The organism is Melissospora conviva (assembly GCF_049523535.1).
Classification (GTDB): Bacteria; Actinomycetota; Actinomycetes; order Mycobacteriales; family Micromonosporaceae; genus Melissospora; species Melissospora conviva.
The window spans coordinates 279,715-337,385 of the sequence record NZ_JBLLDT010000002.1 but is presented as its reverse complement, the minus strand read 5'-3'; the positions used below and the strand labels follow the sequence as shown (position 1 = coordinate 337,385).

Annotated in this window: 45 protein-coding genes (2 of these 45 only partly in view); 27 read left to right on the top strand and 18 right to left on the bottom strand. The window is 70.2% G+C overall.

All coding sequences use genetic code 11. The features are described 5' to 3' along the window. The 7 genes in view from ACK8GG_RS06695 to ACK8GG_RS06665 are tightly spaced (at most 28 nt apart) and all read left to right on the top strand, a layout consistent with a single transcriptional unit that may run on beyond the window. Window positions 1–1,384: the end of an FtsK/SpoIIIE domain-containing protein gene (locus ACK8GG_RS06695; RefSeq protein ID WP_440352917.1), read on the top strand. 2,996 nt of this gene lie to the left of the window's left edge; the window shows 1,384 of its 4,380 coding nt (coding positions 2,997–4,380); its start codon lies off the left edge, out of view; it ends in the stop codon at window positions 1,382–1,384. A 28-nt stretch (window positions 1,385–1,412) separates the two neighbouring features. After that, a complete protein-coding gene (locus tag ACK8GG_RS06690) occupies window positions 1,413–1,694 on the top strand; it encodes a hypothetical protein (RefSeq protein ID WP_440348844.1) in 282 nt (93 codons plus the stop codon). Beyond that, complete coding sequence (locus tag ACK8GG_RS06685; RefSeq protein WP_440352918.1) at window positions 1,691–2,932, top strand: hypothetical protein; 1,242 nt, start codon at window positions 1,691–1,693, stop codon at window positions 2,930–2,932. The genes ACK8GG_RS06690 and ACK8GG_RS06685 overlap by 4 nt, the downstream gene beginning before the upstream one ends. After that, window positions 2,932–3,693: a hypothetical protein gene (locus ACK8GG_RS06680; RefSeq protein ID WP_440355844.1), complete on the top strand. Its 762-nt coding sequence runs from the start codon at window positions 2,932–2,934 to the stop codon at window positions 3,691–3,693. Before ACK8GG_RS06685 ends, ACK8GG_RS06680 begins: the two co-directional genes overlap by 1 nt. After that, entirely contained in the window at window positions 3,690–4,334 is a 645-nt protein-coding gene (locus ACK8GG_RS06675; RefSeq protein WP_440352920.1) for a hypothetical protein, read from the top strand. Before ACK8GG_RS06680 ends, ACK8GG_RS06675 begins: the two co-directional genes overlap by 4 nt. A 28-nt stretch (window positions 4,335–4,362) precedes the next feature. Then, window positions 4,363–5,976, top strand: coding sequence for an RICIN domain-containing protein (locus ACK8GG_RS06670; RefSeq protein ID WP_440355843.1), 1,614 nt, complete (start codon window positions 4,363–4,365; stop codon window positions 5,974–5,976). Next, window positions 5,970–7,430: a S8 family serine peptidase gene (locus ACK8GG_RS06665; RefSeq protein WP_440355842.1), complete on the top strand. Its 1,461-nt coding sequence runs from the start codon at window positions 5,970–5,972 to the stop codon at window positions 7,428–7,430. The genes ACK8GG_RS06670 and ACK8GG_RS06665 overlap by 7 nt, the downstream gene beginning before the upstream one ends. Before the next feature lie 15 nt (window positions 7,431–7,445). Here the strand turns inward: ACK8GG_RS06665 and ACK8GG_RS06660 are convergent, their stop codons facing one another. Then, the gene (locus ACK8GG_RS06660) at window positions 7,446–8,030 is read right to left on the bottom strand and encodes a helix-turn-helix domain-containing protein (protein ID WP_440352923.1); all 585 of its coding nucleotides are present in this window, start codon (window positions 8,028–8,030) and stop codon (window positions 7,446–7,448) included. A 74-nt stretch (window positions 8,031–8,104) separates the two neighbouring features. Here ACK8GG_RS06660 and ACK8GG_RS06655 point away from each other — a divergent pair, with 74 nt between their 5' ends. Continuing rightward, window positions 8,105–9,688, top strand: coding sequence for a methyltransferase domain-containing protein (locus ACK8GG_RS06655; protein WP_440355841.1), 1,584 nt, complete (start codon window positions 8,105–8,107; stop codon window positions 9,686–9,688). A gap of 30 nt (window positions 9,689–9,718) precedes the next feature. Here ACK8GG_RS06655 and ACK8GG_RS06650 read toward each other — a convergent pair whose 3' ends face one another. After that, on the bottom strand, window positions 9,719–10,156 hold the full coding sequence (locus ACK8GG_RS06650; protein ID WP_440348836.1) for a hypothetical protein: 438 nt from the start codon (window positions 10,154–10,156) through the stop codon (window positions 9,719–9,721). A gap of 76 nt (window positions 10,157–10,232) precedes the next feature. Further along, window positions 10,233–11,417, bottom strand: a complete 1,185-nt coding sequence (locus ACK8GG_RS06645; RefSeq protein ID WP_440355840.1) for a hypothetical protein — start codon at window positions 11,415–11,417, stop codon at window positions 10,233–10,235. 302 nt (window positions 11,418–11,719) lie between these two features. Between ACK8GG_RS06645 and ACK8GG_RS06640 the strand changes: the two genes are divergently transcribed. The 4 genes from ACK8GG_RS06640 (at window position 11,720) to ACK8GG_RS06625 (ending at window position 15,583) form a co-directional block, all read left to right on the top strand. Further along, window positions 11,720–14,128, top strand: a complete 2,409-nt coding sequence (locus ACK8GG_RS06640) for a glycoside hydrolase family 3 protein (protein WP_440355839.1) — start codon at window positions 11,720–11,722, stop codon at window positions 14,126–14,128. 68 nt (window positions 14,129–14,196) lie between these two features. Next, window positions 14,197–14,484 (top strand): hypothetical protein, encoded by a 288-nt coding sequence (locus ACK8GG_RS06635; protein WP_440348833.1) that lies wholly within the window; start codon window positions 14,197–14,199, stop codon window positions 14,482–14,484. Window positions 14,485–14,860: 376 nt separating this feature from the next. Next, the gene (locus ACK8GG_RS06630; RefSeq protein ID WP_440348832.1) at window positions 14,861–15,010 is read left to right on the top strand and encodes a hypothetical protein; all 150 of its coding nucleotides are present in this window, start codon (window positions 14,861–14,863) and stop codon (window positions 15,008–15,010) included. Window positions 15,011–15,115: 105 nt separating this feature from the next. Continuing rightward, on the top strand, window positions 15,116–15,583 hold the full coding sequence (locus ACK8GG_RS06625) for a DUF4383 domain-containing protein (protein ID WP_440348831.1): 468 nt from the start codon (window positions 15,116–15,118) through the stop codon (window positions 15,581–15,583). Window positions 15,584–15,727: 144 nt separating this feature from the next. Here the strand turns inward: ACK8GG_RS06625 and ACK8GG_RS06620 are convergent, their stop codons facing one another. Both ACK8GG_RS06620 and ACK8GG_RS06615 read right to left on the bottom strand, forming a co-directional pair. Further along, a complete protein-coding gene (locus ACK8GG_RS06620) occupies window positions 15,728–17,203 on the bottom strand; it encodes a catalase (RefSeq protein ID WP_440348830.1) in 1,476 nt (491 codons plus the stop codon). 11 nt (window positions 17,204–17,214) lie between these two features. Next, the gene (locus ACK8GG_RS06615; RefSeq protein WP_440348829.1) at window positions 17,215–17,643 is read right to left on the bottom strand and encodes a Fur family transcriptional regulator; all 429 of its coding nucleotides are present in this window, start codon (window positions 17,641–17,643) and stop codon (window positions 17,215–17,217) included. A 181-nt stretch (window positions 17,644–17,824) separates the two neighbouring features. Between ACK8GG_RS06615 and ACK8GG_RS06610 the strand changes: the two genes are divergently transcribed. After that, entirely contained in the window at window positions 17,825–18,505 is a 681-nt protein-coding gene (locus ACK8GG_RS06610; protein ID WP_440348828.1) for a GntR family transcriptional regulator, read from the top strand. Window positions 18,506–18,525: 20 nt separating this feature from the next. Here ACK8GG_RS06610 and ACK8GG_RS06605 read toward each other — a convergent pair whose 3' ends face one another. After that, a complete protein-coding gene (locus tag ACK8GG_RS06605) occupies window positions 18,526–20,013 on the bottom strand; it encodes an aldehyde dehydrogenase family protein (protein WP_440348827.1) in 1,488 nt (495 codons plus the stop codon). Window positions 20,014–20,093: 80 nt separating this feature from the next. Here ACK8GG_RS06605 and ACK8GG_RS06600 point away from each other — a divergent pair, with 80 nt between their 5' ends. Continuing rightward, entirely contained in the window at window positions 20,094–21,230 is a 1,137-nt protein-coding gene (locus ACK8GG_RS06600; RefSeq protein WP_440352929.1) for an acyl-CoA dehydrogenase family protein, read from the top strand. Here the strand turns inward: ACK8GG_RS06600 and ACK8GG_RS06595 are convergent. Continuing rightward, window positions 21,225–22,430, bottom strand: a complete 1,206-nt coding sequence (locus ACK8GG_RS06595) for a TetR/AcrR family transcriptional regulator (protein ID WP_440355838.1) — start codon at window positions 22,428–22,430, stop codon at window positions 21,225–21,227. The two genes, ACK8GG_RS06600 and ACK8GG_RS06595, sit on opposite strands and share 6 nt — an antisense overlap. A 93-nt stretch (window positions 22,431–22,523) precedes the next feature. Between ACK8GG_RS06595 and ACK8GG_RS06590 the strand changes: the two genes are divergently transcribed. From ACK8GG_RS06590 to ACK8GG_RS06575, 4 genes are read left to right on the top strand one after another with little or no spacing between them, the layout of a single operon-like run. Next, complete coding sequence (locus tag ACK8GG_RS06590) at window positions 22,524–23,741, top strand: acetyl-CoA C-acetyltransferase (RefSeq protein WP_440355837.1); 1,218 nt, start codon at window positions 22,524–22,526, stop codon at window positions 23,739–23,741. Between the two features lie 10 nt (window positions 23,742–23,751). Then, window positions 23,752–25,908, top strand: coding sequence for a 3-hydroxyacyl-CoA dehydrogenase NAD-binding domain-containing protein (locus ACK8GG_RS06585; RefSeq protein WP_440355836.1), 2,157 nt, complete (start codon window positions 23,752–23,754; stop codon window positions 25,906–25,908). Continuing rightward, the gene (locus ACK8GG_RS06580; protein ID WP_440355835.1) at window positions 25,892–27,058 is read left to right on the top strand and encodes a CaiB/BaiF CoA transferase family protein; all 1,167 of its coding nucleotides are present in this window, start codon (window positions 25,892–25,894) and stop codon (window positions 27,056–27,058) included. Before ACK8GG_RS06585 ends, ACK8GG_RS06580 begins: the two co-directional genes overlap by 17 nt. Continuing rightward, entirely contained in the window at window positions 27,058–28,086 is a 1,029-nt protein-coding gene (locus ACK8GG_RS06575; protein ID WP_440355834.1) for an LLM class F420-dependent oxidoreductase, read from the top strand. The genes ACK8GG_RS06580 and ACK8GG_RS06575 overlap by 1 nt, the downstream gene beginning before the upstream one ends. A 53-nt stretch (window positions 28,087–28,139) precedes the next feature. Here the strand turns inward: ACK8GG_RS06575 and ACK8GG_RS06570 are convergent, their stop codons facing one another. Beyond that, window positions 28,140–28,754 carry a dihydrofolate reductase family protein gene (locus ACK8GG_RS06570; protein ID WP_440348820.1) on the bottom strand — a complete coding sequence of 205 codons (615 nt, stop codon included), beginning with the start codon at window positions 28,752–28,754 and terminating at the stop codon, window positions 28,140–28,142. Window positions 28,755–28,998: 244 nt separating this feature from the next. Between ACK8GG_RS06570 and ACK8GG_RS06565 the strand changes: the two genes are divergently transcribed. Then, entirely contained in the window at window positions 28,999–30,033 is a 1,035-nt protein-coding gene (locus ACK8GG_RS06565; RefSeq protein ID WP_440355833.1) for an LLM class flavin-dependent oxidoreductase, read from the top strand. Window positions 30,034–30,114: 81 nt separating this feature from the next. Here the strand turns inward: ACK8GG_RS06565 and ACK8GG_RS06560 are convergent, their stop codons facing one another. After that, entirely contained in the window at window positions 30,115–31,314 is a 1,200-nt protein-coding gene (locus ACK8GG_RS06560) for an FAD-dependent oxidoreductase (RefSeq protein ID WP_440352935.1), read from the bottom strand. Between the two features lie 370 nt (window positions 31,315–31,684). Between ACK8GG_RS06560 and ACK8GG_RS06555 the strand changes: the two genes are divergently transcribed. Then, a complete protein-coding gene (locus tag ACK8GG_RS06555) occupies window positions 31,685–31,960 on the top strand; it encodes a hypothetical protein (RefSeq protein ID WP_440355832.1) in 276 nt (91 codons plus the stop codon). 142 nt (window positions 31,961–32,102) lie between these two features. Here the strand turns inward: ACK8GG_RS06555 and ACK8GG_RS06550 are convergent, their stop codons facing one another. The 5 genes from ACK8GG_RS06550 to ACK8GG_RS06530 all read right to left on the bottom strand — a co-directional run bounded on the left by ACK8GG_RS06550 (window position 32,103) and on the right by ACK8GG_RS06530 (window position 40,056). Beyond that, window positions 32,103–32,885, bottom strand: coding sequence for a BPL-N domain-containing protein (locus tag ACK8GG_RS06550; RefSeq protein ID WP_440352937.1), 783 nt, complete (start codon window positions 32,883–32,885; stop codon window positions 32,103–32,105). Further along, window positions 32,879–34,381, bottom strand: a complete 1,503-nt coding sequence (locus ACK8GG_RS06545) for a heparan-alpha-glucosaminide N-acetyltransferase domain-containing protein (RefSeq protein ID WP_440355831.1) — start codon at window positions 34,379–34,381, stop codon at window positions 32,879–32,881. The genes ACK8GG_RS06550 and ACK8GG_RS06545 overlap by 7 nt, the downstream gene beginning before the upstream one ends. Then, a complete protein-coding gene (locus ACK8GG_RS06540) occupies window positions 34,378–35,109 on the bottom strand; it encodes a BPL-N domain-containing protein (protein ID WP_440352939.1) in 732 nt (243 codons plus the stop codon). Before ACK8GG_RS06540 ends, ACK8GG_RS06545 begins: the two co-directional genes overlap by 4 nt. After that, a complete protein-coding gene (locus tag ACK8GG_RS06535; protein WP_440355830.1) occupies window positions 35,106–35,918 on the bottom strand; it encodes a dimethylarginine dimethylaminohydrolase family protein in 813 nt (270 codons plus the stop codon). Before ACK8GG_RS06535 ends, ACK8GG_RS06540 begins: the two co-directional genes overlap by 4 nt. 79 nt (window positions 35,919–35,997) lie before the next feature. Beyond that, window positions 35,998–40,056 carry a Pls/PosA family non-ribosomal peptide synthetase gene (locus ACK8GG_RS06530; RefSeq protein WP_440355829.1) on the bottom strand — a complete coding sequence of 1,353 codons (4,059 nt, stop codon included), beginning with the start codon at window positions 40,054–40,056 and terminating at the stop codon, window positions 35,998–36,000. Between the two features lie 433 nt (window positions 40,057–40,489). On the opposite strand from ACK8GG_RS06530, the gene ACK8GG_RS06525 reads away from it, so the two are divergent. Beyond that, the gene (locus ACK8GG_RS06525; RefSeq protein ID WP_440355828.1) at window positions 40,490–43,234 is read left to right on the top strand and encodes a cation-translocating P-type ATPase; all 2,745 of its coding nucleotides are present in this window, start codon (window positions 40,490–40,492) and stop codon (window positions 43,232–43,234) included. Window positions 43,235–43,312: 78 nt separating this feature from the next. Then, window positions 43,313–43,894, top strand: a complete 582-nt coding sequence (locus tag ACK8GG_RS06520) for a PaaI family thioesterase (RefSeq protein ID WP_440355827.1) — start codon at window positions 43,313–43,315, stop codon at window positions 43,892–43,894. 45 nt (window positions 43,895–43,939) lie between these two features. Here the strand turns inward: ACK8GG_RS06520 and ACK8GG_RS06515 are convergent, their stop codons facing one another. Next, window positions 43,940–44,275 (bottom strand): hypothetical protein, encoded by a 336-nt coding sequence (locus ACK8GG_RS06515; protein ID WP_440348811.1) that lies wholly within the window; start codon window positions 44,273–44,275, stop codon window positions 43,940–43,942. Between the two features lie 78 nt (window positions 44,276–44,353). On the opposite strand from ACK8GG_RS06515, the gene ACK8GG_RS06510 reads away from it, so the two are divergent. The 3 genes from ACK8GG_RS06510 to ACK8GG_RS06500 all read left to right on the top strand — a co-directional run bounded on the left by ACK8GG_RS06510 (window position 44,354) and on the right by ACK8GG_RS06500 (window position 52,542). After that, window positions 44,354–44,977 (top strand): TetR/AcrR family transcriptional regulator, encoded by a 624-nt coding sequence (locus ACK8GG_RS06510; protein WP_440348810.1) that lies wholly within the window; start codon window positions 44,354–44,356, stop codon window positions 44,975–44,977. A gap of 362 nt (window positions 44,978–45,339) precedes the next feature. Further along, the gene (locus tag ACK8GG_RS06505) at window positions 45,340–52,143 is read left to right on the top strand and encodes a polymorphic toxin-type HINT domain-containing protein (protein WP_440355826.1); all 6,804 of its coding nucleotides are present in this window, start codon (window positions 45,340–45,342) and stop codon (window positions 52,141–52,143) included. 6 nt (window positions 52,144–52,149) lie between these two features. After that, complete coding sequence (locus ACK8GG_RS06500; RefSeq protein WP_440349221.1) at window positions 52,150–52,542, top strand: DUF5958 family protein; 393 nt, start codon at window positions 52,150–52,152, stop codon at window positions 52,540–52,542. Window positions 52,543–53,753: 1,211 nt separating this feature from the next. Here the strand turns inward: ACK8GG_RS06500 and ACK8GG_RS06495 are convergent. Both ACK8GG_RS06495 and ACK8GG_RS06490 read right to left on the bottom strand, forming a co-directional pair. Further along, the gene (locus tag ACK8GG_RS06495; protein WP_440348808.1) at window positions 53,754–53,924 is read right to left on the bottom strand and encodes a hypothetical protein; all 171 of its coding nucleotides are present in this window, start codon (window positions 53,922–53,924) and stop codon (window positions 53,754–53,756) included. Between the two features lie 128 nt (window positions 53,925–54,052). Then, complete coding sequence (locus ACK8GG_RS06490) at window positions 54,053–54,736, bottom strand: NUDIX hydrolase (protein ID WP_440348807.1); 684 nt, start codon at window positions 54,734–54,736, stop codon at window positions 54,053–54,055. Window positions 54,737–54,802: 66 nt separating this feature from the next. Between ACK8GG_RS06490 and ACK8GG_RS06485 the strand changes: the two genes are divergently transcribed. Together ACK8GG_RS06485 and ACK8GG_RS06480 are read left to right on the top strand one after the other, a co-directional pair. Beyond that, window positions 54,803–55,744 carry an ADP-ribosylglycohydrolase family protein gene (locus ACK8GG_RS06485; RefSeq protein ID WP_440348806.1) on the top strand — a complete coding sequence of 314 codons (942 nt, stop codon included), beginning with the start codon at window positions 54,803–54,805 and terminating at the stop codon, window positions 55,742–55,744. 177 nt (window positions 55,745–55,921) lie between these two features. Then, complete coding sequence (locus ACK8GG_RS06480) at window positions 55,922–56,500, top strand: hotdog domain-containing protein (RefSeq protein WP_440348805.1); 579 nt, start codon at window positions 55,922–55,924, stop codon at window positions 56,498–56,500. 124 nt (window positions 56,501–56,624) lie between these two features. Here the strand turns inward: ACK8GG_RS06480 and ACK8GG_RS06475 are convergent, their stop codons facing one another. After that, a protein-coding gene (locus tag ACK8GG_RS06475) for a PucR family transcriptional regulator (protein ID WP_440355825.1) crosses the window boundary here: on the bottom strand, window positions 56,625–57,671 show its 3' portion. It continues 183 nt past the right edge of the window; the window shows 1,047 of its 1,230 coding nt (coding positions 184–1,230); its start codon lies beyond the right edge, outside the window; its stop codon occupies window positions 56,625–56,627.

The following is a 57,671-nucleotide window of genomic DNA, read 5'->3' as shown; positions in this document are numbered from 1 at the left end:
CGCGGCGGCCTCCGCCGCGAGCGTGGCCGACCTGCACCTCTACGGGCTTGACTGCGGCAACGGGGCGCTGCTGCCGATCACCCGGTTCCCGCACTGCGGCGCGGTCGCGCAGCGCACCGACGTGGAACGCGCCAGCCGGCTGCTGCGTCGTCTGCACGAGGAGGTGATGCGCCGGCAGAAGGTGCTCGGTGAGGGTGGATTCGCCGATCTGACCGAGCAGCGCACGACCAGCCCTGCCGCCGAGCGGTTGCCGCACATTCTGTTGCTGCTGGACCGCTGGGAGGGTTTCATGGGAACCCTCAGTGAGCACGACGGCGGTGCGCTGACCGATCTCGTGCACATCCTGATGCGGGAGGGTGCCAGCGCCGGCGTCCACCTGATCGTGGCGGGCGACCACAGTCTCCTGAGTGGGCGGATCGCCTCGCTCTGTGACGAGAAGCTGGTGCTGCGTCTCTCCGACCGCAGTGACGCCACCATGGCGGGACTCAATCCGCGGAAGATCCCGGAGAGCCTGCCGCCGGGCCGTGGCTACCGGGCGGTCAGCGCGATCGAGGTGCAGGTCGAGCTGGTGGCCGCGGACCCGAGCGGTCCGGCGCAGGTCTCCGCCATGCACGCCCTGGCGGCCCGGCTGACCGAACGCGAGGCGGCCGTCCCGAGACAGCTGCGCCCCGGCAAGATCGCCGCGATGCCCAGCCAGCTCACCTTCGACCAGGCCTGGGATTCGGTGGCGAAGCCGACCCCGGGGTGGGCGCTGATCGGTGTCGGCGGCGACGAGCTGGCGCCGATCGGCATGGATCTTCTCGGTGATCAGCCGACGTTCCTGATCGCCGGGCCGTCCCGTTCCGGCCGCAGCACCGCGCTGCGGGTGATGGCGGAGTCCCTGCTGCGCTCCGGTGCCGAACTGGTCATCGGTGCGCCGATGCGGACACCGCTGCTCGACCTCGCGGGCCGTCCCGGCGTACGGGGGATCATCACGGGTGAGAGCCCGGCCGAGGAGGAGTTCGCGGCTCTGGTCGACCCCGGGGAGGGGCCGGTCGCCCTGTTGATCGACGACGCCGAGGCGTGGCGGGACGTGCAGTGCCGGGACTGGCTGCGCCAGTTGATCCGTTCCGCGTCCGGCAGACGGCGGGCGGTCGTCATCGCCGGCGAGATCTCCTCGGTGGCGATGGGCTTCTCGGGCTGGCAGGTGGAGGTCAAGAAGAACCGGCGCGGTGCGCTGCTCTCCCCACCGACCCTGAGCGCCGGAGACCTGGTCGGCGTCCGGCTCTCCCGGGCGAACCTGGCGGAGCGGGTGGTGCCCGGGGCCGCCCGGGTGCACCTGGGCGACGGCACCTTGCAGACGGTCCAGGTGCCGTTGCTGGAGCCGGCCGGGGCCGGCGAGTGAAGGCGATGACAGTGGAAGCGGTGATGTGATGGCGGACATCGTTGTCAAGGACCTGGGTGGTCTGGTGCGGGATCTCAACCAGCTGATCAGCGAGTTCGAGGGCGCGTTGGATTTCCAGAATGCTTACAAGGGGCAGTGGGGACAGCACAACGCGAACCTGTCGATGGGGGACTTCGCCGACAACTGGACCGGCAGCCGCGACAAGATGGTCGAGGCGATGAAGAAGTTCCGCGATTCGGTGGAGGGTGCCGACCAGGCGTGGACCGAGGCCGAGCGGCAGATGCTTGACAGCCTCGGGGAGCCGAAGTGAGCGATCGCCGCGTCGGTACTCTCCGGGCCGCCGATCCCTCCGAAATCGAGGCTGCCCAGAAGCGCTACCAGCACATCTCGATGACGATTGACGACGCGGTCGCCAAGCTGCAGAAGATCGTCGATGCGGGCGAGGAAGGGCTCCGGGGGGAGTGGGTCGGTCCGCTCAAGAAGGACGCAGAGTCCCTCAAGGGCGACCTCGGCAAAGCCGCAGTGCGCTACCGCGACGTCGCCACCGAGATCAGGAAGTACGAACCGGAGTTGCAGCACGCGATCACCGAGGTCGCGGCCGCCACCGCTGCGGAGGACGACGGGAACGCGTCGCTGACCAGAGCGAATGCGATGCCGGACCCGCAGAAAGGCCCCGACGGCGTCATCCCGCCGGAGGAGGAGCAGAAGGCCGCCGAGAAGAAGCGTGCGCAGGAGGAGGCGGCGTCGCAGACCACTGCCGCGAAGAACCGGCTGGTCAACGCGCTGAACGACCTGGACGTGGCCGGCAAGCGCCTCGGCGACGCGGTGAACTGCAAGAACTACGACGACGGGCTGACCGACAAAATCAACTGGCGGGTGATGGCCATCTTCAAGAAGATCAGCGAGATCTTCGGAATCATCGCCATGGTTCTGACCGCGCTGGCCTTCTTGATTCCTGGTCTGAACGTACTCGCGATAGCCGGCATGGCCGCCGGCGCTGTCACCCTGATAGCCGACAGCGTCCTGCTGGGCGGCGGCGACGGCAGCGTGCTCAGTGTCGTCCTCGGGGCCGTCGGACTCGGCTTCGCCGGACTGGGCGCGGCGTTCGGCCACATCGCCAAGACGGTCGACGGTGCCACCAAGTTCTTCAAGGGGCTCCCGGCCCTCAGAATCAGACCGGGCGCGATCGTGAACGGGCGGGTGACGATCGAGCTGTTCGACTTCAGCAAGCCGATCGCGATCGCCGCCAAGCCTGGTTTCTTCGCCGCGGGGAAGACCTGGTGGAACGGGCTGTTCGGTGCCGGATTCAAATCCGGCTTCGTCGACCTGGGGAAGAGCTTGTGGGCCGGCCTGTCCGGTGCGGCAACGTTCAAGAACGTGACCTTCCTGAGCGGCCTCTCCTTCGGAAGCGGCTTCGCTCAGATCGCGACCGGTTTCAAAGCGATCTTCGCGTCCTGGAACTTCGTCAGCCAGTTCTTCAATCTCGGCGCCGGTCTGATCGTCGCCGGCCTTCAGGCAACCGAGAATCCGCTGCTCAAGGACGCCTGATGAGATCACCGCTCGGCGAAGCGCCGACGACGGATGAAGGCTCGGCCGGCGCCTTCGAGGTGTCCTGGTTCTGGGACTGGGTGCCGGGTGCCGAAAGCGATGCCACGGAGCGGAGCGCCTGGCGGAAGTCGGTGGCGGGCGTCCTTGACGACTGGGTGGGTGAGAAGGTCGCTGCCGCCCGGGCCGCCTGGCCCGCCGATGCTGCCCAGGAATTCCCGTTCACCGTCGAGGAGATGGGCGCCGCGGTGGCGGGTGACCTGCTGGAGCGCGCCGACGACGTGCCCGCGAACTGCCGTCTCATCTGGGGCGCGGGGTTCGTCGGCGACGAGGCGCGCTGGCTGCCGCTGGTCGTCCTGGCCGAGTTCCGCCAGGCCCGCCCCGACGACTCGGCCTACCTGATGGCCGTCGTCGGCGCCGAGGGGTTTGACGACGACGTCAGGGAGCCGAACGTCGAGTACGTCAGCACCGCGCACGGCGACGGCATCCGGGTGCTGGCGCTGGCCCGTTCCGAGGATGAAGGGCTGCACGGCCGGGTCAACGCGGCGCTGCGCCTGGAGGGCGGTTCCGGATCAGGGACGCCGGCCGCCGGCGACGTCGATGTCCTTTTGACGACGCGGGTCACCGGGTTGGATCAGCTCGCGGTGATCGGTTTCGGTGTGGAGGCGCTGATGAACATGATCGCCACCCAGTTCGCCGCGGGGCCCGAGGACGACAAGACGGTACTGCGGCTCGTTCCCCCAGCCGGACCGGGCCTGTCATGATCGATTTTGAACTGATCGTCCCCGACGGCTGGGCACACATACCCACCGCGCCCGAGATGAGCCGGGTCCGGGAACAGATCATCAGGGGCATCGTCCGGCACGCCCTGCCCGACACGCTGCCGCGGGACAAGGCCGGCCCGTGGCGCCGGATGCTGACCCGCGAACTCACCGAGGCCACCGACGAGGCCGAGCGGCAGGGCGCCCGAGCGGTGGTGTTGCCGGTGCAGGAGATGGCCGGGATGCGCCTGCCCGGCACGCTCCTGCTCTCGGTGATCGAGGACCCCGACGAGTCCTCCGATCCCCGGACAGTGCTGGACTCGCTCCTCGCCGACGCCGGCACCGCCGGCATGGCGCTGGAGATCGGGGGCTGCCCGGCCGTCCGGGTACGGCAGATCGTCGACAGCGGCCCCGTCAAACGCAAGACCCCCGCGGTACGCGTCAACTACTACGTGGCGGCGCCGGACGCACCCGGCGTCTGGGGGCTGCTGACTTTCACCGTGCTGACCGACGGTGACGTCGACGCCGAGCCGGTGCAGGCCATCGTGCTGCTCTTCGACACGGTCGTCGGCACCCTGCGCTGGGCCGACAACGTCGACGTGCCGACCGAGGACGAACTGATCGAGCAGGCATCCCGTACCTGATGGAAGGAATTTCACGCTGATGTTCCGGATGCCGAGGCCGAGTCGCCCGGTGCTCCTCGGCTCCGTCCTGTCGCTGGTGGTCCTGACCGGGATCTCCTCCTTCGTGACGCGGCAGGTGGCCAACGCCACCGCGCCGCTGGCGGCCAACCAGGTCTCGGCGGCGGACGTGCGGATTCTGGTGCGCGCGGCGTCGGCCTGCCCGGCGCTCACCCCCGCCCGGCTGGCCGGCCAGGTCATGGTCGCGTCGAACTTCGGCGACGAGCCGGTCCCCGAGATGCGCGACGGGGGTGCGGCCGGAGTCGCCGCGCTGACTCCCGAGCAGTGGCGACAGCATGCGCCGTGGCCCGGCGCCGAACCGACCGACCGTGCGGCCGCCATCACGGCCCTGGCGCATGCCGTTTGCCAGCTAGTCGGGCAGTCCCGGGCGCTGAAGATCGACGAGGATCCGTGGCGGGTCGCGCTGGCGGCCCACCGGCGCGGGATGGATCAGGTCATCGCCGCCGGCGGCATCCCCGACAACGCCAAGGCGTACGTGGACACCGTGGAGCGGTACGCCGCCTGGTACTCCCTGCAGGCGACCTTCGGCCCGGCCGCATCCGCGCCGACCGGCGCGCACCCGGTCGACGGGCCGGTCGTTGGAGTGCCCGAGGCGTATGTGAAGGCGGTTGTCGCGGCCGGAAAGGTCTGCCCCGGGATGCCCCCGGCCCGGATCGCGGCGCAGATCATGGTGACCTCCGGGTTCGATCCGCACCGGCTCGGTCCGGCTGGTGAGCAGGGCATCGCGCAGTTCCTGCCGGGAGTGTGGGCGGCCAATGTGAAGCCGGCCCCGGGCCGGACACCGTGGCAGCCGACCGTGGCGATCGCGGCTCTCGGCCGCACGATGTGCAAGCTCATCAGGCACTCCGGCGGCGAGTACGGCCCGGCCCTGGCCGCCTTCACCCGCGGCGACCCGCAGGCGACGGTGCCTGCTGCGCTGACCGATGCGGTGACCAGGGCAGAGACCGAGTACGCCAAGGACACCCGGCTCCAGGTGACGCCGACGGCCCCGCCCTCGTCCGCCCCGGCGGCACCGAGCAGGCCCGCTGCGAAGCCCAGCGCGGCTGCGCCCACGAAACGTGTGCGGGACAACCAGCCCGCGGTCAGGGCAGCCGACGGCCCGGCCCGCAGCTACGGGCCGTACTTCATCGTGAACCTGCGCACCGGCAACTGCGTCGACCTGCCCGACTACGGCGCGGGCACGCGGGACGGCGCGGTGGGGCTGTTCGCGTGCGCCAAGACCTACAACGACAACCAGGAGTGGATCTTCGAGCCGCGGGCCACCGACAGCGAGGGCTTCCACCTCTACTGGATTCGTAACGTCGACGACGGCTTCTGTATTGATCCTCCGGGTACGGGCGGGGTGGCGTCGAGCACCCCGCTCAGCGAGACCGGGTGCTTGGACCGGGACAACCAGTACTTCCGGCTGGAACCGAAGGTCGTCTCGGACGGGTGGCAGTACTACTGGCTGCGCAACACGGTGACGAACATGTGCCTCGACGTCCCCGGCGCGGGCACCGGCGGCACGGGTGTGCAGCTGGCACTCGTCCCGTGCCTCTCCGGTGACGACCATGAATGGGCTCTTGTGGAGGAGTCCGAGTGGTGAGGAGAGAGCCGGCGATGATGCTCCGCAAGCTGACACTGGCCGTGGTCCTGACGGCCGCGATGACCGGCGTGGGCTTTCCTTCCGGGGTGGCCGCAGCAGCGCCGGGCACCGCCGCCGACCAGCTCTACTACACGGTCGCGCCCTCCTACCAGGGCGCGCCGGAGAACCTCTGGCAGATCGCGGACCGGTTTCTGGGCGATGCGGGACGGGCCGGTGAGATCCTCGAGCTCAACTCGGGGCGCGTCCAGCCCGACGGCGGCCGGCTCGCCGATCCGAGCCGGCTTGCCGCCGGCTGGCAACTCGTGCTGCCCTGGGACGCGGTCGGCGCCGGGCTGCAACGCGGTCCGCTACCGGCCAAGGCCGGTGGCTCCTCCCGCTGTGGCTGGGACGCGAGTGCCCCGGCGGTGGCGTTGTGGGGGCAGACTCTGCTGACACCGAACCGTGCCTGGTCCACCACGGACGGCTCGGGTGTCAAGGTCGCGGTGATCGGCTCGGGCGTGGACGGTGCTGCCGACGCACTCACCGGCCGGGTCACCGCGGGAGTCGACATCGCCGCCGGTTCCGGCGGCGGCGACACCGGCTGCGAGGGGACCGGGACCTCGCTGGCCGGCATCGTCGCCGGTGACGACGGTGAGAACGGCGCGCGCTTCGGTGTGGCGCCGGGGGCACGGATTGTGCCGATCAGGGCCGGTGCCGCCCGGCTCTCGGCGGCTCTCGCGGCGACGGGCATCGAGGTCGCGGCCGACACCGGCGCACAGGTCGTGCTGGTCGGCATCGGCGTCGATGCTGCCGACCCGGTCTTGCGCGCGGCGATCAGCGACGCGATCGCGCGGGATGTGGTGGTGGTGCTGCCTGCGTCCGCGGCCGCCGAAGCCGCGGACGGACTGCTCCGCGTCGGCGCCGTCACCGCTGACCGGCAACCGGCCGACGACCATCCGGTCGAGGCGGTGGACCTGCGGGCGCCCGGCGTCGCGGTGGCGAGCATCGGCCGGCCCGGCACCGGAGCGGAGTACGCGGCAGCGTTCGTGGCCGGCACGGTCGCGCTGGTCCGTTCGGCCCACCCCGAGCTCGGCGCTGCCGACGTCACCCGGCAGGTGCTGGCCACAACGGTGGAAGGAATGGTCAGTCCGGTCGCCGCCGTCACGACGTCGCTGCCCGCGGGAACCGGTGTCGACACGGACCCGCAGGCCCCCGAAGGCGGTCTGGCAACGCTGAGCCGGGTCCTCTTCTGGATCGCGGTCGTCCTGGGTGTGCTGACGCTCCTGACGTTGCTGCTGCAGCGTCCGGCCCGCCTGCTGGGCGAGATGATCACCCGTCGCCGGGCGCACCGGCAGGCCCTGGCTGCCCGGGCCCGGATCAGCGACGACAACGACGACCCGTTCTGGAAACCGCCGAACAGCGGCGGGCCGTCGGGCCGGGGTGAGGTGGCCGAGCTCCGCGGACCGGTGCGGTAGCGAGGTGGCGGGGCCTCAGCCTGCCCTCGGGCGGGCGCGCACGTGCAGACGCTCGCCCTGCGGCCCGAAGAGCCCGAGCGCCTCGGCCGGCTCCGCGCCGGGATTGGACAGGGCGTGCGGGGTACGTGTGTCGAACTCGGCCACCTCGCCCGCGGTCAGGATCAGGTCGTGCTCACCGAGCAGCAGCCGGAGGCGACCGGAGAGCACATAGAGCCATTCGTAACCCTCATGGCTCTGCTGTCCTCGCTCACACTGCGGCGTGCCCGGCGGCAGGATCAGCTTGAAGGCCTGCAGACCTCCGGGCCGGCGGGTCAGCGGGAGGTATGTGACACCGTCGCGGACGATGGCCCGGGGGCGCACCCGGGGATCGCCCGTGGCCGGGGCGTCGACCAGCTCGTCCAGGGGCACCTGGTGGGCGCGGGCCAGCGGCAGCAGCAGTTCGAGGGTGGGTTTGCGCCCGCCGGACTCCAGGCGCGACAGCGTGCTGACCGAGATGCCGGTGAGCTCGGCGAGCTGGGCCAGCGTGGTGCCGCGCCGCTGCCGCAGGGCACGAAGCCGGGGGCCGACCGCCGCCAGGGTGGCCGCCTCGTCATTTGCCATACCGGCAACATTACTTGTCGAGATGATGGTCGCGGGGGCAGTGTCCGGGGTGCCTACGAGGAGGGGAGCGCAGCATGCGCGAGGAGACGTACGACGTGGTGGTGGTCGGCGGGGGAGCGGCCGGGCTCAGCGGGGCCCTGGCGCTGTCACGCGCCCGCCGGTCGGTGCTGGTCATCGACGGCGGGCAGCCGCGCAACGCACCGGCCGGGCACGTGCACAACTACCTCACCCGGGACGGCGCGTCCCCCCTCGACCTGCTGACGGCAGGGCGGGACGAGGTCACCCGGTACGGCGGCGAGGTGATCGACGGGGCCGTGACGCAGGCGCGACGTGACGGGGAGACCTTCCTGGTGACGCTCGCGGACGGCCGGAGCACCCGGGCCCGCCGGCTGCTGGTCACCACCGGGCTGCAGGACGAACTGCCCGACGTGCCGGGGATCGCGCGGCGCTGGGGACGCGACGTGCTGCACTGCCCGTACTGCCACGGCTGGGAGGTCCGCGACCGGCGCATCGGCGTACTGGCGACCGGGCCGCTCGCCGGGCATCAGGCGGAGCTGTGGCGGCAGTGGAGCGCGGACGTGCTCCTCCTGACGCACGAGACGGCACCTCCGGCCGGCGAGGATGCCGACCGGCTCGCCGCCAGGGAGATCGTGGTCGTCGAGGGCGCCGTGACCGCGCTCGAGGTCGTCGATGACGCGCTCACCGGCGTGCGACTGGCCTCGGGGGAGGTCGTCGCCCTCGACGCGCTGGTCGTCGCACCCCGTTTCACCGCCCGCGGGGAGCTGCTGGCGGAGCTCGGGGTGACGCCGGTCGACGTCGAGATGGCCGGTCACACCGTCGGCAGCCAGGTGCCGGCCGACGCGAACGGCGCCACCGCCGTCGCCGGTGTCTGGGTCGCGGGCAACGTGGCCGACCTGCGCGCCCAGGTCGTCACCGCGGCCGCGGCCGGCCTCAACGCCGGCGCGGCGATCAACGCCGATCTCGTCGCCGAGGAGACCCGCCAGGCGGTGGACGACTACCGGCACCGGGCCCGCACGATGTTCGAGGCGCCCGCCTGGGAGGAGCGCTACCAGGCCGCCCCCGCGATCTGGAGCGGCCGCCCGAACGCCCAGCTCGTCGCCGAAGCCGCCGGGCTCGCCCCCGGCCGGGCCCTGGACGTCGGCTGTGGTGAGGGCGCCGACGCGCTCTGGCTGGCCGAACGCGGCTGGCAGGTGACGGGAGTCGACATCTCCACCACCGCTCTGGAGCGGGCAGCCGCGCACGCCGCCGAGCGGGGCGCGCAGATCGCCGAGCGTACCGACTGGGTCCACGCCGATCTGCGCGAACAGCCGCCGGCCGAGGGGGCGTACGACCTGGTGTCCGCGCACTTCATGCACCTGCCCGGCGATGCCCGGCGCGACCTGTACGCGCGGCTGGCCGCCGCGGTGGCCCCGGGGGGCACCCTGCTCATCGTCGGGCATCACCCCCGCGACCTGCGCAACCGGGGGCACCGGATGCACTTCCCCGGGATGATGTTCACCGCCGAGGAGATCGCGGCCGAACTTGACCCCGCGGACTGGGACCTGCTGGCCGTGCAGACCCGGCCCCGTGCCGCTGCCGGCCACGGGGGAGAGGAGGTCACCCATCACGACGCCGTGCTGGTCGCCCGGCGCCGGTGAGCCCCGCGGGCGACAACCAGAGCTGTCCGCTCAGTCCCGTGGCGGTTGGGCGGGCGGCTTGCCCGCAGGTGGCTGCGCCGCGGACTCCAGCATCCGCTCGATCTGCTTGCCGGTGGCGGCGTTGCGCTCCTCGGCGTCGCGGAACGCCTGGGCGATCTCCTCGGTGCCCTTCTTCAGGTGCGCGAGCTTGCCGGCAAGAGTCTGCAGGTGGCTCTCCATGTTCGCCGTCGACCGGGTCAGTGTCTGCCACTGCAGCCGGGCGTCCTCGTACGCGCCGAAGGGCGTGGCGTCCGGCACGGTCTGCGGGCTGTCGTTGTCGCCCTTCATTCGCTCCTTGATGCGTTCCATCTCGGTGCGGACGGTGTCGTCGACGTACTGCTGCAGCCGGTCGATGTAGTCCGCGGCGGCGGCAAGGTCCTCGACGCTGACGGTGAGACCAGCTGTGTCCGGTGGCCCGATCGCGGTCATGAACTCGTCCCCTCGTCACCGATGCCTTAATCGGTCCGTACTCATTGGACGGCGAGAATATCTGGTTGGTCCCGTTTCAGCGAAGAATGCCAGGGGGTGCCGGCTCGTACGCGCCCCACGGATCGTCGTCCCTGAACGACCAGTCCAAGCGGTCGGTGGCCGGGTCGCCGTATCCCATGCTCTCCTGGCCCGGCAGCGGGCCGGGGCCCGTCGACGCACTGGCCGCGCTGCGCAGCGCGCTCGCCGGGCTGGTCATCGGCGGGACCCGGCCGTTGCCGCCGCCGACCATGCCGGGAACGGCGCCCATCCCCATTCCGCCGGCCGCGCCGCCGCCGATCCCGCCGGCGCCGGGACCGGGCGAGCCGGAGCCGAGGCCGCCGAGCGGGTGCGGCACGCCACCGCTGCCCAGCCCGGCCGCACCGACATGCCCACCGGCGACGGTTGGCGCACCGGCTCCGGCGAGGCTGCTGCCGTAGGCGCCGCCGCCTGCGGGAAAGCCGGTTGGCGTCGAGGCGTCCCCGCCGCCGTGGATGCCCGCGTCGCCGGAGTCGCGCTGGTCCGGTGCGCGCACGACCAGCTTGGGACGTTCGGCCTGCACCGCCGACGGCAGTGGGGACATGGCGTCGTTGGCCAGCTGCTGATTGGCGTTGTACCACTCGTCCAGCTGCAGGACGGTGTCCCACAGACCGCCGCGTCTGCTGCCGGCGGCCAGCCCGTCGAGCTTCGTCGTCGCGTTGAGCTCATCGGCCTTCTCGCGGAACGCGCCGTCGGCGTACGCGGCGGGATTGCTCTGGTGGTCCTTGCGCAGCGCCGCGAGGAAATCCGCAGCGCTCTGCGCGTCGTGGGCGCCGTCGAGTGGGGTGCCGTTCGGCAGGGTCCACCCGAAGTCGTCGGTCATCGGGATCGGGATGTTCGCCACCGCCTTGCGCAGGTCGCCGTCGATCCGGGACAACGCCCCACTGACATCGCCGGCGGTGGCGATCAGCTCCTCGATGCTCTTGCCGATCTCGGCGAGGTGCTCGCGGTATGCCTCGCCGCCGCTGCCCTTCCACCCGGCGAGCATCGCGGGCAGGCCCTCGGCCTGTGGGCGTTGCGCGTCGGCCGCGCCCGGCTGGACGGACGACCGGCCCACCAGCTCGTCGCGCAGGTATCCCAGCGCGGTGGCGAGGCTGTGCCAGCCCATGCCCACGGAGGCGACCGTCTCCGGGTCCCCGGCGATCGTCACCTCACGGACGCACTGCTCCCAGCTTCTCTCTGCCACGACAGCTGTCCCTTCAGGCCCGGGCGGTTAGGGCGTTCATGTTGTCCGTCCCTCACCGTGCTCATCGATCCGCGCGCATAGGACAGTGACCATATCGGGCCGGTGGCGTTTCCGGGCGTCCGGCCTCAGCGGCCGCGCACCGAAGGCGGGCGGGATGTTGCCATTTGCCGTCTGACCTGCTGTCGATCACGGCAATATATTGACGGCAATCGCTTTGCGGGGCGAGGATCGGCGGTGCGGGGTGCGGACAGGTCCGAGCCGCGGGAGGATCCCGGGCATCCGCCGCCCGCGGAGAGGACGACATGCGATCACGCTCTCCCGCACGCCGCAGCCGGGTCATCACCGCGCTGGCCGTCGTGGGCGCACTCGTCGGCTCGATGGCCCCGGCGTACGCCGCCGACACCCGAAGCGTCGACGCCAGTGCCGGCGACACCCGCGTCGACGGCGCCGGGCAGCCCCTCTACCTGGACGCGCGTCGGCCGGTGCAGCAGCGGGTCGAGGACCTGCTGCGCCGGATGACCCTGGAGGAGAAGATCGGCCAGATGACCCAGGCGGAACGGGCGGCCGTCGACGCCGACCCGTCGCTGGTGGCGCAGTGGCACCTCGGCTCGGTGCTCTCTGGCGGCGGTTCCGTCCCGACCCCCAACACCCCGGCGGCCTGGGTGGAAATGGTGAACCGCTTTCAGGCGCAGGCTCTGCGGACACGACTGGGGATTCCGATCATCTACGGGGTGGACGCGGTGCACGGGCACGGCAACCTCCGCGGCGCCACCGTCTTCCCGCACAACGTGGGGCTCGGCTCCACCCGGGACCCGGCCCTGGTCGAGCGGGTCGGGCACGCGACCGCGACCGAGGTTCGCGCCACCGGCGTCCCCTGGAACTTCGCGCCCTGCCTCTGCGTCTCCCGGGACGAGCGGTGGGGCCGCAGCTACGAGAGTTTCGGAGAGGATCCGGCGCTGGTGCTGCGGATGGGGACCTCGATCGACGGTCTGCAGGGGCGGAGGGGCCGGCTCGCCGACGACGATCGGGTCCTGGCCACCGCGAAGCACTACGCCGGCGACGGTGACACCGTCTATAACACGGCGATCGCCGAGGCGAACGAGGGCCGGCCCTGGTGGGAGCAGCAGTACCCGATCGACCAGGGCGTGACCGTCACCAGCCGTGCCGACTTCGCCCGGCTCCACCTCGCGCCGTACGTCGACGCCGTGCACCGCCACCACGTCGGCAGCATCATGCCCTCCTTCTCCAGCGTCGACTGGACCGAGGACGGGGTGGGCAACCCGACAAAGCTGCACGCCCACCGCGAGTTGATCAGCGACACGCTCAAGCGCCGGATCGGGTTCGACGGATTCGTCATCTCCGACTGGGAGGGCATCCATCAGATCCCGGATCCGGCCGAGCCGGGCAACGGCGGGCTCACCGGGTACAAGGTGCGCGTCGGGGTCAACGCGGGCACCGACATGTTCATGGAGCCGAACACTGCCGAGCAGTTCCAGGATCTGCTGCTGGCCGAGGTGAGCGCCGGCCGGGTCGGCCAGGCCCGCATCGACGACGCGGTGCGCCGGATCCTGCGCAAGAAATTCGAGCTGGGTCTCTTCGAGCAGCCCTACGCCTCGGCGGAGAATCTCTCCCGGGTGGGGAGCGCGACGCACCGGGAGCTGGGCCGGGAAGCCGTCGCCAAGTCGCAGGTGCTGCTGAAGAACAGCGGCAACCTGCTGCCGCTGCGCCGCGACGGCGCGTTCTACGTCGCCGGGCGCAACGCCGACGACATGGGCAACCAGGCCGGCGGCTGGACCATCGACTGGCAGGGGGTCTCGGGCGCCGACGCCGTTGCCGGAACCTCGGTGCTGGAGGGAATCCGGCAGGTGGCGCCCCGGGCCCGGGTCACCTACAGCGCCGACGCCTCGGCCCCGACCGCCGGCGCCGACGTCGGCATCGTGGTGGTGGGGGAGACCCCGTACGCGGAGGGCTACGGCGATGTCGGCGGCCCGGAGTGCGGTTGGTGCACGGTGCCGCAGCAGGAGGAGAAGTCGCTGACGTTGCAGGCGGCGGACCGGGCCGTGGTCGACAGAGTCTGCTCCGCCATCGCGAGGTGCGTCGTGCTGGTGGTCTCCGGCCGGCCGCAGGTGCTCGGCGACCAGCTGGCCGACATCGACGCGCTGGTCGCCTCCTGGCTGCCCGGCAGCGAGGGCGCCGGAGTGGCCGACGTGCTCTTCGGCCGCCGTCCTTTCGCCGGCAGGCTGCCGGTGACCTGGCCGAAGAGCGTCGCGCAGGTGCCGATCAACGTGGGTGACAGCGACTACCGGCCGCAGTACCCGTTCGGCTGGGGCCTGCGTACGGACTCCGCGCGCGACCGGCTCCGGGACCAGGTGCGGGACCTGGGGGCCGCGCACCGTGATCCGGCGGTGCGGGCGGCAGTGCGGGACGTGAACGATGCGCTGGCGGCGAGGAACTGGAGCGCCGTCGGGGCGCCTCGGCCCGCGGCGATGCGGGCGCTCGACGCGGCGCTGGCGGACCTGCGGCGGGCCCGCATGCCCGTCGACGGGCTGAGTTCGGCCATCGTCTCGGTGGCGCACGACCAGGCGCAGGCGGCGGTGGTTGGCGGCAGGACCGCGCCGCACGCGATGGCCCGGATCGCCGAGGCCGACCGGGCGGAGCTCGGCGGTGACGCGGCACGGGCGTTCGCGCTGCTGCGCCGGGTGCCGGCCTGAGGCATCGGCTGGGGCGCAGCTCGGGGCGGGCTGGATTGAGTGGCTGTGGCGGTGGGTAGCCCCAGGTCATGACGACGACAAAAGACGCGCTTCTCATCGGTGGTCCCCGCAACGGCACGCTGGCCACCGGTGGCGAGGCGGCCCTGGTGGAGCTGGAGATCGACGGCCTGATCCATCGCTACATCCGCACCACGGAACGGCGCGACCACGATGGAGCGACGATGGCTGTCTACAACTACGACGGAGCGGTGTCGCCGGAGGGCGGCCAGTCGGGAGCGGAGAGCGGTCCCGACCGGGTCGCCTCACCCGCGGCATCCGGTACGGCCGACACGTCGGACGAGCCGGCCGGATCGTGAGGGTGGCGCGGGAGGGAAGTCAGAGGGCTTTCCTCCCGCGTCCGCGCTACTCGGCAGCAGGTCGCGGTCGACCTCACCGCCTGGGTGGCCCGGCACGAGCCGGATCCGTACCTGAAGCAGGCGTACGAGTTCGGGGTGCTGGAGGATTCGGCCACCTGTACCGCTACGCCAACCTCCACGAGATGCTCAAGACACTCGTCGAGGGCGGGGTGCAAGGCCGAGGGCTTCGATGCGGGCGTTCTTCTCCTGCGCGAGGCGGTGATGAGGCATGCTCGTCATGAGGAGCGGTACGAGTTTCCGCTGCTGCGCCAGCACATTGCGGTGAAGCGGCTGCGCAACCTCGCCGCGGCAGATGCACGCCCAGCGGTACATCCCGATGCTGCTGGAGCGCCTCGCCGCCGGTGAGATCGATCCCGGCTATCTCGCCACTCATCCGATGTCGTTGCGTGACGGCGCGCGCGGTTACGAGTTGTTCGAGAAGAAGCAGGACGGCTGTCTGCGTTCGGTGCTGCATCCGGCGGCGTGAGGGTCCTCGCCGCCGCGGCGACCGACGGCGTCAGCCGTACGGAGGTTGCTTCGGCTCGAAGTTGTCAGGAAACAAGCTTTTCACCGTCTTGAATGGAGGTTGGGAATGGCGAACAGGTCCCCGTCCGGTGGCACCGCCACGAACAGGAACACCGGCAAGCACCCGGTCCGCACGGCGGCCCAGGTGGTCGGTGCGGTTTTCGTGCTTGTCGGAGTGCTCGGATTCATCCCGGGCATCACCACCAACTACGACACCATGCAGTTCGCCGGACACGAGTCCGACGCGAAGCTGCTCGGCCTGTTCCAGGTGTCGATCCTGCACAACCTGGTGCACCTGGCATTCGGTGTCGCCGGTCTCGCCCTGGCCCGGACGATCTCCGGCGCGCGGGCGTATCTGATCGGCGGCGGCGCCATCTATCTGGTGCTCTGGCTCTACGGGCTGGTGATCGGCCACGACAGCGCCGCTAACTTCATTCCGCTCAACGGTGCGGACAACTGGCTGCACTTCTTCCTCGGCCTCGGCATGATCGGCCTCGGGATCGCGCTGACCCGTCGCCTCGCCGACCGGCGCTGACCGCGCCGTCCGGGACGAGGTGGGCGGGCTTCTGCCGCCGCCCGCAACCACGAAAAGCAGAGCCGCCGGGTGCGTGTAAGCGCACCCGGCGGCTCTGCCGCGTTGTTCAGTTGCCGGGCGTCCCGGCGGGTGCCGGGCGCCGGATCACTTGGTGACGATCGCCTGGTAGGCGGACTCGATGCGCTCGCCGACGCTCTGGTCGACGTTCTTCCAGTACTGGAAGGCGCGCGAGAGCACCGGCTCGACGACCCCGCCGGCGAGGGCACCGGCGACGGTCTGGACCAGACGCTCACGTGCGGCGTCGTCGAAGACCTCGCGCACCAGGGCGCCGGCCTGCGAGAAGTCGTCGTCGGCGGCGTGCAGCGTGTACGCGCTGCGCACCATCTCGCCGTCGGCCTCCCAGCTCTCCTCCACCGGGCCGGTCTCGTCGGAGTAACCGCGCCCGTACGAGTTGGGGGCGTAGACCGGGGCCGAGCCGGAGTGCTCGAAGGCCATGTTGCCGTCGAAGGTGTAGGAGTTGGCGCCGGCGACCTTCGGCTTGTTCACCGGCAGCTGGATGTAGTTGGTGCCGATGCGGGCGCGCTGGGCGTCGGCGTAGGCGAAGACCCGGCCGAGCAGCATCTTGTCCGGCGAGAAGCCGGTGCCGGGGACCTGGTTCGACGGGGCGAACGCGGCCTGCTCGATCTGGGCGAAGAAGTTCTCCGGGTTGCGGTTCAGGGTCATCCTGCCGACCTTGATCAGCGGGTAGTCCGCGTGCGGCCAGACCTTGGTCAGGTCGAACGGGTTGAACCGGTAGTCCTTCGCGTCGGCGTAGGGCATGACCTGCACGTGCAGCGTCCAGCTGGGGTGCTCGCCGCGCTCGATGGCGTCGAAGAGGTCCCGGCGGTGGTAGTCGGCGTCGACGCCGGCGAGGCGCTCGGCCTCGTCGCCCGGCATGTTCACCACGCCCTGGTCGGTCTTGAAGTGGTACTTCACCCAGAACTTCTCGCCCTCGGCGTTGATCCACATGTAGGTGTGCGAGCCGTAGCCGTTCATGTGCCGCCAGCTCAGCGGCAGGCCGCGGTCACCCATCAGGTAGGTGACCTGGTGGGCGGACTCGGGGTTGAGGGTCCAGAAGTCCCACTGCATGTTGGCGTCGCGCAGGCCGGAGGCGGGCAGGCGCTTCTGCGAGCGGATGAAGTGCGGGAACTTCATCGGGTCGCGCAGGAAGAAGACCGGGGTGTTGTTGCCGACGATGTCGAGGTTGCCCTCGGAGGTGTAGAACTTCAGCGAGAAGCCGCGCACGTCGCGCCAGGTGTCGGGGGAGCCCTGCTCGCCCGCCACGGTGGAGAAGCGCGCCAGCATCTCGGTCTTGACGCCCGGCTGGAACACCGCGGCCTTGGTGTAGCGCGAGACGTCCTCGGTGGTCTCGAAGACACCGAAGGCGCCCGACCCCTTGGCGTGCGGGTTGCGCTCCGGTACCCGCTCGCGGTTGAAGTGCGCGAGGGTCTCCACGAGCCGTACGTCGTGCAGCAGCAGCGGGCCGTTGCTGCCCAGGCTCAGCGAGTTGCGGTCGCTGACGGCGGGGGCGCCGTTCTCCTGGGTGCTCGGGGCGGGGCGTGGCCCGTTGGTCTCGGTCACTTCGATCTCCTTCATGAAACAGGGGTGGGCAGGCACGAGGGGCAGTGGCCCCAGTAGATGACCTCGGCCTCGTCGACGACGAAGCCGAGACCGTCGGGGGTGCGCAGGCACGGTGCTTCACCGACCGCGCAGGGCACGTCGAAGAGTTCGCCGCAGTCCCGGCACACCAGGTGGTGGTGGTTGTCGCCGGTGGCGATCTCGTAGCGGGCCGGGGAGCCGGCCGGTTCGACGCGCCGCAGGAGGCCGGCGGCGGTCAGCGCGTGCAGCACGTTGTAGACGGCCTGGGTCGAGACGGATCCCACGCGGCCGAGCACGCCGGCGCGGACGCTGTCGGCGTCGGCGTGCGGTGCGGTCGCCAACTCGGCGAGCACCGCCAGCCGGGGCTCGGTCACCCGTAGCCCGGCCCGGCGAAGCATGTCGACGAGGTGTGGATCGCTCATGTGACCAGGGTAAACCTGTTTTCTGGAATTGTTCCAGTAAGGGTTCTCACACCCCTGCACGGGAACCGGAAGCGAATGGGAATCGCCCCCGGGGCCGTCGGCGTATCGTCTCCGAGCAACACGCGGCCTGATCGACGACGTGTCCGCCGAAGGCGAGTTTGACATTTGATATCGTGGCGATATGTCCCTGCCGCTCAGCCCCCGGCCGCAGCTGTCCGAGGAGGTCGCCACCCACATCCGTGATCTGATCATGGCTGGTGAGTTGCGACCCGGTGAACGGCTGCGGCTGGAGGAGCTGGCGGCCCAGCTCGGTGTCAGCATCACACCGGTACGCGAGGCGCTGCTGACCCTGCGCGGCGAGGACATGGTGGAACTGCAGCCGCGCCGCGGCTATCTGGTGGCGCCGATGTCCCGGCAGGACATCGAGGACGTCTTCGCCCTCCAGGCCAACCTGGCGGGCGAACTCGCCGCCCGGGCGTCCCGGCGGGTCGATACCGAGCAGTTGGCCGAGCTGCGCCGGCTGCAGGAAGGGTTGCGCGAGGTCGTCGGCGACGTGCGCCTGCCCGAACTCGAACAGCTGGAGTTCGCCTTCCACCGCCTGATCAACCGGATCACCGAATCGCGCAAGCTCGCCCGGTTCCTGCACGCCGCCACCCGCTACACGCCGCACCGGTTCTACGCCGCCGACCCGGCCTGGCGGGCCAACATGCTCTCCGATCACGACGCGCTGCTCACAGCCCTGACCGCCCGCGACCCGGAGGCGGCGCGGGCGGCGATGGCCCGCCACTTCACCGACGGCGCCGAGCGGCTGATCAAGCATCTCGACGACGTCGGCCTGTGGGGCAACGGCGCCGTCCCGTGAGGGCGGCGCGGTCACCCGGATCAGCGACCGCGACCGTGCCGTAGCCGGAAGAGCTTCAGTGCGGTCGCGACCGCCCTCGGCGCGGGATCGAAGCGCATGATGTCCAGCGCCGCCCGGTGGCGTTGCCAGGTCACGGCCTTGGCGCGGCTGAACTCGCGCAGGCCGTCCGCCCCGTGGATGCGCCCGAACCCGGAGTCGCCGACTCCGCCGAAGGGGAGTGCGGGGATGGCGGCGAAGCCGAGCACCGAGTTCACCGAGGTGGCCCCGGTGCGCAGCCGCCGGGCGAGGGCGAGTCCGTGCTGCTTGTCGCGGGTGAAGATCGCCGCCGCCAGTCCGTAACGTGACTCGTTCGCCCGCTGGACCGCCTCGTCGACATCGCGGACCTTGTTGACGACCAGGACCGGGCCGAAGGTCTCCTCGCGCATCGCGGCGCTCTCCTCGGGGACCCCGGTGAGCACGATGGGGTCCACGAAGGGCGGCCGGATGGAGTCGGGCCCACCGACCGCGGCCACCGCGCCGTCGGCCAGCGCCTCGGTCACATGCCGGCGTACCACCTCGACCTGGCCGGGCATTGTCATCGGCCCGTAGGCCGCCGCGTCGTCGGCGCCTGACCGGATCGCCGCCGTCTTCTCCTTGACCGCGTCGAGAAACCGGTCGTACACCTCGGTGACGGCGTAGACCCGCTCCACGCCCGCGCAGGTCTGGCCGGCGTTGCCCAGCGCGCCGAAGACCGCGGCGCCGGCCGCCGCCTCGATGTCCGCGTCGGCGGCCACGATCAGCGCGTCCTTGCCGCCGCCCTCGATGACCAGTGGGGTCAGCCGTTCCGCGCAGGCGGCCATCACCTTGCGGGCGGTCGCCGCCGAGCCGGTGAAGGCGATCTTGTCCACCTCGGAGCGGGTCAGCGCGGCACCGGTCGCGCCGTCGCCGATCACCACCTGCAGGACCGGTTCCGGGCAGGCCCGGGACCAGGCTTCGGCGAGCCAGCGGGCGACGCCGGGGGTGTACTCGCTCGGCTTGAACACGACCGCGTTGCCGGCGGCGAGGGCGTAGGAGATCGAGCCAAGCGGGGTGTAGACGGGGTAGTTCCACGGGCCGATGACGCCGATGACGCCGAGCGGAACGTACTCCAGCAGGCCGAGGTGGTTCATGGCGAGCACGCCCGAGGAGACCTTGCGACGGCGCAGCACCCGCGGCGCCCGGCGGGCGGCCCAGTCGAGGTGCTCCACGGCGAGCATGATCTCGAACAGCGCGCCGCCGGTGGGCTTGCCGGTCTCCGCCCGGACCACGGCGGCGAGCTCCATGCTGCCGTTGACCAGCTCCCGCTTCCAGCGCAGCAGGGCCGATCTGCGCTGCCGGGGGTCCTGGCCGGCCCACCAGGAGGCGGCCTGCCGGGCTCGGGCCACGGTTTCGTGTACCGCGGCCTCGTCGGTGATCGGGTGCTCGCCGACGACCTCGCCGGTTGCCGGGTTGCGGGTGGTGAGTATGGCCGCGCTCGCTTCGGTCGACATCGGCGTCTCCGCGCTCTCGTGGAAGTATCTGACATTTGATATCGTACGGCCACTGCCACTCTCCGTGAAGGGTGTGAACCTTGGACCTCACCGAAGAACAGCGGGCGTTCGTCTCCGCCATCGAGACCTTCTGCGGGCGGGAGTGCGGGACCCGCGAGCAGCGTGACGCGCTGACCGGCAGGGGCGCCGAGTCGCACAACGACGCGCTCTACCGGAAGATGGCGGACCTGGGCTGGCTGGGCGTCCATGTGGACCCCGAATACGGCGGAGCCGGCGGCAGCATGGTGGACCTCATGCTCTTCCTCGAGCACACCGCCCGGGGGATGGCGCCGATCGGCGGTTTCGCCACCACCATGATCGCCGCCGCCGCGTACGCCAGGTTCGGCACCCCGCAGCAGAAGGCGACCATCCTCGGTGGCGTCGTCAACGGCGCGGTGGAGTCGATCGCCATGTCCGAGCCGGAGGCCGGATCCGATGTCGCGAGCCTGTCGTGCCGGGCCACCAGGGTGGACGGCGGTTACGTCATCAACGGGCAGAAGACCTGGTGCTCCAACGCCCACATCGCCGACCACATCCTCCTGGTCGCCCGGACCGGGGCGGCTCCCGGCGGCCACCAGGGCATGACGATGTTCATGGTTCCCACCGACGCGCCGGGCCTGGAGATCCGGGGTATCGAGACCATGGGCGGGCGCGAGGTCAACGACCTCTTCTTCACCGACTGCCTGCTGCCCGAATCCGCCGTCGTCGGCGAGGTCGACAACGGCTGGCGGCAGCTGATGGCCGGGCTCAACCTGGAGCGGCTCATGCTCGGTGGCCTCATGCTCGGCTCCGCACAGCGCGCCTTCGACGACACCCTCGGCTATGTCACGCAGCGCAAACAGTTCGGCAAGCCGGTCGGCTCGTTCCAGGTGCTGCGGCACCGCATCGCCGACCTCGCCACCGAGATCGAATGCAGCCGGCTGCTCGTCTACGACGTGGCGGCCAAGGTGGACGCCGACCCGCAGCGAATGCTGCCGCGCGAGGCCTCGATGGTCAAGCTCAAGGTCACCGAAACGGCGAAGCGGATGGCGCTGGAGGGCATGCAGATGATGGGTGGGTACGGCTACGCCCGTGAGTTCGACATGGAAATGCACGTACGGCGTACGGTCGTGTCGACCATCTACGGCGGCACCAACGAGATCCAGCGCGACATCATCGGCAAGACCTATGGGCTATGACGGCGCCGTGAGCAGGTCGAGGGCGAGCGAGGCGATCATGCGGTCGGCGCCGGCACGGTTGTCGTAGCGGACCGCGCGGGCGAGATCGGCGATGAGGTTGAGCGCACCGTGTGCCAGGATCCGGCAGTCGCCGCTGCTGAGTTCCGGCCGTTCCAGGCCGAGCACCCGGACCCACTCCTCGACGTGCGCGCGCTGGGCCCGCCGTAGTTCGTGCCGGTCGGCCTCGGGCAGGTTGGTGTTCTCCGCGTGATAGACGGCGACCAGATCGCTCTGCCCGAAGACCATGCCCGCATAGGAGTCCACCAGCCGGCTGAGGGCGTCGGCGGGGCTGCTCGCGGCCGCGAGCGCCTCCGCGGTCGTGGCTGCGACCCGGTCGGCCGCCCGGTAGTAGACGGCGGCGAGCAGTTCGCCCTTGCCGGCGAAATGCCGGTACAGGCTGGACGCCCGGGTGCCCGACGCCGTCGCGATGTCGTCCATCGTGACCGCGTGGTAGCCGTGCAGGTGGAACAGGCGTACCGCCTCCGCCATGATCGTTTCCCGGCGGGGGCGCAGACCGGCGTCAGGCGTCGGCGTGGGCTGCTGCGCCGGCGCGGTGGCGGGGGTGGGTTCGGCGCGCAGCAGCCGCCAGCCGCCGGCGCGCAGCAGTTCCTGCCCGCGCGCCGGCGCGATCGCGGCGCGGTGCGTGGAGAGGCTGCCGACGAGGCTCAGCACCGCTCGGGCGAGCAGGCGTGCCTGAGCCGGTTCCACCTCGGGTCGCAGCATGGTGAGCGGATCGGCGAGGCGTTCGACGACGGTCCGGCTGTCGCTGCGCAGCCGCGCCTTGTCCTCCGCCTCGAGGTAGCGCCCCTCCCACTGGTAGAGCCCGCCGACGCGGCGTCGCTGCACGCCAAGACGGGCCAGTTCGGTGAGGAGGGCGTCGAGGCGCTCGTACGGTTCCTCGATTCCCGCAGGCAGTTCGGTGGCGGCCATTACGGCGTCGGAGAGCGCAAGGGTGGTGTGGCGCAGCATGGCGTACTTGTTGGGGAAGTGGTTGTAGATCGCCGGCCCGGAGATGCCGACCACGGCGGCGATGTCGTCGATGCCGACCCTGTGGTAGCCGCGTTCGCAGAACAACTCCGCAGCCGCCAGCGCGATCCGCGCCTTTCGATCCTTCGGCCGCTTCGCCGCGGAGCCGGTGTCAACGGCTGATCCTGCGCTCACACCCGTTCCTTTCGCCGCCGATGTGGTAGCCCATCTTGACACGCGCCGGACCCGCCCTGGAAAGTTAACGAAAATTCGCATGGAGGTGACGACATGCCAGCCGATGAGGCGTACGTGTTCGACGCGATCCGCACCCCCCGCGGAAGGGGAAAGTCCAGCGGCGCGCTGCACGAGGTCAAGCCGGTCTCGCTCGTCGCGGGGCTGCTCGACGAGGTCCGCCGGCGCCATCGCGGGCTCGACCCGGCCATGGTGGAGGACATCGTGCTCGGCGTGGTGTCACCGGTGGGGGAGCAGGGCGCCGACATCGCCAAGACCGCGGCACTGGTCGCCGGCTACCCCGACACCGTCGCCGGGGTCCAGCTCAACCGCTTCTGCGCCTCGGGCCTGGAAGCGGTCAACATCGCCGCGCAGAAGGTCCGCTCCGGCTGGGAGGACCTGCTCCTCGCCGGCGGCGTCGAATCGATGTCGCGGGTCAAGATGGGCTCCGACCGTGGCGCCTGGGCGATGGACCCGGAGACCAACTACGACACCGGTTTCGTGCCCCAGGGCATCGGCGCCGACCTGATCGCCACCATCGAGGGCTTCAGCCGTGCCGACGTCGACCGGTACGCCGCGCTCTCCCAGGAGCGCGCCGCCAAGGCCTGGGCCAACGGCTACTTCGCCCGGTCGGTGGTCCCGGTGCGCGACCGCAACGGCCTCGCGGTGCTCGAACGCGACGAGCACATCCGCCCCGGCACCACCGTCGAGACACTCGCCGGACTGCCCGCCTCCTTCGCCGAGATCGGCGAGCGCGGCGGCTTCGACGCCGTCGCATTACAGCGCTACCACTGGGTGGAGCGCATCGACCACGTCCACACCGCCGGCAACTCGTCGGGCATCGTCGACGGTGCGGCGCTGATGCTGATCGGCAACGAGCGCGCCGGCGCGGCCGCCGGTCTCACGCCGCGGGGCCGCATCGTCGCCACCGCGCTGAGCGGGTCGGACCCGACCATCATGCTCACCGGCCCTGCCCCGGCCTCACGCAAGGCGCTGGCCAAGGCCGGGCTCTCCATCGACGACATCGACCTCGTCGAGATGAACGAGGCATTCGCCGCCGCGGTGCTGCGCTACGTCAAGGACATGGGTCTGTCGCTGGACCGGGTGAACGTCAACGGCGGCGCCATCGCCATGGGGCACCCACTCGGCGCGACCGGCGCGATGATCCTCGGTTCGCTCCTGGACGAGCTGGAGCGCCGGCAGCTGCGGTACGGCCTGGCGACGCTCTGCGTCGGCGGGGGCATGGGCATCGCGACCATCATCGAGCGGCTGTGAGGGGCGGAAGATGACCGACCGGAACATGATGCGCTGGGAGCGCGACGCCGAGGGCGTCGTCACCGTCACCATGGACGACCCCACGCGCAGCGTCAACATCATGAACGCGCTCTTCTCCGAGAGCCTGGAGGCGACCGTCGGTCGTCTGGTGGCCGAGCGGGACGACATCACCGGTGTCATCCTCACCTCCGCCAAGCGGACCTTCTTCGCCGGCGGTGACCTGGAGCTGCTGCGCCAGGCCACCCCGGAGACATCCGAGGAGGTGTTCGCCCGGATCCAACGGACCAAGGGACTGCTGCGCCGCCTGGAGACCTTCGGGGTCCCCGTGGTCGCCGCCATCAACGGTTCGGCGCTCGGCGGAGGACTGGAGATCGCCCTCGCCTGCCACCGGCGCATCGTCGCCGACGACCCGCGTACCGAGATCGGCCTGCCGGAGGTCACCCTCGGGCTGCTGCCCGGCGGCGGCGGAATCGTGCGCACCGTACGGATGCTCGGCCTCGCCACGGCGCTGACCCAGGTGCTGCTCAAGGGGCAGCGGCACCGGCCCGAAGCCGCGCAGAAGCTCGGCCTGGTGCACGAGGTGGTGCCGCCCGGCAGGCTGCTGGAGGCGGCCCGGGAGTGGATCCTCAGCGGCCCCGAGCCGGGCCAGCCCTGGGACGCAAAGGGCTACCGCGTCCCGGGCGGGACACCGGACCAGCCGCAGCTGGCCGGGCTGCTCCCGTCCTTTCCGGCACACCTGCGCAGGGAACTCAAGGGCGCGCCCTACCCGGCGCCCCGGGCCGTGCTCGCCGCCGCGGTCGAGAGCCTGCAGGTGGACGTGGACACGGCGCTGACCATCGAGAGCCGCTACCTGGTGAATCTGATGACCGGCCAGGTCGCCAAGAACATGATCAAGGCGTTCTTCTTCGACATGCAGGAGGTCAACAACCGGCCCCGGCCGCAGGCGCACATCCCACGCCGAATCGACCGCGTCGGGGTGCTCGGCGCGGGCATGATGGGCGCCGCCATCGCGTACGTCTGCGCCAAGGCCGGTCTCGACGTGGTCCTCAAGGACGTCACCGCCGAGGGGGCCGAACGGGGCAAGGACTACTCGCGGCGGCTGCTCGACAAGGCGGTCTCCCGCGGCCGGTCCACGCCGGAGAAGGCGGCCGCCCTGCTGGAGCGCATCCACCCCACCGCCAACCCGCAGGACCTGGCCGGGGCCGACGTGGTGATCGAGGCGGTCTTCGAGGATGTCGGGCTCAAGCACAAGGTCTTCGGCGAGATCGAGGCGATCGTCGCCCCCGACGCGCTGCTGGCCTCGAACACCTCGACCCTGCCCATCAGCCTGCTCTCCAACGGGGTGAAGCGCCCGGAGGACTTCATCGGGCTGCACTTCTTCTCGCCGGTGGACAGGATGCCGCTGGTGGAGATCATCAAGGGGGAGCGGACCAGCGACGAGACGGCTGCGCGCGCCCTGGACCTGGTCGCCCGCATCCGCATGACCCCCATCGTGGTCAACGACAGCCGGGGCTTCTTCACCAGCCGGGTGATCGGCACCTTCACCAACGAGGGCGTCGCCATGCTCGGCGAGGGGATCCCCGCCGCCTCCATCGAACAGGCCAGCGCCCAGGCCGGATACCCGGCGCCGGTGCTGTCGCTGATGGACGAGCTGACCCTCACTCTGCCCCGCAGGATCCGGCAGGAGACCGCCGCGGCGGTCCGCGCCGCCGGGGGCACCTGGACGCCACACCCGTCCGACCAGGTGATCGACCGGATGATCGACGAGTTCGGCCGCCCCGGCCGCTCCTCCGGCGCGGGTTTCTACGACTACGACGACTCCGGCAGACGCGCCGGGCTCTGGCCCGGTCTCGCCGGGCACTTCGGCGCCGGCACCACGATCCCGTTCGCCGACATCAAGGAACGGATGCTCTTCGTGGAGGCGCTGGAGTCGGTCAAGTGCCTCCAGGAGGGGGTGCTCACCTCGGTCGCCGACGCCAACGTCGGCTCCATCCTGGGCATCGGCTTCCCCGGCTGGACCGGTGGTGTGCTGCAGTACATCAACCAGTACGACGGCGGCCTGGACGGCTTCATCGCCCGCGCAGCCGAACTCAGGCAGCGCTACGGCGACCGGTTCACCGCCCCGCGGCTGCTCCTGGAGAAGGCCGGCCGTGGTGAGCAGTTCTGACGGGCCGCTGGCCGGCCTGCGCGTCGTCGAACTCGCCGGGCTCGGGCCGGGGCCCTTCGCCACCATGCTCCTGTCCGACCTCGGCGCCGACGTGGTGCGGGTGGACCGGCCCGGCCCCGGCACCCCGTTCGGCCCGCCGGAGAAGGACCTGCTCAACCGCGGCAAACGTTCGGTCCTGGTGGACCTCAAGCACGCGCACGGCGCCGAGGTGGTGCTGGCGCTGGCGCAGCGGGCCGACATCCTCGTCGAAGGCTGGCGTCCCGGCGTCGCGGAGCGCCTCGGCGTCGGCCCGGAGCCGGCGCTGGCCCGCAACCCCGCCCTGGTCTACGGCCGGATGACCGGGTGGGGACAGCAGGGGCCGCTGGCGCACACGGCCGGACACGACATCGACTACATCGCCCTCGCCGGGGCGCTGCACCCCGTCGGCCCGGCGCAGGGCCCGCCGCAGATTCCGCTCAACCTTGTCGGCGATTTCGGTGGCGGGGCGCTCTATCTGGTGGTGGGTTGCCTGGCCGCGCTGCACGTGGCCCGCGGCACCGGCCGCGGCCAGGTGGTCGACGCGGCGATCGTCGACGGCGCCGCCCACCTGACCACCGGCCTCTCCGGCCTGATGGCAGCCGGGTTGTGGCAGGCGCAGCGGGGCAGCAACCTGCTCGACGGCGGCGCGCCCTTCTACAGCGTCTACGGCACCGCCGACGGTGAGCACATGGCCGTCGGCGCCCTCGAACCCCAGTTCTACGCCGAGCTGCTGCGGCTGCTCGGACTCGACGGCGAGGAGCTGCCCGCCCAGCACGACGTCAGCGGCTGGCCGAAACTGCGGGCCCGTTTCGCGGAGGTCTTCGCCGGCCGTACCCGCGAGGAGTGGGCCCGGCACTTCGAGGGCACCGACGCCTGTGTGGCGCCGGTGCTGTCGCTGGGCGAAGCGCCGCAGCACCCGCATCTGAGCGCGCGCGGAACCTTCACGGACGAGTTCGGTATCCGCCAGCCCGCGCCGGCGCCCCGTTTCTCACAGACCCCCGGCCGGGTCGCCGGGCCGCCGCCGCATCCGGGCGCTCACACCGAATCGGTGCTCAGCGAGTGGGGGCTGGACGCGTACCTGCCCCGATGGCTGGACACCGCCGCCGTCACCCAGAGCCCAGGAGGCAGTTGATGCGCATCTCCACCACCCTCGCTTACGCCGCCGACCCGAGGGAGGCGGTCGAGGCGGTCGCGGCCCTGGAGGAGGCCGGCCTGGACGCGGTCTGGGTGGCCGAGGCGTACGGCTTCGACTCGCCCACCATCATGGGCTACCTTGCGGCCAGGACCAGCCGCGTGCTGATCGGCTCGGCGATCCTGCCGATCTATTCGCGTACCCCGGCGCTGCTGGCGCAGACCGCGGCCGGGCTCGACGCGGTCTCCGGCGGGCGGGCCATCCTCGGCCTGGGCGCCTCCGGACCGCAGGTGATCGAGGGCTGGCACGGCATCGAGTACGACCGTCCACTCGGGCGCACCCGGGAGATCATCGGTATCTGCCGGCAGGCGTGGCGACGGGAGCGGCTGACCAACGACGGCATCTACCAGCTGCCCCTGCCGCCCGGGCGGGGCACCGGGCTCGGTAAGCCCCTGAAGATGCTCACCCGTCCGGTCCGCGACCAGATCCCGATCTACGTGGCCGCGCTCGGCGACAGGAACGTGCGGATGACCGCCGAGCTGGCCGACGGCTGGCTGCCGTTCCTCTTCATCCCCGAGCAGGCTGCCGAGGTGTGGGGACCGGCGCTCGCCGCCGGCGCCGCGAAGCGTTCTGCCGAACTCGGCCCGCTGGAGGTGGTCGCCGGCGGGCCGGTCGCCATCGGAGCGGACGTCACGCACCTGCGGGATCTGGCCCGGCCGCTGATCGCGCTCTACGTCGGCGGCATGGGGGCCAAGGGCCGCAACTTCTACCACGACCTGGTCAGCCGGTACGGCTACGCCGCCGAGGCGGACCGCATCCAGGAGCTGTACCTGGCCGGCCACACCGCCGAGGCCGCCGCCGCGGTGCCGGCCGAGCTGCTGGAGCGGACGAGCCTGATCGGGCCGGAGAGCTACGTGCGCGACCGGGTGCAGGCGTTCCGCGAGGCCGGTGTCACCATGCTCAACGTCACGCCGGTGGGACCCGACCCACGCGGGGCGATCGCCACACTCAAGCAGCTGGTCCAGTGAAGCGGTGACGGGTGCGGCCGACTCCGGTGTGGCTCACCGGGGTCCGCCGCCGGTCAGTGCCCGGCGGGCACCTGGCCCTTGACGTCGTTGTAGCCGACCGCACCGGGCGCCTCGCCCGGTGCGTAGATCACCCGGATGGCGCCGGTGGGGTACACCTCCGTGGCCAGCACCCGGAGGTGGTACGGGGTGTCGCCGTCGTCGAAGAGCCGGCGGCCCCTGCGCGCCGCCACCGGGTGCACCAGCAGCCGCAGCTCGTCGATCAGCTTCGCGGCGAGCAGTTGCTGCACCACGGAGATCGAGCCGGGAATCACGACTCCCTTGACGCCCGCGTCGGCCTTGAGCGCGGCGACTGCGTCGAGCAGGTCACCGTCGATCAGTTCCGAGTTGCGCCAGGAGAAGGTCAGCGGCTGACGCGACACCACGACCTTCCGCATGTCCCCGAGCCGCGCGGCGAACGGCGCGTCATCCCCGCCGGCGGCCTCCCGCCCGGGCCAGGCGCCGGCGAAGCTGTCGTACGTCGAACGGCCGATGAGCAGCACGTCGGCGGTCGAGTAGTCCTCGTCGACGGCGCGGCCCATGTTCTCGTCGAAGTACGGGAAGTGCCAGTCCGGGTCGATCTCGGCGACGTTGTCGGCCGAAATGAAGAGCGTGGAGACAACTTTCGCCATCTGGGACTTCCTCCGAGTCGGTGCCGGGTCTGACGCGACACCGTGCATCATGGCGGACTCATCGGCCGCCTTGTATCAGGTCGGCGGTGAGTCGTGCTGCGGTATGCGACCGGTATGCCCGTGCCAAGGGCAGGATCAGCAGGTGGAGTACGGTTTTCCACGTCCGCCTCGGGGTGGTGCGAGCCGTGCGTGCCGGCCGCCGCCGGCGCCGGGCGTCAGGTGCGTCGAGGTCAGGAGGTACGGCATGGCGACCGAGCTGGAGTTCGGGCTGCACAGCTTCGGCGACGTCACGGTCGACGCCGACCGTCAGCGGCTGCCCTACGCGCAGGTGATCCGCAACCTCGTCGAGCAGGCGGTCCTCGCCGACCGGCTCGGCGTCGACGCCATCGGCCTCGGTGAGCACCACCGCGACGACTACGCGGTCACCGCCCCGGAGATCGTGCTCGCCACGATCGCCGGCCGCACCGAACGGATCCGGCTCGGCACCGCGGTCACCGTTCTCAGCTCCGACGACCCGGTACGCGTCTTCGAGCGGTTCGCCACGCTCGACGCGCTCTCGGACGGTCGCGCCGAGATCATGCTGGGCCGGGGCTCGTTCACCGAGTCGTTTCCGCTCTTCGGTTACGACCTGGCCGACTACGAACGGCTCTTCGAGGAGAAGCTCGAACTGATGGCGCGGCTGCTCACCGAGGAACCGGTGAGCTGGCAGGGCACCGTCCGGGCCCCGCTGACGCGCCAGCAGGTCTATCCGAAGACCGAGTCGGGCCGGATCCGTACCTGGGTCGGCGTCGGCGGCAGCCCGGAGTCGGTGGTCCGGGCCGCGCGGCTCGGCTTCCCGCTGTCGCTGGCGGTGATCGGTGGTGACCCGGCCCGCTTCGCGCCCTACGCCGAGCTGTACCACCGGGCGCTCGCCGAGTTCGGCCGCGAGCGGCTGCCGATCGCCGCGCACGTGCCGGGCTTCATCGCCGCCACTGACGCCGAGGCCGTCGACCTGCTCTGGCCGAACGCCCGGGACATGCTCAACCGGATCGGCCGCGAGCGCGGCTGGCCGCCGATGACCCGGGCCCGGTTCGAGGCCGACGTCGCCGAGGGGGCCTGGCATGTCGGTTCGCCGGAGACGGTCGCCCGCAAGATCGCGAGTACGGTCCGCGCCCTCGGCCTGCAGCGCTTCGACCTCAAGTACGCCAACGGCACGATGCCCCACGAGCACCTGATGACCGCCATCGAGCTCTATGCCACCGAGGTCATCCCGAGGGTCCGGAAGCTGCTGGCCGGCTGACGCCACCGGCCCGTCCGGTCATGTCCCGGTTCGTCCTGCCCGGGTCCTGTCCCGAGGCGCGGCCGGTCCGTCCGGCGCCGGTCACCGCGCACGTTCGGGGCGTACGCCGATGCCGATCAGCCAGGCGGGGACGGCCTGCAGCGCCGGGATCCGCTGCGCCAGGCGGATCGGGGCCGGGGCGTCGACGCGGCCGGTGGCGCGCAGCAGCGGGTCGACAACCCGCCGCTGCGCGGCGCGCTGGACGTTCTGGGTCAGCACGGTCGGAAGCTGCCGGCGCTTCTGTACGGCGGCGAGGTCGGCTTCGGTGACCGGCTGCCCGGCGGCGAGCGTCGGGCCCAGCATCCGGGCAGCGGCCGCGGCGTCCTGCACCGCCAGGTTGATGCCGACGCCGCCGATCGGGGACATGGCGTGTGCGGCGTCGCCGATGAGCAGCACACCCGGTGCGTGCCAGCGCCGCAGCCGGTCCACCTTCACCGTCAGCAGCTTGACGTCGTCCCAGGTCGCCAGCTCGCCAACCCGGTCGGCGAGGACGGGGTGACGGCGCGCCACCTCGTCCCGCAGCGCCGCCAACCCGGCCGCACGGACCGTCTCGTAGCCGCCCTTGGCGATGACGTACGCGCACTGGTGGTAGTCGCCGCGGTCGATGGCGAGCAGCAGCCCGCCGGAGCCGACCCGCATGGCCAGGCCGTCACCGTCCCCGGGCCGGCGCGAGATGCGGAACCAGAGCACGTCCATCGGAGCGCCGTAGTCGACCGGGCGCAGGCCGAGCGCGTGGCGTACCACCGAATCGCGGCCGTCGCAGGCGACGGTGAGCGACGCCTCGATCTCCAGCTCGCCCTCGGGGCCGGTGGCGTGGACGCCGGTGACGGCGCCGGACGCGTCGCGGCGCAGAGCGGTGACGGTGGTGGAGCGCAGCAGCGTGAAGGCCGGGTACGTCGCCGCCTCGGTCGCGAGCAGCTCCAGGAAGTCCCACTGGGGAACGAAGTAGAGGTAGTTGTGCGGCGCCGGCAGCCGGGTGAAGTCCGCGACGGTATAGGTGCCGTCGTCGAAGGTGACCCGCAGCGCAGCGGCCCTGCGTCCCGGTAGTCCCGCCATCCGGTCGGCGAGCCCGATGTCGTCGAGCAGGTCCAGCGTGGAGGGATGAACGGTGTCGCCGCGGAAGTCGCGGAGGAAGTCGGCGTGCTTTTCCAGCACGGTGACCTGCACCCGTTGCCGGGCGAGCAGCAGTCCCAGGACGAGGCCGGCGGGTCCACCGCCGACGACACAGACAGTGGTCCTCACAAGACCCTCCCCGATGGCGCCGCGTTGCCATCGAAGCCTGACACACGTCGGGCGGGTACCGCGATGCCCCGACGTCACTGAACTCGAACCGGTGGTAGCCGTACGGGGCCGGGACTGGCGGCGGCGCGTAGCCGGGTGGGACGTGGCCCGGACCGGCCGCGTGGCCCGGAGGCGGGGGAACCGGCCACGGGGTGTAGCCCTGCGGCGGCTGACCCGGTGCCGGTGCCGGGCCGTACCCGGAGGGCGGTCCGTACCCGGGCGGGGGTTGGCCAGGTGCTGCCGCGTACGGGTACTGCCCCGGCACCGCGAGGTAGCCGTAGGGGACCGGGCCGGGGGCGGGGAAGTATCCCGGTGCGGCGGGGGACGGCGGGTGGCCGAATGGGTGGTGTTCGCCAGCCAGGACCTGGTCGATCACCTCGTCCGGGAGGGCGGCGGCGAGCGCCACGTCCCGGCGGTGACGCCGGCGGTTCCAGATGAGAAAGGCAGTCAGGCTGACCAGGATCGCCAGGACCAGAACGACGCCGACGCCGATCGCGATCAGCTGCTGGTCGGTGACGCCGCCCAGGCTGGCGTACCCGGTCACGTCGGCGCCCACGTTTCGTCTGCCCTACCCGTCAGTGCACCGGTTGCGGCGTCCTGGTGGTGATCATGCCAGCCAGGCGGGTGCCGCGGCGCCCCGCGACGGTCCCGTCCTGATTGGCCAAGGTCAGACCGCGCTCGGCTTGCGTGAGTGACGCGGGCGGCCGCCGAGGTGGGCCCGATCCTCCACACCGGTCCGGCCACGCACGTCAGCGCGTCGGCGGACCGGGATAGGCCGGCACCGTGCTCTCGATCAGGTCGTAACCGAGGTCGGGGCGGATGCCGTCCGGGTTGGTCAGCCCGGCCGCGTCGTACCAGGATCGGTCCGCCTCCGGATGCGGGCCGACCACCCCGACCCGCCCGGCGCCGTAATCCGCCACCAGGGCGGCGGCCGTACCGGTGTCGTAGGTGGCGAGGACGGTGGCGGTCGTGCCGGCGGAGAGCCGGAACTGCGTGCCGTCCTGGAAGTACATGTGCCGCTCCTGCCCGCGCCAGCGCACCTCGATGATCGCGTCGCCGGTGCCGCGCACGCTCGATTCGCTGCCGTAGACGTACCCGTCGACGGTGATGCCGGGCAGCAGACCGAAGCCCGGCTCGTCGCCGGCGAGGTATGCGCCCAGGCAGAAGCCCAGGTAGTTGCCGCCGTCACGGACGAAGCCGCGGATGTCGTCGGCGTGCTCGCGCAGCCGGTTCCAGGCCGGCCGGACCTGGCCGCCGCCGGGCTGGGCGTACACCACGGCCTCCGCGAGGGTCTGCGCCGAGATCTGCCGCTTCTCGTCTGGGCCGCAGAACGCGGTCCGGAACCGCAGCGGCGAGTTCTCCAGCAACTTGGCCACCGTCTCGGAGCAGCCGTCGCAGCTGACTGGCCCCCGGTACACGAGGGCCAGGGGGCGGTCGTCGGAGAGTAACCGGTAACCGGTGTACCCGGACGCGCCGGCCAGCCCGGCCGCAACGACGGTGGCGCCGATCAGGAAGAGCCGCCGGTTCACCATCTGCGCTTTGTCCGTCGTCGCGGGCTGCGGCTGCTGTGGGCGTGGTAGACCGTGCCGGTCCGCTCCGGTGGCGCGGCGTACTGTGCCGCATTCGGTGGCCGGGCGGTCCCGATCGCCGTGGACGGCCGGGACCGCAACTCCGGACCGTCCGGCGCGCCCACCGCCGGCTCCGGGACGTCCGCCCCACGCATCGCCAGGGCTGCCACGGTCGCCACGTCGGTCGCCGGCGGGAGCGGTGCAGCCCGGTTCCGGTTCGCCGCCGCAACGGCCTGCTGCCGGGCATAGTCGGTCAGGACCACGACGATTCCCTCCAGCGGGCCCCGTCCCACCGTCGCCTTCCACGCCAGCCCGATGACGAGGACGGCGATCACCTGCACCAGGCAGCCGGTGGTGGCGTCGTAGTTGTCGAAGTCGGAGTTGATGAACACGATGTGCGCCGCGTAGAAGGTCAGCGTCAGGCTGCCGACCGCCGCCAGCGGGTACTGCACGGCGCCGACCAACCGGCGGACGCCCGGATGCGTGAGTGAGCCGGCGAGCAGCATGACGCCGAGCAATGCGATGGCGATGCCCGCGTTGCCGACGATGTCGACCGGCGTGCCGGTGTGCCGTCCGTCGACCGCGAGCCACCACCACGTCGAGGTGGGCGTGGTGCCGTTGCCACCGAAGGTGAGCAGTTCGGTGGTCTCCGCCTCGCTCAGTCCGCTGCGCTCGCGGGCGGCCCAGATCTGCGCGAGCCCGCCGAAGCGCTGCAGCAGCAGCGAGGAAGCCGTGGCGGCGGCGACCGCGAGGGCGCTGCCGACAGCGATGAGCAGGAGCGCGGTCCGTCGCCGGTTCAGATCGAGCCGCCCGATCACCAGGCCGGCGCAGAGAAAGGCCAACCACGGCAGCGCCGGGTAGAAGCCGACGAGCGTCAGTTCGCTCAGCACAGCCATCGGTGACTCGGCCAGATACCCGAACGTGATGTTGCCGAGGCTCGGCTCGGGCAGGTGCGGCTGCCAGAGTTGGACGGCGGCGGGCATCGCGGTTGCCATCACCACGCCGATGCCGGCGATCGCCCACGTCGGGAGGAAGGTCAACGGGATCGCCAGCAGGATCATCATCCCGATGTAGGGGAGCACCACCGAATCCAGCATCACGTCGATCTCGCCCAGTACCAGCCCGATCGCACCGATGCAGAGCGCGCGGACGCAGAGCGCCGTCGCCGGGGGTCGGCCGGCTCTGGGCGCGACCTGCCGACGGCCGGTGGCGAAGGTCATCCCGACCCCGATGAGCACCGCGAAGGCGGCGGCGGCCCGCCCGCTGAACGCGGTGTGCGACCACGTCGGCTGCCCGGCCGCGTCGGCCTCGTAGAGCGCGTGCAGCATGATCATGCCGAGCAGGGAGATGCCTCGGGCGGCATCGATCCCCACCAGCCGCCTGCGCCGGCCCGGCGTGGCCGGTCGCCTCGTAACAGGTCCGTTGGCCGGTCCCGCCGAGCGCAGGGTGGTCTCGGTCATGATGACATCACCGCCTCCAGCAGATCGAGGCCCAGATCCAGGCCGAGCGGGGCGGGAACCGGTAGTCCGGCGTCGCGGTACCAGTCCTCGGTGGCCTCCGGGTGCGGTCCGACCACGCCCACCCGGCCCGACCCGAACCCGGTAACCAGGGCGGCGATCGTCCCGTTCGGATAGGTGGCCACCACGGTGCTCTCGGCATCGGGCCGGATCAGGAAGTAGGGGCCGTCCTGGAAGTACAGCGTTCGCGGCCGGTTGCGCCAGAGGACGCTCACCAGGGTGTCGCCCGCCGTGTCGACACCCGCGCCGACCGAGGCGATGTACTGGTCGGTGTCGCCGGGCAGCAAACCGAATCCGGGAGTCGCTCCGGCCAGGTAACCGCCCAGGCAGAAGCCGAGATAGCGGCCACCCGACCGGACGAAGTGCCGGATGGCGGCGCGGTGCCGGCGCAGGTGCCGGTAACCGTCGTCGAGGTCATCCCCGCCGGGCTGCGCGTAGAGCGTCGCACCGGCCAGGGCGCGCGGGGAGAGCGAGATCTCCTCTTTCGGGCCGACGTACCGGACGTCGAAGTCCCAGGGGCTGGATCTCAACAGCGCGGCCACCGCCTCCGGGCAGCCGGGCAGGGATGCCGGTCCCCGGTAGACCAGCGCCGACGGCTGCCCGCTGCGGCGCTGCTGACCGGGAACCCGTGCCGTCCGCGCACTCCCGCTCCGGTCGGGCCGGGAAGTCATGACGCTTCCCCGGGCAGTGGGTTGTCGAGGGTCAGAGCGGTGCAGCGGATCCCGCCGCCACCCTTGGCGAGCTCGGTGGTCTCCAGTTCCACCACCCGCAGGCCGTGCGCGGCGAGTGCTGCGGCCAGCCGGGGTGCGCCCCGGGTCATGGTCACCACGCTGCCGTCACTGATCAGGTTGAGGGCGAAACGCTCCGCCTCCTCGACGCAGACCTCGATCAACTCCATGCCGAGGTCGTGCAGGCGCTCCCGGCTCGGCGCGTCGAGGGCCTCGGGGCAGTAGGCGAGCAGCCGTGACGGCGCGATGACGGCCACCGCCAGGTCCAGGTCGTACCAGCGGGTGCTGACGGTACGCAGCGGCACCACCTGATAGCCCAGCTCCTGCGCCAGGACCGCGTGCATCCGGCGGTCGGTGCGCTGTCCGTATCCGGCCAGCAGCAGGTCACCGCAGGCCAGAGCGTCACCCTGACCGCTGAACGGGTACGGCGCCTCCAGCACGTCGTAGCCGTGCCGGGTGAGCCAGTCGCGGAAGTACGACATCTCGGCCTTGCGCTCCGGCGGCGGCTGGCCGAGCACCGCACAGTCGCCGCGGACCAGCGCGGCGTTGGCGGTGAAGACCATGTCCGGGCACTCCGGTGCGGAGTGCATCGTCCGGATCTCGCGCCCCGCCGCACGGTGGGCCGCGACGATCGTCGCGTGCTCGGCGACCGCGGCGCCCGGTTCCGGCTGCACGGCGGTGTGCATGTACGGGTTGATCTCGTACTCGACGCGGAAGTGCCGGGCATCGGAGACCAGCAGTTTCCTGTTCACGGCTGTCCTTTCTCTTGGTTCGGACGGAATGCCGCCGCGCCGACGGAGGGCGGATCGGCGAGACGCCGGTGCCCGGTTTTCACGTCACCGCCTGGGCGGGGATGCCGCGCCACCGGGTGCCCGGTGTGAGTTCCTCGCCCTTCATCAGCAACGAGAGCGAGCCGAGCGCGACGTCGTCGCCGACGACCGCGTCGTAGAGCACGATCGCCCGGGTGCCCACGGTCGCGCCGTTGCCGATCCGGAGGGCGGACATCTTCATCACCCGGTCTTCGAAGAGGTGGGTCTGCAGCGACACGTCGACGCCGACGGTGGCGTCGTCGCCGATCTCGACCAGATCGAACTCGGTCAGGTAGGTGGTGCCGATCCAGGTGCGGCGTCCGACGCGCACGCCGAACCATCGCAGCACCGGTGGCAGGAACGGTGTACCCACCAGGACCCCGACTCCGATCGGCACCGCGGCGGCCTCGTAGAGCCCGGTGACGAATTCCGTACGCCGCACGAACGGGCTCCAGAGTGGCTCCACCCGGGGCTCGTAGGTGCCGACGACATTGCGTTTGATCGACGCGCAGCAGATGATGACGGCGACTGCCACGGCCACGGTCATCAGCGGTGACACCAGCGCCGGAATGGGCAGGGTCCGGCCGCCGGCGAGCTCGGAGAGCGCCAGCAGGTAGAGGTAGGCGGCGGCGCCGAGCATGGCGGCGGGCAGCGTGCCCCGGACGAATTCGATGCCGAGCCGCTTGGCCACCACGGTCCGTGACGGGCGGAAGGTGTGCTCTTCGGCGTACGATCCGCTGCTCTGTCGCACCGGCAGATGCATCGCGGGTGATCCCAGCCAGGACGTCCCGTCGGGAACGCCGTCGTTCGGTGGCAGGGTGCCGACGCCGACCAGCGAGCCGCTGCCCAGGCTCGTGCCGGCCGGCACGAAGGCGGCGTTGCCGACGAAAGCCCGGTGCCCGACCCGGGTGGGCAGGAACGCGACCCGCCCGTTGGCGTAGGTGGCCGCGCCGACGCTGGCCATGTCGGCGACGAAGCTCTCCTGTCCGAGGATGAGCAGGTCCGGGTCGAGGTGCGCGGCGGTGGAGACCTCGGCACCCCGGCCGACCCGGGCGCCGAGCATCCGCAGCCACGGGCTGGTGTAGAGCGTCGCGTAGAGGGAGTTGGTGAAGGCGAGACTGAACTCCAGGAGCTTGTCGCTGATCCACTTGCGCACGCCGAGTCCGGAACGCACCGGATGCACGCCGACCGGGGTCCGGTGCAGCACCAGCCGCTTGCCGGCCGCCACCACGACGCAGACGGTGAGCACGTAGACGGCGCCGGCGGGCACGGTGGCGAGTAGCCCGGCGATGACACCCCAGGTCAGCAGCACCCACCAGACCAGCAGCACGCTCGGCGCGATCATCGCGATGGTGCCGACCTCCAGCGCGACGAGGCCGGCCAGGCCCGCGGCCAGGTGGTGGATCCGCCACCGCCGGGTCGGGCCGGGGCGCTCCAGCATCCGGTCGGCCACGTGGCCGAGGGAGCCGACCGCCGCGGCCGGCGAACCCGACCAGCGTGCCCAGGCCGGCACCGACTCGGACTCGCCGAGCACGGACTGGGCGCCGAGCGCGCCGTGGGCGCCGACCGTGGTACCCGGCTCCAGAACCGCGTTCGCGCCGACGAACGCACCGGTCCCGACCCGGATCGGGGCGATGTGCACCCAGCCCTCGGCTACCCGCCAGGCACGCAGCGAGACGCCATACCCGATCGAGGCGTCGGGACCGACCCGCAGGAGCCCGGGCAGGCTGATCGCACTGGTGGCGATCGTTGTGCGGTGGCCGACGCGGGCGCCGAGCAGCCGCAGGTAGGGCGCCATCAGCGGGGAACCGCTGAGCACCGTGAGCGGGCTGATCGCCAGCAGCAGGTTCTGCGTCCAGAGCCGGATGTACGTGGCGCTCCAGAGCGGGTACCGGCCCGGCCGGATCCCCGCTGTCAGCGGCCGGACCAGCAGCAGCGGCACCACCCAGCGCACCGCGAGGTAGCTGAAGAGCACCGCCGCCATCAACTGCGCCAGCACCTGCACGGAGACGACGCCGTCGTTGCGGGTGTAGACGTAGGAGACGGGCAGGGTGATGACCAGCAGCAGCAGGTAGATCACGGTGGCCTGGGCGGCTCCGGTGCGGGCGATGCGCCGGCTCGGGTGCCGCAGCGCGGCCGGCTGCCGGGGTGCTGCCGCCCGCTGCGGGGCGGCACCGAGGTGCGCGGCGAGGTCCCGGACGGTCGGGTGCTCGTATAGGTCGCGCAGCGCCGGGCTGTTGCCGATCCCGCGGGCGCGCAGCGCCGAGACGACCGTGGCCGCCAGGAGCGAGTGCCCGCCGAGGTCGGTGAAGAAGTTCGCCTCGACCGAGAGGGCTGTCGCTTCGACGCCGAAGGCCTGCGCCCAGACCCCTCGGACCCGTTCCTCCAGTTCGTTCTCGGCGGCGGCGACAGGCCCTGAGGCCCGGGTCAGCCGTCGGCCGCTCGGCACCGGCAGCCGGCTACGGTCGACCTTGCCGCTGGGCATCGTGGGCAGCGCGGGGATGACGTCGGCGAAGGACGGCACCATGTAGGCGGGCAGGCGCTGTCGCAGCGTGTCGCCCAGCCGGGCGACGAGTGCGTCGTCGTTTTCCCGGACTCCACCGGCCGCCTCCGCGCTGACCAGGTAGATCGTCAGCTCGCGGGGTGCGTCCGGGTCCTCGGCGACCGGGACGAGCGCCGCCACCGCCTCGGCCACCGCCGGGTCCTCCAGAAGCACACTCTCGATTTCCCCGAGGTCCACCCGGTGGCCCCGGATCTTGACCTCGGCGTCCGCGCGGCCCAGGTACTCGATCTCGCCGTCGGCGGTGAGGCGGCCCAGGTCGCCGGTGCGGTACAACCGTCCACCGGGGACGGCGGAGTGCATGATGAAGCGCTCAGCGGTCAGCTCCGGCCGGCCGACGTACCCGCGCGCCAGCCCGGGGCCGCCGATGCAGATCTCGCCGACCTCGCCGTCGGGCACCGGCTGTCCCACCTCGTCGAGCAGCACCGCCGAGTATGTCGGCAGGGGCCGGCCGATGGTGACCGGCCGGCCGGGCCGCAGTTCGCACCAGATCGCCGTGACGGTGGCCTCGGTCGGACCGTAGGTGTTCAGGATCCGGCGGCCGGGACGGCTCCATCGCTCGACCAGTTGCCCCGGGCAGGCCTCTCCGCCGACGAGCAGGTTGCGGATGCGCGGCAGCTCCCGGGGAATGGTGGCCAGCAGGGTGGGCACGCAGTACAGGACGGTGATCCGGGCCTCGTCGAGGAAGTCGGCGAGTTCGGCGCCGAGCCGGCGGGAGTCGGTGGGGCCGGCGACCAGGGTGGCGCCGACGGCCCAGGTCGGCCAGATCTCCTCGATGGAGAAGTCGAAGGCGATGGTCATGCCCTGGTAGACCCGGTCACCGGGTCGGACGTCGTAGACGGTCGGGACCACGTCGAGGAAGTTGCAGATGCTCGACTGGGCCACCTCTACGCCCTTGGGTCGGCCGCTGGAGCCGGAGGTGTAGATGACGTAGGCGCTCGGATCGGGATCGAGGTCGTGCGGCGGTCGATGGGCCGGCCCCGTGAGGCATTCGCCGACCAGCAGCGCGAGACGGTCCAGGCCGGCGGTGCGGTCAATCAGCTCGGGCGAGGTGAGCAGCAGATCGACGGCGGAGTCCTGGGCGATGTAGGCGATCCGGTCCGGCGGCGATTCGGGATCGATCGGTACGAACGCGGCGCCGGCCTTGCCGACCGCGAGCAGCGCCACGTAGGTCTCGACCGACCGTTGCAGCAGGATCGCGACCCGTCGACCGCTGCCGATTCCCAGCCCGCGCAGATGATGGGCCAACCGGTTGGCCCGCTCGTCCAGCTCCCGGTAGGTCAGCCGCTGGTCGCCGCACTCCAGGGCGATGCGGTCCGGATGCCGATCACAGCCGCGTTCGAAGACGTGGTGCAGCCGCCGGGGGAGCTGGTGACGCGGAGGGTGCTCGTCCGGGTGATGCCGATCGGGACGAACGGCGGGCATGACGAACTCGACCGTGAGAGCCTCGCGGAAATGGGTCTCCGGTACGGGTGCGGCCGGAGCGCTCGTCATGGCTGCCGGGCGGTCGAACAGATTCATCTCACTCCATGCCGCGGCGGGCGAGCTATCAGCGGAACCCGAACCGCAATCCGCGACGCCGCTGGCGCGTCGGGCAGGCCGCAGCGAATGAAGGCGCGCCGCGGGGAAACGTACGAAAGAGACCTATGGTTACTTTGCTGTCTTTATCCGAACTTATGGAAACATTATCAGTTCATTAGGCGGCAACCCGGCGCTTCGTTTGATGTCGGCTTCCTGACTTTCGCCCCATTGACAACCGCCCGTCAGAGCGTCTCTGAACTGTGGAAACAGCCGGGTGAGCCATCCGCTGACGGGTAGCCTCATAAGATCAAACCGCGCTGCCGCTCCACCGATCTCCTCGCCGTGATCGTCACGAGGCGGATCCTGCGTCCGGGGCGCACCTGATGTCCCGCCGCCCCCCGGCGCGGCGGATGTGGTGCACGGAGGGAGCTCGATGGTCACCGTCCAGCCGCCGGCGGGCAGCGACCCCGTCGCCGGCAGCCGATGGCACGTGCTGTCCCGTAAGGACACCCTGGGCCGACTCGATGCGAACCCGCGGGGACTCTCTTCGGAGGAGGCCGCCCGGCGCATCGCCCGTTACGGCCGCAACGAGCTCGCCGAGGCCGAGGCGACGTCGCCGCTGCGGGTGCTGGCCCGTCAGTTCGTCAGCCCGCTGATCGGCATCCTGGTCGTCACCTTCGTCATCACCGCGGTGCAGCGGCACTGGGTCGACGCGGGCGCTATCGCGCTGGTGCTGCTGCTCAACGCGGGTATCGGCTTCTGGCAGGAGCGCAAGGCCGAACGCTCGGTCCGCGCCCTGAAGCGCCTCAGCGCGCCCATCTGCCGGGTGCTGCGCGACGGCGCCGAACACGAACTGCCGGCCGCGGAGCTGGTGCCGGGAGACGTCGTGCTGCTGGAGAGCGGCGAGCGGGTCCCGGCCGACCTGCGGCTGCTGGAGGTCAACGGCCTGCAGGTCGACGAGTCGATGCTCACCGGTGAGGTGCTCCCGGTGACCAAGCAGGTCAACCGGCTTCCCGCCGATACCCTTTCCGCCGAGCGCACCAACATCGCCTTCAGCGGCACCCTCGTCACCGCCGGCCGCGGCCGGGCCCTGGTCGTCGCCACCGGCGCCGACACCGAACTCGGCATGATCAACGAGCTGGTCCAGGGGCCTGCCACCCGCTCACCGCTGGAGATCCTCACCCACTCCCTGGAGCGGCGCATCGGGGCCGTCGTCGCCACCGCCGCCGTGGCGATCTTCGCGGCCGGGCTGGTGCTCGGCCAGGACCCGTCGGAGATGTTCCGCACCGCCGTGGCCCTGGCGGTCGCCTCGATCCCCGAGTCGCTGCCGATCGTGCTGACCGTCGCGATGAGCCTCGGCGTGGCCCGGATGGCCCGCCACCACGCCGTCGTCCGGTCGCTGCCGGCCGTCGAGACGCTCGGCTCCACCACAGTCATCGGCTCCGACAAGACCGGCACCCTGACCCGCAACGAGCTGACCGTCCAGCTGATCTGGACCGCTGGCGGGTCCCTCGACCTGCGCGAACCCGGTGCCGCCGAGGCGCCCCTGACCTCCACGGTCCGCCGGGCACTGCGGGCTGGCGCGCTGACCAACGAGGCGACCCGCGCGCCCGCCGGGGCGTTCACCGCCGCCGGCGAGCCCCTCGACTTCACCGGCGACGCCGTCGACGTGGCGATGCTGCGGGCCGCAGTCCGCCTCGGCGCGGTCACCGCCGACGAGCGCGACGCCCGCTGGGTTGCCCACACCCCGTACGAGCCGGAGCTGCGCCTGTCGCAGACGGTGCGCACCGAGCCCGACGGGCGGCGTGTCCTCTACGTCAAGGGCTCCCCGGACGTCCTCGCCGACCTCTGCACCCACCTCGCCGGCGACGACGGCGACCACCCCTTCGACCCCGCCCCGGTACGCGCCGCCAACGAGCGGCTCGCCGCCGAGGGGATGCGGGTGCTCGCCACCGCCATGCGGGTGCTCGACGCCGACGAGGAGGTGACCCGGCCGCTGCCCGCGCCGACCGGGCTGACCTTCCTCGGGCTCCAGGCGATGGAGGACCCGCCCCGGCCCGGTGTCGCCGAGGCGGTCGCCGACTGCAAGCGCGCCGGGATCGACGTCGTCATGATCACTGGTGACCATCCGGCCACCGCCGCCTCCATCGCCGCCCGGCTCGGCATCGGCACCGGCGCTCCGCCCGTCACCGGGCGGGAGATGGAGACCCTCGACGACGCGCTGCTGGCCGTACGGCTGCGGGAGAGCGGGGTGGCGGCCCGGGTGACCCCGCAGGACAAGCTGCGGATCGTGCGGACCCTGCAGGGTGAGCGGGAGATTGTCGCGGTCACCGGCGACGGGGTCAACGACGCGCCGGCGCTGCGGGCCGCGTCGATCGGCATCGCGATGGGACGCTCCGGCACCGCCGTCGCCCGCGAAGCCGCCGACATCGTCCTCACCGACGACAATTTCGTCACCATCGTCGACGCCGTCAAGCAGGGGCGGGTCACCTTCAACGCCATCCGCAAGGCGACCTTCTTCCTGCTCGCCACCGGGCTGTCGTCGCTGCTGGCGGTCGCGGTCAACCTGATCGCCGAGCAGCCGCTGCTCTTCCTGCCGGTGCAGCTGCTCTTCATCAACGTGGTCACCAACGGCGTACAGGACATCGCCCTGGCCTTCGAACCGCCGGAGGGCGACGAGCTGCGCCGGTCGCCGCGGGCAGTGGGGGAGGGGCTGCTGTCGCGGGTGCTCTGGCTGCGTACGGTGCTGGCCGGCATCTGGATGGCCGTCACCATCCTGGTCACCTTCCGCTGGGCCCTCGACCACGGCTACGACGAAACCCACGCCCGTACGCTCACCGTCACCGTCTTCGTGATGCTCAACTTCTGGCTGGTGCTCAGCGCGCGGGCGGAGAACCGGTCCCTGTTCACGATGAATCCGTTCGGCAACCGGTTTCTGCTCGGCAGCGCGCTCGGTGCGCTCGCGCTCTACTGGGGTGCCACGGCATGGCGGCCCGCGGCGGAGCTGCTCGGCTTCGTGCCGCTGTCGGGCACCGAGTGGGCGGCGTGCTGGGGGCTGGGCGCGCTGATCCTGGTGATCGTGGAGATCGACAAGTTCGTCCGCCGACGTGGTCGGGCCGGTTCCGGACCAGGGATCGACGGCCGTCCGGGCCGCGGGAAGTGGGCGGTACCGGGGTAAAGCGGCTGGTCAGGGCAGTGCCAGACTTGTCCGGCGTCGCGGTGCACCAGGCGTGCGACGGGGGAACGAGGTAAGGCAATGGCACAGGCAGTCGGTGGCAACGGTGGGCCGGAGTACGCCGGGATGATCGACGCGTTGCGGGACTTTCTGGACCGGGTTGCCGGGGCGAGGCCGGACACCGAGACCATCAACCGGCTGACCGGCGATCTTGAGCGCTGGGGCACCGAGCTGGCGGAGCACGCGGTGCCCGAGGAGCGGCAGCTCTTCGCCCACCGTACCGACCTTCGTGGGCGTGGTCAGACCATGATCCCGCCGATCGCCGTCACCGAGCGCGACGACACCCGGATCCGCGGGACCGTCACCTTCGGCCGCTACTTCCTCGGCCGCGGGGATGCCGCCCACGGCGGTTCGATCGCGCTGGTCTTCGATGAGGTGCTCGGGCGCTTCGCCAACCTGGGCGGGCGCCGGACCGGCCGGACCGCGTACCTGAACGTGGAGTTCCGGTCGGTCACGCCGCTGGACCGGGAGCTGACGGTGACCGGCGAGTTCGTGAAGGAGGAAGGGCGCAAGCGCTACCTGCGCGGTGAGCTCTGGGACGGCACGACGCTCTGCGCCGAGGCGGAGGCCCTGGTCGTCGAACTCCGCCCCGGCGCCAAGTGACCGCCGCCCGCTAGGAGCCCCGAGAGGGCCGAGACGGGCGCCTTGTCACCGGTCCCGGAGCGGTACCTGGCCGGGCGCGACCGGCGCGAGTCGGAGCCCGGCCGAGGCGACCTCGCGCAGCTCCGTCATGGTCGGCGGTGTCGTGCATCGAGCATCGAGGGTTGCCCGGTACCGGGCGAAGGTCGGTGCGGCAGCCAGCGGGGCCGGGCCCTCCTCGCTGTCCAGCAGCTCGACGAAGGTGACGCCGTCTTCGAGTTGGTAGGCGGCATACCCGAAGCCGGGGATCGCCGCCTCCTGTAGTTCGCGGAAGACCTGGCGGAGCAGGCCGAGATGCTCCTCGACGTGCTGCTCTTTGACCTCGTACCGGATCAGGATCTGCACGACGGAACCCCCCTGCATATTTCGCCGGACACTCTGTCTTTGACACTACACCCTGTCCAGCCAAAGTAGGATGCCGTCATGGAGACACCTCGGCCGTACGCGCAACGGCTTCGCGCCGAGTCGGCGGCGCAGACCCGGCTCCGCATCCTGGACTCGGTCTACGACCGGCTGCGGCAGTCGCCGGCCGAGCGGGTGGCGGTGGACCGCGTCGCCCGCGACGCCGGGGTGTCGCGCTCGACGGTCTACCTGATCTTCGGCGACCGGAGCGGTCTCTTCGACGCCGTCGGCGCGGACCTGCTCGACCGTGCTGGCTTCGCGGACGTGCTCGCGGCCGTCGACAACCCCGACGCCCGGGCGGCGATGCGTGCGTTCATGCGCGCCACCGTCGACATGTACGCGGCGAGCCGGGACGTCCTGCGCTCGCTCTACTCCATGGCGCAGTTGGACCCGGAAGCTGTCGGCGGCGCCATCGCCCGCTTGGAGAAAGGCCGGCTGGAGGGCATGCAACGGGTTGCGGCCGGGCTCGCCGCGGCCGGTGAACTGCGCGACGACGTGACCGTCGACGAGGCGACCGACGTGCTGTGGCTACTGAGCAGCTTCGACAGCTTCGACCTGCTCCATCACGGGCGCGGCCGCACTGCGGGGTCGGTGGCGGCCACCCTCAGCCGCGCCGTCGAGCAGAGCATCCTGGCGCCGATCTGAGCGGGCACGCGATGAGCTCCGCTGCCATGTGCCCGCATTTCTACGACGTGCTTGGCCGCTTGGCCAACCCGCGCGGACGCCTGCCCAACGGACCGCGTACCTGAATGCGAGCTCCCGTCCGTCACACGGCTGGGTCTGCTGGGGCGCGAGCTGACGGTGACCGGCGAGTTCGTGAAGGTTGCTTGTCGGGGGCGAACGTCGAGTTTGCTTCACTCGGCAGGGCCAGGTCCCGTGACACGTTACCCATCGTGACCTCGGAAGGGATTCCTGTCCCGAATTGGTGATCTTGTCCTATCAGTTTGTGATCAAGCTAGCCCACACAGTTGATCTTTGCCTATCATGCTGCCGGCCAAAGTGGACGTGTGGAGGTTTCGGTGGCTCGGCGAGCGGATTCTGGGGATCGGGTCGGAGGCGGCAGGGGGCCGCGCCTGCTTGCGGTCGCGCTGAGCGGGGTGCTCGTCGCGAGCGGACTCGCTGTGCCGCCGGCGGCGGCAAACCCCTCGGGCGGTCTGCCTGATAGCCGGGACCGTTCGGTGCCGGTCTCGACCCTGCCCGTGAAGGTGGATCCTCTTCCTTCGATGCCGGCGTTTGAGCCGGAAGCCGTGAGATGGCCGCAGCCTTCGTCGCAAACGGTCGAACTGCCACTGGGTGCGAACGGTTCGCGGCGCACCGCGGAGATGGAGATCGGCGGGCTTCCGGTACGTGTCGTCCCGAGCATTGGTCGGGGCGATGATGTCTTGACTGGCCGTGACGTGGCTGACGCCGCACTGAGTGCGCCGGCGAGGGTGAATGTCGAGGTCCTCGACCGCAAGATTGCCGAGGCCGTTGGGGCGGCCCTGGTGTTGGGCGTCGCCCGTGCGGACAACGCGCTGGCGACCGGTGCGGTGCGCCTCGACATCGACTATTCCGCGTTCCGGAGCGCTTACGGGGCTGACTGGGCGTGGCGCCTGAAGCCAGTCCAACTGCCCGCCTGCGCCCTGACGTCACCAAAAGAGCCTTCTTGCGCTGACCCGACGACCCTGACGTATACGAACGATGGCGAGACAAGCGTCATCTCCGCCGAAGTTGAGTTGCCGTCGCAGGTTGTGGCAGGTGCCGACGCGTCGTCCTGGGAGAAGGCAGAGTCCAAGTCCGCAGCGAACGACGTTCTGATTGCGCTTGTAGCTACCAGTGGGGGATCCGAGACGGGGTCATTCGCCGCCACTGATCTGAAGGCGTCGTCGACTTGGGAGATGGCAGGCAACGCCGGTGACTTCAAGTGGTCATATCCGTTTGAGGTACCCGAGGTGCCGGGTGGCCTCGAGCCTTCCGTGGAATTGGGTTACTCGTCCGGCGCAGTGGATGGGCAGACGGCCGGAGGAAATACCCAGCCGGGCGTATTCGGCGAAGGCTGGTCCTATGCGCCGGGATTCATCGAGCGAACCTATAGGCCGTGCTATGACGACTCGGCCAATTCGCCGAAGTGGACCGCGCTCAATTCCGCGGCGGATCTCTGCTGGCGACTGCCAAACGCTCAAATATCGCTCAACGGAAAGACGGCCGAGCTAATCCTCGGCGCCGACAACAAGTGGCGGCTGGCCGACGACAACGGAGAAAAGGTCGAACTTCTCACCGGCGCTGATAACGGGGATCAGAACGACGGCGAGCACTGGAAGATCACCACCAGCGACGGGACTCAGTACTGGTTCGGTCGCCATGCGCTGCCGAATGGACGCGCAGGCACCAACTCCACTGCCATTGTGACGGTTTTCGCCAACCATGCGGGTGAACCGTGCTATTCGTCGACCTCGGCATCGGCGTCCAGGTGCAAGCAGGCTTGGCGTTGGATGCTCGATTATGTAGTCGATCCGCAAGGTAATGAGATTTCCTACTGGTACGGACGCGAGGTCAGCCGCAGTGCGCGTATGGGCTCCGCGTCTTCGAGTGACAGTTACCATCGGTCGATCTTCCTGCAGCGCATCGAGTACGGAACCCGCGTCGACCAGCCGGCGTCTGTTGCCGCGCCGGCGAGGGTGGTTTTCGCCAACACTGATCGTTGTTTCACCACGTCGTGTAGCACCCGGGACGCTGCGAACTGGCCGGATACTCCCTGGGATCTTCAGTGTGACGCGGCACCATGCACAAACAACATGAGCCCTACGTTCTGGACGTCTCGCAGGGTATCCCAAGTATCGACTGAGATCCTCGTCAACGGGGCGTATTCGACGGTGGACGAATGGGCGATCGAAGGACATTTCCCGTCCACGGGCACCGGGCTTTCCCCTGTACTGTGGCTGTCGTCGATCACCCGCACCGGAAAGGTCGGCGGCAGCCAGACGGAGCCGTCTTTGCTGCTGTACGGAACCCGGATGCAAAACCGGGCGGATTACGATCCGCAAGCTTCCATGGCTTCGCACATGAAATACCGGATCACCAGGATTCGCACCGAATCCGGTGGTGAGGTCGAGGCGACGTATTCCGGGGACGACACAAACTGTGTCTTTGGCTCGAATTTTCCGACGCACACCGCGAACCCACGCCGCTGTTTCCCGCAGTGGTACACCAACCCCTCCGGCGCGTCCGGATGGTCCTGGTGGCACAAGCGGGTCGTTACCAAGGTTGTCGAGCGGGATCTCGTCGGCGGAAGCCCGGACCAGGCACACGAGTACAGCTATTCGACGGCCGGATCCAGCACTAATGTGCTGTGGGGTCACGGCAACGGTACCGCCGTGTGGCGATCGTCCCTGCCAACGCGTACATGGTCGGACTGGCGCGGCTACAGCACCGTGATTGTCAGGTCGGGACCTGTCGGTGGCGTGCGGTCGCAGACAGAACATTTGTACTTCCGGGGTCTCAACGGTGATCGGGCGGACATGGACGGCGGCACGCGCTCCGCCACGATTACCGAGTTCAACGGAAGCGTCTGGAACGACGCTCCGCAGTATGCGGGCCACCTGATCAACACGAAGATCTACGACAGGGCCGGCGGAGCTCCCGTGCAGCTCATCAAGACCAATCCCTGGTCGGCCCTGACCGGCACGCGCACCCTGACCACCGATTGGGCTGTGCCGAATGTCCACCGTTCCTACGTGACGCGGACTGCGGGCACGAGCCGGTGGGAATGGGTGGATGGTGCGTGGTCCGCCCGCACTTCGACCGCCGACACGTGGGATGCGACCACGGGGCGTCTGCTTTCCTCTGCCGACAGCGGCAGTGTGCCGGTCAGTGGCGACGAGACCTGTACGCGTTACAGCTACGCGGATCATGCAGCGACCCACAAGTTTGCGTTCGTCTCGCGGATCCAAACTACGCGCAAGCTGTGCACGGAAACCCCGACGTTGCCTGCTGATCTTCTCAGCGACCAGCGGTATTTCTATGACGACCAGGCAAGTCACGGCGCGGCGCCTTCGCGTGGAAACATCACCCGCAGCGAGGTGTACGGCGACAACGGCTGGATCGTGGATGAAAAGGACGTGAAGTACGACCTGTACGGTCGGGTTACCGCCACCACGGATGCGTTGGGCCGCACGGAGAGGGCTGTCTATACCCACAATTCGGACGGGTTGCTTTCGTCAATTCAGGTGATCAACGCTGCTGGGCACGAGAGCACGGTGACGCTTGACGTAGCGCGGGGTGTGCCGTTGACGGCCACTGACCCCAATGGCCTGACAACCACGAGTGAGTACGACACGCTGGGCCGCCTGGTTTCCGTGACCACGCCAGGCAATTCCAGTGGGAAGCCGGACGCGGAGTTCGGGTACACCTTGTCGCAGACCTCGCCGTCGTCGGTCCGCACAAGGGTGCTGGGGCCCAACGGGAACCAAATCGAGTCGTTCGAGATCTACGACGGACTGTTGCGGCTGCGGCAGATGCAGATACCCACGGCCGATGGAGCGCGGACGATCGTTGATACGCGCTATGACGAGCGTGGCCTAGTGGCCAAGGAGTCCGTGTTCTACAACGCGGCATCCCGGCCCACGGCCTCACTGGTAGCCGCGGACGATGCATCGATCGCCGCGCAGCAGAGGTACGTTTATGACGGGCGCGACCGGCTGACGTCCAGCCAACTCTGGTCCCACGGCGCAATGAAGCTCGCCTACAACGTCGTCTATGGCTGGGATCGCACCACTGTCATTCCTCCGCAAGGTGGCACGCCCGTTCAGACGGTCTTCGACGACTCCGACCAAGTGGTGCAGGTTCGGCAGTACCGCTCGACGGACCTTCAGGGCGACTACGACACAACGTCCTACGACTACAACGTGAGCGGCGAGCTTATTCGGATCACCGACCCGGCAGGTGCCCAATGGACCTACACCTACGATCAACTCGGACGTGTGGTGCAGGCCGTTGACCCGGATTCCGGGACGAGCGCCGTCACATACGACGATTTGGGCCAGGTCACGTCAGCGACCGATGGCAATGGCCACACTCTCGCCTATCGTTACGACGAGCTGGGTCGCGTCACGGCGCTCCACGACAACAACTTGTCCGGGACGAAGCGGATCGAGTGGCTGTACGACAGCCTTCAGAAGGGTTTGCCCACGTCGGCAACGCGTTACCACCAGGGTTTGGCGTACCGCAACGCTGTTACCGGATACGACGCGGGATACCGCCCGCTCGGCGCCACTCTCACGATCCCGGCGTCCGATGAGAACGGACAGTTGGCGGGCACGTATGCCACGTCGATGACCTACAGGGCCGACGGTTCGCTGAGTACAGAGCAGCTTCCTGCGGTAGGAGGTCTGCCGGCCGAAACGTTGACCTATGCCTACAACGACATCGGTTTCCCGGTGGGGATGTCGTCCGAGCAGACCACGTACATCGCGGACACCAGCTACCTCCACGATGGTCTCGTCGCGGGTCAGCGGCTCGGTTCGCCGGGTAAGCAGATTCATCGCTCGTACACCTACGCTCCGGATACCCGCAGGCTGCTGAGCTCAAGTGCGAGTGTTGAGAGCGAGGCCATCCCGGATCATTTCACGCCGAAGTTTGGGAACGGCTACGGCTATGACCCGATCGGAAACATCACGTCGATCGTGAGCTCGGTAGACGGAGTCGCAGAACAAACGGAATGCTTCCGGTACGACTACCTGCGCAGGTTGACCGAGGCGTGGACCGAGACGACGACCGACTGTCTGACGCCGCAGCGAAGCGGACCTGACGCCTACCACCGGTCGTGGACGTTCGACGCCATCGGCAACCGGCTCACCCAGACGGACCACAACCCGGTTGCGGGGAACACCACCTGGACCTACCAGGTGGGGATGGCTGCCGGCGTTACCCCTCACCAGCTTGCCGAGGTAACGGCTACGGGTCCCCTGGCCGCAACGACGACCAGGAGCTTCGAGTACGACGACGCGGGCCAGATGACCAGTCGCGTCACTGAGGGTGGGATGCGGCAAGCCCTCAGCTGGACGCCTGAAGGCCAACTGGACGTCATTGCGGATCAGTCGGGAAGTACCGGTTACGTCTACTCTGCAGATGGCAGCCGACTGATCTCCCGCGCTCCCGGGAAGACGACCCTTTACCTCGGTCACGCCGAACTGGTGGTGACGCCGGACAGTGGTGAGCCGCTCGGCACCCGCTACTACGGCGACTTCGCGGTGCGTGATGCTCTCGGGCTCAAGTGGATGGTCGGGGATCACCAAGGCACGGGCCAGGTGCAGATCGACGCTGCGACGCTTGATACGCAGCGCAGGCGGACCATGCCGTACGGCGAGGAGCGCAACGCTGCCCCGGCAGGTTGGCTCGGTACCAAGCATTTCGTGGGAGGAATCAAAGACGACACCGGCTTGATTCACCTTGGCGCGCGGGAGTATGACCCCAGCATCGGCAGATTCATTTCTGTTGACCCTATTCTGGATCTCTCCGATCCCCAGTCGCTTCATGGCTATTCCTATGCTGGTAACAGTCCCGTCACCTTTGCCGACCCGGACGGTCTGAAGCGGATTGAGCACGCCGGTGCGGGCGGTGGCGGTGGCGGGCCGAGGGGAGGAGGGTCACTTCACGGAGGAATGGCGCCGCCTGGCCTTGGCAAGCTTTTTAACGGCATCTACAACCGAATCTTTGGCAAGGCGAAGCCCAAAGCTGCGCCCCGTGCGTCTGCAAAGGCCAAGCCGGATCCGGGCAATCTGCAGTGGTCCGAATTGAAACAAATGCGAAAGGCGACTGCAAAGAAGTCGGTTGCGAAACCAAAGCCGAAGGCTGCATCCAAGCCTCAGTCAGGATCGCGGCTGGCTGCAAAACCGAAGGCAACTGCGAAGCCAAAGGCGACTGCGAAGCCAAAATCATCCGCAAAGCCAAAGTCGTCTCCCAAGAAGCAGCCCGCGCAGAAGTCCAAGAAGCGGGATGACGACCCTGGCGTCGATGACATTGTCGAGGTCATTGACGAAAATTGCCAGGGAAACAGTTTTGAGCCTGGCACCCTGGTTCTTCTTGCGGATGGCAGTCGAAAGCCAATCGAGGCGGTGGAAATCGGCGACCGGGTAGTCGCCACGGACCCCGAATCCGGAGTCACCGGGGCGCGGGAAGTCACCGCCACGATCGAGGGCGCCGGCACCAAGAACCTGGTGAAGGTCGTCGTCGATGATGGTCGTGGCGGCTCCAGGTCGGCCTTGGTGGCCACCGATCATCATCCCTTCTGGGTTGCGAGCCAGGTCACCTGGCGCAACGCCGAGGACCTGCGGCCCGGCGACCAGCTCTTGGCACCCGACGGCTCCCGCGTACGCGTCATCGACATCGTCGCGTATCAGCAGCTGGCGACCGTCTACAACCTCACGGTTGACGACATCCACACATATTATGTTTTCGCGGGCGGGCGTGCCGTGCTCGTGCATAACGTAAACGGAGAATGTGGGCCGGGTGCTAGGACGCCAGCGGAAGTCGGCATCAAGCCGAATGATGCGACGCGGATTCAGAATGCAGCCGACAGGGCTGGGTATCCGATTGTTGTTGTCGGAAGTCGTGCGAATGGATCGGCTCACCCGATGTCGGACTGGGATTATATTCTGTCGGGCCCTTCGAGGGTTCGAGGCAGAATTAAGAATTCGTTGCCACGAGGAGTTGGCGACGGAGAAGGGGCTGGACGAGGTCGGGACTTTTGGCAAGACTATAATCCGAGTCGCCCCGACTATGCAGAGTTGGACAAGACTCGGCCGTATGTGATATTTGTGCCACGGAGGAGGTGAGGGGCCCTGCAAGAATCAGAACGGATAATCAACGAGGTTGCTCAAGGTTTGCGTGACTTTGAGGAGGCTGTGGATTGGTTTTGCTCTCTCGGCAGTGTTTCCCGAGTGGCGGTATTGCGGGAAGTGGTTCGTTACTTGATGCAGGCGCACGTTACCGCGCAGGATGGGCGTGAAGGCTTGTTGCGCTCGGGTGTGAAGCCGACGGTGACGCCAGCGGTTCTGATTGCTCGAGAGCCGACCCTGGAGCAGATGGGCAAAATTGTCAGATTGCCCCCGAGTGAGCATGCCAATTCGTTCCGAGTTTTGCTCTCGGCGTTTGTTGTTGCTGACTCTAGGAGGAGGAAGGTGGAGTGTCGGGGGACGTGCAGTCACTTTTGGCATCATCTAGGGAGGGGGTAAATGGTTATGCCCATGTTGGCCGCCGATAGCAGGCCTGGCGATCTATTTTCGATGCCCGGCACGAATTCGCCAAGTGGATGGCTTCGGCGGCTCGCTCGCGTCTCTACCGAGCGAGGTCTGATCGACTACGGGTTGCCTGCTAAGCGCGCAACTTTCCAATTGGTTCTTCTCGTGCCCCGTCACGCATCCCTGAACGGTGCTTGTGCGGGGAGAAGTTGTCCAGGATCAGGTGGAGACGCTGGTCGGGTAAGCGGCGGCGCAGCGTCTTGAGGAAGGCCATGAACTCGCGTCAGCGTTTGTGGTCGCGGATGCGGTAGTGCAGACAGTGGCCAGGTTGGGTTCGGGGCGGCGATCATCTGCTGGATGCGCTGGTCGCCAAGTGTAGGTGGCCCGCAGCCGGACAGGCTGCCGCTGGGTTCGCCGGGCTCGGGCGGGTTGGGGTTGCAGGTTCAGTGGGCCGAAGTCGTCGACATGGATTAACCGGCGGTCCGCGGGTGGGTGGTCTTAAGGGCCCAGGATGCGGTGCCTCCTTGTGGTGGAGTCCGGGTCGATTTCTGGCTTTCCAGGTCGTGGTGGTCTGCCAGGACGCCCGCGCTCGTGCAAGATCCCCCGGATGGTCTCGACGCTGCTCGCCGGGACGGGAGCCGGCGTCGATCAGATTGTTGCGCTGCTTTGGCCAAAGGCCCGCAGGAGTACGCCCGGCCGAGAGAGCGGGGGCCTGGGCGATGACACAGATCCAGTCGCGCGTCTGCTTATCGATCTGTCTTGATGCGACCTCGCGCCATTTCGGGTCCATCCCATCGGACCCCGTTCGTTGAACGCGTGGATCACGTTCCGCACGTAGTCGTCGGTCACCCGCAACAGGTGGGCGATGTCCGGAGCGGCTGCCTTTGCGCCCACATCAGCATCACGATCCCCCTGCGCAGCTTCACCGGGTCCTTTGCCGTGCGGTTGATCCGCTGCAACCGCTGCCTTTCGGCCATCCTCACCTGCCGAACGAACACTTCTGGGCGCCTGCCCGCCGGTGTACCACCTCCCGCCAAGCGGTAGGAGGCGGCCTGCCAGGCGCATCTTCAGAACCGACGGATTACACGGTCAACGTTCCAAGACGAGGCAAAAGTAGTCCGCCACCTCCACGTGCGGCCCTACGGCGGACGATCGCGATGACGCGTCCCTGCGGTCCGCAAAGGGCGCGAACTGTCAGGGCGAATTCACTGCTCGCCGTCGAGGAGTTCCACCTCGTCGTCGTGGAGGTACTCCGGCGTCAGGTGGGTGTCCGGCTGCGGGGCCTCTTCCCAGGTGTGGTGCGGGTCGCCGTCGGGGGAGAAGAGGACCTGGTCGGTCTTGGCGGACTTCTCCCGGTCTTCCTCGGGTGCGGTCATCTCGGCTCCTTGCGCCTGCTCGGGAAGTGCGACCGGTGGCCGCGCGGACCAGGTCAATGCTAGGTCCGGCAGGGTGCGCGCAAGCGAGAAACAGCAGGCCGGCCAGGACTCGCGCGGGCCCGGGGCAATCAGTTGTCGAGGTCGTTACGCCGCCGGTAGAACTGCGCCGGCCGGCCCACGCTGCCGCTGCTCCGCTCGCCCGTCGGCACGAGCAACGGCTCCATGCGGCGGCGGAAGGTGTCCTTCTGCAGCGGCCCGCCGTGGATCGCCGCGTGCAGGCGGCGCAGGTCGTTCAAGGTGAAGGTCCCGCCGAGCAGCCGCGCCGGGTCGGGCCGCCCGGTGTACGTCCCGCGGGCCCAGCGCATCGCCTCGGCGGTGATCAGGTCGTGGTCGAAGGCCAACCGCTCCTGCCCGTCGGGCAGTACGAACCGCTCCGCGACCAGCGGCGCGAGCCGTACCGAATCGGTCAGCCGGCCGGCGAGCCGGGCCGGGTGGACCAGGTCGACGTGGGCGACGGTGACCACCCGCCCGCGCGGGTCGCGACCCGGGTCGTCGAAGACCCGCAGCTGCCGGGGATGTTCCCCGGTGACACCGACCTTGTCGCGCAGCGCCCGCAGCGCGGCGGAGTGGAGTCGTTCGTCGATGCGCAGGAAGGTGCCCGGCAGCGCCCAGTCCCCACCGGGTCGACGGGCCACCAGCACCGCCGGCAGCGTCCCGGTGCCCGTCTCGATGACGGTCAGCAGCGCGACGTCCACCGTCACCGAGGGGCGTGGATAGTCGCTGAGCTGCAGGCCTCTGCTGTCGAGCCACATGCGGGCACGTTAGCGCAGATCTGCGCTTACCATTGGCGCAAGCTCGCGCCAATTGGAGGTCTTGTCATGGAGGTCACCCCGGCACAGCTCGACCGGGCGATCGGCGCGCTCGTCGGTGGCGCGGTCGGCGACGCGCTCGGTGTGCCGTACGAGTACGGCTCCCGGCCGCTGGAGGCGCAGCCGCGGATGCACGGCGGTGGGCTAGGTGGCATCGACCCCGGGCAGTACAGCGACGACACCGAGATGGCCGTCTGCATCGCCCGCGTCGCCGCCGACGGCGCAGACCTCCGTACCGCCGAGGCGCTCGACGCCGTCGCCGCCGGCTTCCTTCAGTGGTACGAAGACGGGCCGCCCGACATCGGGGTCCAGACCCGCCGGGTGCTCGGCGAGACCGCCCGCCAGGACGGGTCGGCGGCGACCATGCGGCGGGTCGCCACCGCGCTGCACCACGAGACCGGCCGCTCCGGCGGCAACGGCTCGCTGATGCGCACCGCCCCGGTCGCCCTGGCGCACCTCGGCGACCCCGAGGCGATCGCCGACGCCGCCCGCGCGGTCAGCGCGCTGACCCACCACGACCCGGTCGCCGGGGATGCCTGCGTGCTCTGGTGCCTCGCCATCGACCACGCCGTCCGCACCGGCGACCTCGACGTACGGGTCGGGCTGCCGCTGGTCGACGCCGGCTACTGGTCGCCCCTGCTCGACGAGGCCGAGCAGGCCGAGCCGGCCCGGTACGCCCACAACAACGGCTGGGTGGTCGCGGCCCTGCAAGCCGCCTGGTCGGCGATCCACCGGTCGGCGTCCTACTCGGACGGTGTGGTGGCGGCCGTCAATGGCGGCGGTGACACCGACACCGTCGCCGCGATCGCCGGTGCGCTGCTCGGCGCCCGCTACGGCGCCGACGCGATTCCGGCCCAGTGGCGCGAAATGGTGCACGGCTGGCCCGGGCTGCGCGCCGACGAGCTGGCCGGCTTCGCGGTGCGCACGACCGTGGCCACACGTGATCATTAGTTGATTTCCGGTGTCCCGGGCCACTGAAGACACCGGAGATCAACTAAGGATCTTGGTCCCACATCTCTGTCGCCGAGAGGGGCGGGGCGCCGGCCGGCGGGCAGCGAATGTCAGACTCCGCAGCGACGTCGTGCACGACCAGCGCGATCGACGCGATGCGACGGGATGTGGAAGAAGATGTCGGCAGACAGCGGCAAGGGCGGTCCGGAGTACGCCCGGATGATCGAGGCGATGCGGAGTTTCCTCGACACCGTTGCCGGGGCGAAGCCGGACACGGGCACGATCAACCGGCTGACCGGCGACCTGCGGCGCTGGGAGGCGGAACTGGCGCAGGCGCAGGTATCCGAGCGGGAGCAGCTCTTCGGCCGGCGCCCCGACCTGCCCGGCCGCGGCCAGACCATGCTCCCCGCCTTCGTCGTCGCCGAGTCCGGTGACAACGGCATACGCGGCAGCGTCACGTTCGGCCGCTACTTCCTCGGCGGCAACGGGGCCGCCCACGGAGGAGCGATCACCCTGCTCTTCGACGACGTGCTCGGCCGGGTGGCGAACACCGGTGGGCGCCGCCCGGCGCGTACGGCCTACCTCAACGTGGATTACCGCGCCGTCACCCCGCTCGACACCGAGTTGACCCTGACCGGGGCATTCGTGAAGGAGGAGGGACGCAAGCGCTTCGTCCGGGGTGAGCTGCGGAACGGTGAGACGCTCTGCGCCGAGGCCGAGGCGCTCTTCATCGAGTTGCTGCCGCACCACCGCTGACCACGCGACCGGATCAGCCGTGGACGTTGCGGACCCGGCCGTGCCTCGGCGGCCGGCAGCGGCGCGGGCGCTGCCGGCCGGCGGTGGCCCGGTTCAGGGCGCTGCCGGCCGGTGGTGGCCCGGTTCAGGGGCCGGCGGTGTCGGTCGGGTCGGCCGGAATGGCGAGCGCCAGCGTCAGGTCGAGCACGGTGGCGGGGTCGTCGAGGCGCGCGCCGTAGAGCTCACGGATCTTGCCCAGCCGGTAACGCACGGTCTGCGGGTGCACGAAGAGCGCCGCGGCGACGTCGTCCCGGCGGCCCTGGTGCAGCAGCCAGGCGCGCAGCGTCTCGGCCAGCCGGGCGGCGGTCGCCGGCGGCAGCGCCGCCAGCGGCGCGAGCGCCCGGGAGCGCAGGTCGGCCAGCCCTTCGGGGTCCATGCGCAGCAGCAGCTCCGCCAGGTGTTCCTCGGTGTCCAGCGGCGCGTCGCCGGCGCCGTGGCCGGTCAGCGCCGTGGCGCGTACGGCGCGCTGGAACGAGGCGGCGGCGCGCGACCAGGCCCGGGCCGGGCCGAGGATCGCGCGGCGGCCGTGCAGGAGCCGGGTCAGCTGCGCGCGCCGGCCGCCGTGCATGTCCGGCACGAGCAGTACGGCGTGATCCTCCGCCGCCGTGCCGACCGGCAGGTCCTCGGCGCCTTCCAGGGTGTGCGGGCTGAGCAGGGCAAGGGTGGAGTGCAGGTTCGCCCGCGGCACCAGCACGGCGGTGAGGGTCTCGGGCACCGGCCAGTCGGCCCGGGCGGCGCTGTGGCGCAGGACCTCCTCCGGTTCCGCGGCCAGCAGTTGCCGGGTGAGCCGCTCCAGGTAGCGTCGGCGCATCCGCCCGGCGGTGGCGAGCTGGTCGGCGTGTCCGGCGACGCTCGCGGCCGAGAGCTCGTCGATGTAGGCGAACATCAGCTGCGCGAACTCGGCGACGGCCTCGGCGGAGAGGCCGTTGCGCACCGCGCTGGCGGACATCTCCCGCCAGGCGGCGCGGGCGCCGACACGGTAGGCGGCCAGCAGGGCGTCCATGCTGCGCCCTTCGCGCGCCTCGCCGCCACCGAGCTGGTACGCGGCCTCGACCGCCGGAGCCAGCGGAGTGCCGGGATCGGCGCCCCGTGACTGCTCGATGAGGTTCAGGAAGGCGCCGAGGGCGATCTC

Bases quoted from the DNA above. Each gene is read 5' to 3' on its own strand.
- ACK8GG_RS06690 (WP_440348844.1), top strand. From the start codon at position 1,413: ATGGCGGACATCGTTGTCAAGGACCTGGGTGGTCTGGTGCGGGATCTC.
- ACK8GG_RS06680 (WP_440355844.1), top strand. From the start codon at position 2,932: ATGAGATCACCGCTCGGCGAAGCGCCGACGACGGATGAAGGCTCGGCC.
- ACK8GG_RS06675 (WP_440352920.1), top strand. From the start codon at position 3,690: ATGATCGATTTTGAACTGATCGTCCCCGACGGCTGGGCACACATACCC.
- ACK8GG_RS06670 (WP_440355843.1), top strand. From the start codon at position 4,363: ATGCCGAGGCCGAGTCGCCCGGTGCTCCTCGGCTCCGTCCTGTCGCTG.
- ACK8GG_RS06660 (WP_440352923.1), bottom strand. From the start codon at position 8,030: ATGGCAAATGACGAGGCGGCCACCCTGGCGGCGGTCGGCCCCCGGCTT.
- ACK8GG_RS06655 (WP_440355841.1), top strand. From the start codon at position 8,105: ATGCGCGAGGAGACGTACGACGTGGTGGTGGTCGGCGGGGGAGCGGCC.
- ACK8GG_RS06650 (WP_440348836.1), bottom strand. From the start codon at position 10,156: ATGACCGCGATCGGGCCACCGGACACAGCTGGTCTCACCGTCAGCGTC.
- ACK8GG_RS06640 (WP_440355839.1), top strand. From the start codon at position 11,720: ATGCGATCACGCTCTCCCGCACGCCGCAGCCGGGTCATCACCGCGCTG.
- ACK8GG_RS06635 (WP_440348833.1), top strand. From the start codon at position 14,197: ATGACGACGACAAAAGACGCGCTTCTCATCGGTGGTCCCCGCAACGGC.
- ACK8GG_RS06630 (WP_440348832.1), top strand. From the start codon at position 14,861: ATGCTGCTGGAGCGCCTCGCCGCCGGTGAGATCGATCCCGGCTATCTC.
- ACK8GG_RS06625 (WP_440348831.1), top strand. From the start codon at position 15,116: ATGGCGAACAGGTCCCCGTCCGGTGGCACCGCCACGAACAGGAACACC.
- ACK8GG_RS06615 (WP_440348829.1), bottom strand. From the start codon at position 17,643: ATGAGCGATCCACACCTCGTCGACATGCTTCGCCGGGCCGGGCTACGG.
- ACK8GG_RS06610 (WP_440348828.1), top strand. From the start codon at position 17,825: ATGTCCCTGCCGCTCAGCCCCCGGCCGCAGCTGTCCGAGGAGGTCGCC.
- ACK8GG_RS06605 (WP_440348827.1), bottom strand. From the start codon at position 20,013: ATGTCGACCGAAGCGAGCGCGGCCATACTCACCACCCGCAACCCGGCA.
- ACK8GG_RS06590 (WP_440355837.1), top strand. From the start codon at position 22,524: ATGCCAGCCGATGAGGCGTACGTGTTCGACGCGATCCGCACCCCCCGC.
- ACK8GG_RS06585 (WP_440355836.1), top strand. From the start codon at position 23,752: ATGACCGACCGGAACATGATGCGCTGGGAGCGCGACGCCGAGGGCGTC.
- ACK8GG_RS06575 (WP_440355834.1), top strand. From the start codon at position 27,058: ATGCGCATCTCCACCACCCTCGCTTACGCCGCCGACCCGAGGGAGGCG.
- ACK8GG_RS06570 (WP_440348820.1), bottom strand. From the start codon at position 28,754: ATGGCGAAAGTTGTCTCCACGCTCTTCATTTCGGCCGACAACGTCGCC.
- ACK8GG_RS06565 (WP_440355833.1), top strand. From the start codon at position 28,999: ATGGCGACCGAGCTGGAGTTCGGGCTGCACAGCTTCGGCGACGTCACG.
- ACK8GG_RS06550 (WP_440352937.1), bottom strand. From the start codon at position 32,885: ATGGTGAACCGGCGGCTCTTCCTGATCGGCGCCACCGTCGTTGCGGCC.
- ACK8GG_RS06545 (WP_440355831.1), bottom strand. From the start codon at position 34,381: ATGACCGAGACCACCCTGCGCTCGGCGGGACCGGCCAACGGACCTGTT.
- ACK8GG_RS06540 (WP_440352939.1), bottom strand. From the start codon at position 35,109: ATGACTTCCCGGCCCGACCGGAGCGGGAGTGCGCGGACGGCACGGGTT.
- ACK8GG_RS06530 (WP_440355829.1), bottom strand. From the start codon at position 40,056: ATGAATCTGTTCGACCGCCCGGCAGCCATGACGAGCGCTCCGGCCGCA.
- ACK8GG_RS06525 (WP_440355828.1), top strand. From the start codon at position 40,490: ATGGTCACCGTCCAGCCGCCGGCGGGCAGCGACCCCGTCGCCGGCAGC.
- ACK8GG_RS06520 (WP_440355827.1), top strand. From the start codon at position 43,313: ATGGCACAGGCAGTCGGTGGCAACGGTGGGCCGGAGTACGCCGGGATG.
- ACK8GG_RS06510 (WP_440348810.1), top strand. From the start codon at position 44,354: ATGGAGACACCTCGGCCGTACGCGCAACGGCTTCGCGCCGAGTCGGCG.
- ACK8GG_RS06495 (WP_440348808.1), bottom strand. From the start codon at position 53,924: ATGACCGCACCCGAGGAAGACCGGGAGAAGTCCGCCAAGACCGACCAG.
- ACK8GG_RS06490 (WP_440348807.1), bottom strand. From the start codon at position 54,736: ATGTGGCTCGACAGCAGAGGCCTGCAGCTCAGCGACTATCCACGCCCC.
- ACK8GG_RS06485 (WP_440348806.1), top strand. From the start codon at position 54,803: ATGGAGGTCACCCCGGCACAGCTCGACCGGGCGATCGGCGCGCTCGTC.
- ACK8GG_RS06480 (WP_440348805.1), top strand. From the start codon at position 55,922: ATGTCGGCAGACAGCGGCAAGGGCGGTCCGGAGTACGCCCGGATGATC.